A 56,101-nucleotide genomic window follows, 5' to 3' on the forward strand; every position below is an offset into this window, starting at 1 on the left:
ATTTTTTTATCCATTTGTGACCTGATTGAGACCCCCATGGACAAGCCTGAGATTTTTACCCCAGATTCTGTATCGCTAGCACCAGTCAAGGTACAGTCTAATCGCCTCGAGCTATTAGCTCCTGCTAAGAATGCCGATTACGGTATAGAAGCGATTAAACATGGTGCAGATGCGGTCTATATTGGCGGTCCAGCCTTCGGGGCTCGTGCGACAGCAGGTAACAGCGTTGAAGATATTGCGCGTTTATGTACCTTTGCTCATCAATATCACGCACAGGTATTTGTTGCGATCAATACCATTTTAATGGATGACGAGTTAACCGCAGCAGAGAAATTGGTTTGGGAGGTCTATGAGGCCGGTGCCGATGCGCTTATTGTGCAAGATATGGCGATCTTGCAACTTGATATTCCCCCTATTGCGTTACATGCAAGTACTCAGATGGACAATCGCAGTCCAGAGAAGGTGGCCTTTCTTGAGCAGGTGGGCTTCTCTCAAGTGGTATTGGCAAGGGAGCTTGGCTTAAGTCAGATCCGCGATGTGGCCAGCAATACCAACATGCAAATTGAGTTTTTCATTCATGGGGCCCTCTGTGTTGCATTTAGTGGACTTTGTAACCTCAGTCACTCTTTTAGTAACCGCAGCGCCAATCGCGGTGAATGTTCGCAACTGTGCCGTTTGCCGGGGGATTTAAAAACTCGCCAAGGTGAAGTGTTAGCACAGAATGAACACCTGTTATCGTTAAAAGATAATAATCAAACCGACAACCTAGAGCTGCTTATCGATGCGGGGGTTCGCTCATTTAAGATTGAAGGTCGACTTAAAGACTTAAGTTACGTTAAAAATGTCACTGCCCATTATCGTCAAGAGTTAGATAAAATTATCGCGAGACGCCCTGAGTTTACAGCCTCATCACATGGTCGTTGCGAGCATAATTTTACCCCAGATCCAGAGAAAACCTTTAACCGCGGCAAGACTGATTATTTTGTGCATGAGCGCAGCCAAGGGATGAATGATTTTCGCTCGCCAAAGTACATTGGTGAAGAAGTTGCCAAGGTAAAACGTATTGGTAGTGACTTTATTGAGGTGAGCTCAGAGGAAAGCTTCAATAATGGTGATGGGTTATGCTTTTTCACCAGTAATTTCACCGAAGCTAAACAGTCTGATGACAAGTTAAAAGGAATGCGGGTTAATCGCGCCGATGGGCTTAAGCTGCACCTTACTCGCGTGCCGAAAGAGTTACAGGTAGGTATGACTATCTATCGTAACCATAATCAGGCATTTGAAGCGGTATTAGCTAAAGAGTCATCTAAACGTGTTATTGGGGTTGATCTACAGTTAACCGATACCGATGACGGTGTTTGTTTGACGATGACCGATAGCTATGGTCATAGCGCTAGCCAGTCATTAGTGGTTGAAAAAACCGTGGCAACCGATGTGGAAAAAACGCAACAGGGGCTGCGTAAGCAATTGGCTAAGTTAGGCAGTACTGATTTCAAGGCGCGTAAGATCGCCATCGAGACCGCGCAAACCTGGTTTATCCCAACGTCAATGTTAAATGGATTACGTCGTGACACGGTTGCGGCATTAGAACTGGCACGAGTTGATGGTTATCAGCGTCCAAAAGCATGGAAATATAATCAAGAAGCGACTTATCCAGTTAAACACCTAAGCTATTTGGGTAATGTGGCTAATGAACAGGCCAAAGCCTTTTATTCTCGCCATGGCGTTATCGATATTCAAGATACCTATGAGAAAAATGGCGTGACAGAAGATGTGCCATTAATGGTCACTAAACATTGTTTACGCTTTAATTTCAATCTGTGTCCAAAAGAGGTGCCGGGGATCAAAGCTGACCCTATGGTATTGGAGATAGGTAAAGACGTATTAAAGCTGGTTTTTGATTGCCCTAAGTGTGAGATGCTGGTGGTTGCAGAAAATCGTCAGGTTAAATCGAGCGACTAATTGCTGGAACTGCCTAACCCTTAAAAAATCGCCAATTGGCGATTTTTTTATAGGAGTTACCAACTAACCTTAGCCATGCTGGTAAGGGAAAATACGATAGGCATTAGAGGGTATAAGTTTTAATGCACAATAACTGCCCATTTGCTATTGGACAATCGGTTTTTTATGGGTAAGTTAAACACCTATATATTTTTTGCCGCTATCGCGGCCTAGATTAAGGATAATGGCTATGGGATTACTCGACGCGCTAATGGGCAATGCTTCAGAGGTAAATTTAGATGAGTTGGCTGAAGAGTTAGGTCCAATTATGGGCGATAATGAGCAGTTAGCATTGGCTTACCGGGTAGTGCGCGATATGTTTGTGTTCACTAACAAGCGCCTTATTCTCATCGATAAGCAGGGGATGACGGGTAAGAAAGTCAGTTATCACTCAGTACCCTATAAAGCTATCACCCATTTTGAGGTGGAAACGGCCGGAACTTTTGACATGGATTCTGAGTTAAAGCTGTGGATCTCTGGTCAGAAAGATCCTTTAGTTAAAGAACTAAAAAAAGGTACCGATGTGGTGGGTATTCAGAAAACTATCGCCAACTTCTCCTTATAGCCAGTGCCTACGTAACTAGAATAACAACAAACAGTTAAGCCATGTTGTATGGCTTAACTGTTTGTTCGCATACCATTAGCGCACCGAGTCGTGATTAGAGTGTTGAGTGCACCCCTTCTCTCAGTATTTCCTCTCCAAAAAATTTTATAGCAGATATTGGCACGCGATAGCGATTAGCTCGTTAATATTTTCTAGGAAATAAAATGCGATTAAATGCGGTCTTACTGATTATCATTCTTATTTGTTAATGTTTTCTGGAGAAATTGTGCACTATAAATGGCTATCGACCTCTGTATGCTTGGTATCACTAATCACCGTAAGCGGGCCGCTTCACGCGGACGTGACAGGCCACGACTTTATTGATGTGTTTGAGAAACTTGCGGGTAAACACCCCGGAGTGCGTAAAGGTCACGCCAAAGGGGTGTGCGCCATTGGTGAGTTTATGCCTACTGAAGTAGGTCGCCGATATTCAGACAGCCCTCTATTTAGCAGTGGAAAATCGGCTGCAAGTATTCGCTTTTCCATGGCGGGCGGTAATCCTCACGCCAGTGAAACAGCCCGAAGCCCTCGCGGTATTGGCGTCAAGTTGACGATGGCAGATGGCAGCGTTCATAACCTTGCTGGCCTAACGACCCCCGTGTTCCCTGGTAAGTCTCCAGAAGTCTTTTTAGGCTTGCTGGAAACTTTGCTGCCCAATGAGCAAGGCAAGGTCGATGGCAGTCAGATCATGCAATATCGCCATGATCATCCGAGCACTTTGCCGCAGTTTAACTGGTTGCAAGCTCATAACCCCCCAAGCGCATACACATCCGTTAATTATCATGGTATTCATGCTTTTTACTTTGTTGATGGGCAAGGTAAAAAAACCAAGTTTAAGTGGCGCTTAGTGCCTAAAGAGGGAGAGGTTTTATTGACTGACGCGCAGATGGAGCAGCTCCCAGATACTTTTTTGGCCAATAAACTTGAGCAACAGTTGCTTCAAGGACCTATAAATTATGAATTAGAGGCTGTAATTGGACATGAGGAAGATGAAACCAATAACCCCTCATTGATGTGGCCTGATTCTCGCGAAGTGGTGACCCTAGGAACATTGAGCATCCGTGATAGTGGTGATGTCAGTTGTGAGCCGATCAACTTTGATCCGAATCGATTAGCGAAAGGTATTGAACCTAGCGATGATCCTGTCTTAAAAATACGCTCGACTGCGTACGCTATCTCGTTCGGGAAAAGATTGAGCGGACAGTAGCAAGTTGCAAGGTAAACTGGCAACGAAAGCTTAGGCTTTTTGTTGCCAGTTCCAACTGGGCGTCGTCAAAATATCTTGCCCCAAAATGTGTGTTTGTCCAAGCTGTTTATCTAACTCAATGAGGTGGCACTGCTCAAATTCATTTAATGCATTGATAAGGCGATTGGCGTGGGAAACGACCCACACTTGGCATAGGCTTGATGCTTTGGCAATCAGTCGCGCCAGTGCTGGCAACAGATCGGGATGCAAACTGGTTTCAGGTTCATTGAGCACCATCAGTGCTGGTGGCCTGGGTGTGAGTAGAGCAGCAATTAACAGTAAGTATCGTAACGTGCCATCAGACAGCTCGCTTGCACTCAGAGGCCGAAGTAAGCCCTCTTGTTGAAAACCGATATTCAGTAAGCCTGCATTATAGTGAACGGTGACTGTGGCACCAGGGAATGCATCACTGACCGCATCATTAAAACCATCTCTATCGCCAATTTCAAAAATGGTTTGAATCGCGCTAGCTAAGTCGCGTCCATCGTGATGTAACACTGGGGTGCGTGTTCCCAACTGAGGTTTACGTGCGGGCGCATCGCTATCGCTTCTAAAGTGGTCGTAGAACCGCCAAGCCCTAATTGTGTCGCGTAGGCGAATGACTTCAGGTGTGCGCTCAGGATCGGCCAGTTCACTAAAAATGCTGTCACCATGCTGCATGTGTTGACCGATAGTTTGCCAGCCAGCTTGCTTTTGATGCTCTGCACGGCTTTTGACCACTGGGCCACGTCGCTCAACCAGTACCGACGCGGGGCGATATTTGTTGCCCACCCAGATCGCTTCACGTTTTATTTGTGGGTCGAGCCCAAATAGGGTGGTGGAATCAGGCTTAGGCAGCCCCAATTCAATAAGGTAGCTATACTCCTCGCTAGCAAATCCCAACTTTAATCGCTTAGGCTGTTGGCGGACGGTCGGTTCAATGGCAGTTTCACCCGTGAGCATGCCTTTGGTGATGTTTTCTGGACCAGCCCAAAAACAGGACTCCAATCCTCCCTCTTGCGCTAACGCATTGACCACGCCACCTTGGGCGGTTTGTGCGAGTAAACGCAGTGCCTTGTAGAGGTTAGATTTACCGCAACCATTAGCACCAGTGACTAAGTTGAGCTGTTTGAGTGTCACTTTTACTTCTCTAAGAGAGCGATAGTTACTTATGGCTAAGGTGGTCAGCATGGTTAGATTTTTACTCAATGTCGGTGGTAGAGCAGAGTGATTATAGTGGCATCAAACAGATAGGCGTGTCACTAGTGTCGTCTTGTTAGGTGCCGTTTTTGTGTGAGTTTAATGCTTGCAATGCAAGGTGAGCTTTACGTTCAGCAGTATAGGCCCACCATTTTTTTGCTGGGGCTCCCTCCATAAATCGCACCGCAGCGATAAATACGTCGATAACGCAAGGATCATGTTGCTGCTCGGTAATTTGACAAAGTTTGTCATACATCTGGTAGGGGTCTTGACCGACCAATTCGATTGGCTCTGCGAAACCAAGCTGGCGCAAGTCCGCCTCGGTTGCCTTTCCAACGTTAGGTATGGCTTGAAATTGCGTGATCTCAATACGTGCTGTCATTTGAGTCCTTGAGCTGTTTAATACCGCTAAACCTATGGTACAGCATGCGATGGGCCTGGCGAGAGAAACTGTCTTGACGGTTTTCGTACTGCCGTATCCACTGAATAAGCATATCGAGGTTAGCATCTTGGTCGGCTGGGGAGGCGTATTTATGCGGCTCCCAAGGACGGTTTTTTGCATTATTGATGCACTGTTCGATAGGTAGGTCCATAAAGACTATTTCGGTTGCCTTATCGAGCAGTAGTTGAAGAAGATCGCTATAGCAGCCTTCTATCACCCAATTTTCATGGCTGTCGGTAAAGTGATTAATAGCGGCCTGAGATTGCTCAATGGGTTGGCGCTGTGGCGGCATAGTGGCTTGCCAGGCAAGGGTATCAAGATCTAAATGGGCAAGCGCTTCTGTTTGGCATAATCGCTTTGCTAGCGTACTCTTTCCTGAACCTGAGTTGCCAAAGACTAAAATTTTTCTCAATGTGAGCCTCAATAATCACAATCAGCGTTGCTACAGCTGAACGCCTAGTATTGTAGATGGGTTATAAAAAAGCCACCTCAATAGGTGGCTTAATGTTAGATAACGGCTGGGTATGCCATTACTTTACGGTTTTAACACCTTCGGGCGTCCCTACAAGCAGCACATCGGCGCCGCGCATTGCAAACAAACCATTAGTGACAACGCCAACGATCTGGTTGATTTTCTCTTCCATCTCTTTTGGGTTGACGATCTTCATGTTGTAAACGTCAAGGATCACATTGCCGTTATCCGTGATAACGCCTTCGCGGTAGACGGGGTCACCGCCTAACTTAACCAGCTCACGTGCGACATAAGAGCGGGCCATCGGGATCACTTCAACGGGCAGTGGGAATTCACCAAGAATGTCGACTTCTTTTGTATTATCAACAATACAGATGAATTTATCAGCGACTGCAGCGACAATTTTTTCACGAGTCAATGCCGCACCACCACCCTTGATCATATCCATGTGAGCATTGATCTCATCCGCGCCATCAACATACACTGATAGATCATCGACAGCGTTAAGATCAAACACTGGAATACCTAGGGCTTTCATCTTCTCAGTTGATGCTTCAGAGCTTGAAACTGCACCTTCAATATCGGCTTTCATTGTTGCCAAAGCATCGATAAAGTGATTGACCGTTGAGCCAGTACCCACACCAACAATACTATCTTTTTCAACGTATTGAAGTGCTGCCCAGCCAGCAGCCTTTTTCATTTCATCTTGAGTCATGAGTTGTTCCTGTAAGGATGTAGAAATAGTCTGACCCTATTATACCCCGAGTTGCTGTTAGGGATATGTGAAATGGCTCAGTTTGTTTAATTCACGTAAAGGGTTATCGGTGAAGTTTGGCTATAAATGCATCAAAAAGGCAGTATTCTTTAGTGATTTACAGGTAGGTGTGCTAGTAAAACTTGCTTTGTAAGAGTAATTTAGCGGATATAACTGCTACAAATGTGAAGTTATTGAGTGTGGGTAACCGCCTGCAGTAGAAGGATAGTTAAAAAAGGAGAAGGTATGGCAGGCGCAAGTCTTTTAACCCTATTAGATGATATTGCAGCAATTTTAGATGATGTGGCGCTGATGAGTAAGGTTGCGGCACGCAAAACGGCAGGGGTACTTGGTGATGATCTTGCCTTAAACGCTCAGCAAGTTTCCGGGGTAAACGCCGATCGTGAACTGCCTGTTGTCTGGGCGGTGGCCAAGGGCTCGTTCCGTAACAAGTGCATTTTAGTTCCTGCAGCGCTACTGATCAGTGCTTTTATTCCCTGGGCGGTGACGCCGCTCTTGATGTTTGGCGGACTTTTTCTTTGCTTTGAAGGGTTTGAGAAACTCTATCACTCTATGAGCCAAAAAGGCGATGATGGCGTGAGTCAAGCCGAGCTAGATAAAGCAGCAGAAGATCTGCAAGCTTATGAGAAGCAAAAAATCGCTGGTGCTATTCGTACCGATTTTGTGTTGTCTGCTGAGATTATCGCTATTACGTTAGGGGTTGTCGCCCACAGTAGTTTTCTGACTCAAGTGGTCACGTTGTCGGTGATCGCGGTTTTAATGACGATAGGGGTTTATGGATTAGTTGCCGGCATAGTAAAACTTGATGATGCTGGGTTGTATTTAAGCCAGCGTCAGGGGGAGCGTTTATGGACCCGCTTCGGTCGGTGGATTGGTGGGGGGCTTGTTAACGCAGCGCCCTATTTAATGCGTGGACTAACCGTGATTGGCACCATTGCCATGTTTATGGTCGGTGGGGGAATTTTAACCCATGGATTGCATGTGGTGAGTGAACCGATTGCTCATGTGGCTGCTTGGGTGGCTGAATTGGCAATGATTGGTCCTATATTAGCAGTAATAACGCCGAGTTTACTTAATACCCTATTTGGGGTGCTGGCAGGTGCATTAGCATTGGTTATTATGTCTGGTATACAAAAAATTCGTGGCTAGACTTTTTCTTGAATGTATCAGAACTAAAGTAACAACTTGTATCTGCTATTGTTTTCTCGTTGACGAACTCTTAACATTTGCGTGAATTGGTTCACAAATTATAGGGTAGAGTCGTTGATGAGAAAACTTGCAGCATTAGCCGTACTGGTAAGTAGTTTATCCGCATGTGGCGGTGCTGGCGAAGATGTCACCCCTCCGAATCCGCCGACTCCTGGGCCAGCCCCTCAGCTTTCAGCTGATCTTTGTTATTTGATGGACACAACAATGGGCGAGATTAGCTTAGCGGTCGATAATACCCATACGCCAGTGACGGGGAATAATTTTGCCAGTTATGTCGATGAACAGTTTTATGATCAAACCTTATTCCATCGAGTGATCAATAATTTTATGATCCAAGGTGGTGGATTTACCACGGGTATGGTTAATAAACTAGGCCGTGCACCGATTGTGAATGAGGCTAACGTTGGGTTTAGTAACCTTAGAGGCACCATCGCGATGGCCCGCACCAATGTTCCTAATTCCGCGACTTCGCAGTTTTTTATCAACACCTTAAATAATCCTCAGCTTGACTATAGTGCCAGCAGCGTTGGTTATGCTGTGTTTGGTCAAGTGATCACAGGTATGGAAGTGGTGGATCAGGTAAGTATTACGCCTACCGCTAAGCAGGGGGTTTATTCAGACGTGCCAGTTGTCGATGTGGTGATCAATAGTGTGACAAAAATAAGCTGCCCTGCAGGATAGTAAAGCCGTCGCGGCTATTAACGTTTTAGGTGCTGTTTAACAATCTCTATCATGGTTAATGCGGCAAAAGAGAGCGGCTTATCTTTGACCCAAAATAAGCTCATTTTCCAGCTTAATCTGGTTTCAGTGAGCGCACGAGTGACAACGCCCTCTATTTGGTAACGTTCAGCGATGAAACGGGGCAGCAACATGACACCTATGCCAGAGGCGACAAGGGCAATACCAAATTCAGGTTGGTTAACCTGAGTCGGGTTATCTATGATAACGTCCGCTTGCTCACACGCGTTGATGACCATCTCATGCAGGGAAAATTCCGCTTCAAATAGGATCTGTGAGCAGTGATTGAGCGCACTGAGGGGAATTTCTTGGCGTTGGGCTAACTCATGTTGGGCAGGTAATACCACCACCATGGGTTCAGTATGAATGGCTATCCCTTCAAACTCGTTGCCTAACTCTATGATCCCGGTTGCAAGCTCAATTTCTCCCTGTTGCAGTGCTGATGTTTGCTCAACGCCACCACGCACTAATAATTGGGTATTTATCTTGGGATGACGCTGGCGAAATTTTGCAATGATGGGGGCAAACAGTTCGGCGCTGCCCAGCGGCGCAAGGCCCAGTTTTAGCTGCCCTGTCTCTAAACCTCTTAACTGATTGAGTTCATTAAACATCGCCTGCTTAGTGTCTAATAGACGGACGGCATAATCGTAAACCAATTGACCATGCACGGTTAAGGCGACGGAGGTGCCACGTTTTCCACGAGTAAGCAGTGGCAATTCAAGTTCCGCCTCTAGTTGGTTTATCGCTTTTGATAATGCAGGCTGACTGATATGGATCTTTGCTGCAGCGCGATTAAAGCCACCACATTTTACGATTTCAACCAGATAGTGAAGCGCTTTTAAGTCCATAAATTAAACTCAATTACTTTTGGTTATGAAGTTTATAAATAATATTCATTTTTTTTATTTAAATTGCAAGCGTAAGATCAATCCAACTGTTAGACCTCTCTTATTAAGTTCGCTATGACAATTTCAATCAACCAATGCAAGCACGTTTGCCAAACCCTACTTCAAGTTGGATTACTCTGCCTTCTGGCGTTTGTCGCACAGTGGTTAGTCGATCGACTTGGGTTACCTGTGCCTAGCAGTGTGGTGGGCTTGGCCGCGCTATTTCTCTTGCTCGCACTCAATTGGTTACCTGAGCGTTTTGTTGCCGTTGGTGCGACTTGGTTGCTAGGAGAGTTATTGTTGTTTTTTATTCCGCCAGTGGTCGCCTCTATTCACTATGCACCACTATTACACCAGTATGGCGTGAGTTTGATGCTGACATTAGTGGCGGGCAGCGCGTGTGTCTTGGTGAGTACAGGTTTTGTTATCGACAGAGTGTTTCGTTTTGAGCGTCGACGTCAGCGTGCGAGGCGCCAGTTTGGTGTGTTTCAGCCTGTTAAGGTAGGTGAATAGTGACTATGCCGCAGTTATTAGCTTCGCAAGGGGTGGCACTGGCTTGTCTATTGACCACAGTTGTGACCTATTTTGTCAGTAAGCGTCTATATAAGCGGTATCGGCACTGGTGGCTGTCACCCATGATTGTGACCCCAGCATGTTTAGTCTCGGTTGTGTTGCTGTTTGCTATTCCATTACCTACCTATTTTGCCTATAGCCATTACTTATCAGCCTTATTGGCACCAGCAACGATAGCATTTGCTTTACCAATCTATCGGGAGCGTCACCTTATTTTACGTTACCCAATGACGATTAGCATCGGTGTGTTGACAGGACTCTTTGCTGGCTTGATATCTTCTTGGTTGCTGGTAAAAGTGATCTATCTGCCACCTGAATTGTCTCATAGCATGCTAGTTCGGTCAGTATCGACACCATTTGCCATTGAGGCCACTTCTGCATTTGGTGGCGTACCAGATTTAACGGCAATGTTAGTATTAGTCACAGGCATATTAGGCATGCTGCTATGTGCACCGATATTCAAACTGGCTAGAATACGCAGCCCGCTGGCAAAGGGCGCAGCATTGGGGGCTTCGGCTCATGGCGTTGGTGCAGCTAAAGCGGCCGAGTTGGGGCAAGAGGAGGGCGTTGTGGCGAGCCTAACCATGATATTGACGGGAATTGCCATGGTTATCGGCGCACCATTTTTTGCATACCTATTGGTATAATGACGACTCGCTGATTTAGTTAGCCTGAAGCAGTTTAGCGCATAGCTTTACAAAGTCTGAGGAAGTCACGATTCCCTTTACTTTAAAATGCTCATCCACTACAGGTAAGCAGCCTAGCTTATTATCAATAAAGTAATCGACCACCACCGCTAAGGGTTCATCCATGGTGAGCTTTTGAAAGTCGGTCTCCATTAGCTCCGTGATGGTGGTTTTACGTTCCTTGCGATCGAGAGCGCCTGCTCCATATTGATTGAGCATGTGGATAACAGCGGAAATCATCTTCTTATGGGTAATGATCCCAACCAGTTTACCGTCTGTTTCACTGATGACGGGTAGGTGTCTCACACCACGATCTTGCATCAATAGGTGGGCATCCTTTGCTGTGGCTTGATCGCTTATGCAAACCACCTCATGACTCATAATGTCGCTGACTTTCATCCTTGTCTCCTTTGGCTGTTCATTATTTAAATCATAACAGCTTTCTTAGCTTAGTGTTTTAGCTCTAATTTTTTTTGGGGAAATCGTTTTAGGCTAGTGAAAGATACTCCACACCCTCTTTACTTTAGGCTTTCCTAGTATTTTTCGTTGCTTGTTTCTGCAAATTTAGCAAATCTATCTACGACTTGTTGCATAATAATTTTGCAATATTGTTAACAGATAATTAGAGTGATTAGACCTCTTACCAGGAATAACAATAACAAGGCCTGTATCTTCTTAAGTGGTCGTGGACTTGTCAGCGTAATGTGGCAGGTTGACGGTAGGGATATCTGGCTCAATTAAAGGAATAACAATGAAAATAAACTATTCTCGCAGGGATTTTTTAGCCATGTCGGCTAAGGGTGTTGGTGCTGCCGTGGTCTCTTATGGCCTCATGGGGTGTTCGAGCAGCGATGATGACGATGAGCAAACTGGCGTTAGCGTAAAATTTATGCATGGTGTGGCCAGCGGTGACCCGACCCACAGCAGCATTATTTTGTGGACGCGTATCACGCCTGAAATGGACGCCGAAACCCGTGTTAGTTGGGAGATCGCCACCGATGAAGCCTTCAGCCAGCTTATTGGCAATGGTGAAATGGTAACTAGTCAAGATAGAGATTATACGGTCAAAGTTGATGCTATCGGCCTTGATGCGGGAACACGTTATTATTATCGCTTTAAATCAGGCACTACAGTTTCTCCTATCGGCCAAGCCAAGACGCTTCCTGAAGGCGCAATCGATTCGGTCAAACTGGCTGTGATGTCTTGCGCTAACTTCCCTGCAGGTCATTTTAATGTTTATCAGCTTGCCAGTAACATGGACGATCTCGATGCGGTGATTCATTTAGGTGATTATATCTATGAATATGGTCGTGGCGGCTATGCCAGTGAAAACGCTGCAGAGCTAGGGCGTGAAGTCATGCCAGCTGGAGAGCTATTTACCCTTGCCGACTACCGTACCCGTTATGGGCAGTATCGTAGTGATGCATCGCTCACTGCACTGCATGCCAAAGTGCCATTTATTACAGTATGGGATGACCATGAAGTGGCTAATGACGCTTGGGCCGATGGTGCAGAGAACCATAACGAAGCTGAAGGCGATTTTGAAGCACGCAAAACTGCTGCCCTACAAGCTTATTTTGAATGGTTGCCTATCCGTCCGTGGAAAGAGGGTAACCATGAAGAGATCTACCGCTCGTTTAGTTTTGGTAACCTCCTTGATTTGCATATGTTAGACACTCGTCTTTTAGCGCGAGACAAACAGCTTGATTATGCCGATTACATTGATGATGCGACCAACACCATTGATAGTGCTGGCTTTATGGCCGACGTCACCAGTACTGAGCGCACCATGCTAGGTACTGAACAACTGCAGTGGCTGCAAGGTCATATGCTTAATAGTACGGCTAAATGGCAAGTATTGGGTCAACAAGTTCTGATGGGTTCTATGATGTTACCTGCGGCGATAGCGACACAAAAACTTAGCGTTTATCAATATGCTGAGTTAGGGGCATTAGCGCAGCTAGCTGCCCGTGCTGCTGCAAACGACCCAACGCTAACGGCGCAGGAATACAGTTTTTTGATCGGTAATCAACATAAACTGACTCCTGAAGTGATGGCGTTATTACAGTTACCCTCAATTCCTTACAACTTAGACGCATGGGACGGCTATGCTTATGAGCGCGAAGTGATCCTTGCCACGGCAAAAGCGAAGGGGACTAACTTAGTGGTGATTGCTGGTGACACCCACAATGCTTGGGCCAATGAGCTAACAGATAGTCACGGTGATGCGGTTGGCGTTGAGTTTGCCACCAGTTCAGTGTCTTCTCCTGGCCTAGAATACTATTTGGGGATCTCAGCTGATCAACAAGCTGTTACTGAGGCGGGTATTGTTGATCTGGTCGCTGGGCTTAAGTACACCAACTTACGCGATCGTGGGTTCATGGTGCTAACTTTTGACAATGAGATGGTGCGCAGCGACTGGCATTACGTTGATACCTTAATGTCTACTGAGTTTAGCGAAGCGACAGACAAGCGTTTTTCGGCAGTTACTAAAGCGGGTGAGAAGACGATTACCCCAGTGTCCGCCAGTTAAAGCAATCGCTTTTCGGCAATCGCAATCAGTATAAAAGCTGATTGCGATGAGAAGCCGCCATCTGTGCGGCTTCTCTTTTGCCTAAAAAGCGCTGCCGTTCTCAAGTTTAGTTAATTTGTGCAGCATGTAGGCAGTTTTTAGTATAAAATCTCGCTCCAAAATCCCGTAGTGAATATCCATCGATTTGACCCTCAACTCGGTTGATTTGTGCTACGTTGAATTTTGGCGAAGACTAATCTGTATGGATTAACTTTACCTACTCGCAAATAAAATATAACAATATGGGGACGGTCGGATGTCTGAGAAACGCTTTATCACTGCACAGGAGCTGCTAGAGGATTCATTTCGTTTAGCTGCACAAGTTTTTGAAAGTGGTTTTAGACCACAGTTTATTGTTGGGATTTGGCGTGGCGGTGCTCCAATCGGGATTGCAGTACAGGAGTATTTTGACTTTAAAGAAGTTGAAACCGATCATATTGCCGTTCGAACTTCCTCTTATTATGGTATTAACCAGCAGAGTAAAAAGATCAAAGTACACGGTCTGCACTACATTATTGAAAATGCTAATGCTGACGATGGTCTGTTGATTGTCGACGATGTGTTTGATTCTGGCCGCAGCATTCATGCATTAAAAGAAAAGCTACAAGAGCTGATGCGCCTCAATATGCCGCGTGATGTGCGTATTGCTTGCCCTTACTATAAGCCGAAGAATACCGCCGTTGAGTTAACACCTGATTACTTTATTCATGAGTCTGAAGAGTGGTTGGTATTCCCTCATGAAGTTTCAGGATTGACGCCTGAAGAGCTCGCAGAGGGCAAAAGTGATTTGAAAAATATTAAAGAGCTGTTTGCCTAATTACCTACACAAACAAAAATGCCACCCTTAGGTGGCATTTTTATTAAAGTCGCTCGATCTCATCACCTAATTGATAAGATTTATCGGTAACGATTTTCTCTAGGGTTACGACGCGATCTTTTAATCTTTCTAGTTCAGTTTTAAGCTCGTCTACTGCCTTGCTATCCATGTTGTCATGACGTTTGTTATATTCTTTATACCCACTAATGGCGAATGCCCCAATGATGGCAATGGCTGCAATTTCAAATGGTCCCATAAATTCCTCTCGTCCTTTTATAATTTGGCTTTATTGGAATAAGCAAACAATAGGCCAAAAATAACCTATTGATAAATATGCCAATATTTTATCTTGATAGTCATTATCTGCTAATAGTTGTCGATTATTACAATATTCTGTGTAAATTGACTACTTGCGTAACATATTTTCTTGGATTGTCAGGCATTGCTGTTCAAAGGAGATCGCTTGTTCCAATCCGTGTTTGCTCACATCCGATAGATGAACGGCTTCATCGAGTAGGCGAGTTAAGCGCGACACGCCAGAATAAGAGCAACTCATTGGCAGCAATGCTTGGGTATAGACAGCCATAAAGTCACTGCTATTTTGTGTGTCGAGCGCCACAAGCTCGGCTAGTCGCTGTTCAGCGGTTGCACTACTAAGCGCCTTTTGCTCACTGGGGTAGAGGTGACGCATCACATTATTCAACTTATTAAGCATCAATGCGTCTGCGTCCGCATGATGGGTTTGTACCCGCTGGAACCATTGACGTTTTTGGTTGGCTATGGGACGTATCACCTCTGCGGCAAGCGCCTGAGATTGGCCTATGTCAGAGCTATCGCGTTTCTTCTCAGCCAGAAGTAACTGTGGCGCTTTGATGTAGTCATAACGGTTGAGTTGGATAACCATTGCCCAGCGCTGTGCTTGGGTCAGTGTAAGGCCTGAGAGCTGTTCGGAACCATTTAATAGCGCTGCAAGGTGTCGTTGAGCGGGCAGGCTGCGGGCAAACTGAATATAGGTATCAAACCATAAATTAAGTAGCGTTTGATTAGACTGATTCGCCATAGCTAGACGTAAACTCATCTGCTCGAGCGCTTTTAACACTCGCTGACTGTAATGTTGATGATTTGGACTCATCTGCTCTAAATAAGCCTTAACTTGGCTGAGCTTACTCAATACTTGGCTTAAGGTATTATTGTCTTGTTCAGTGGGTAAGTTAATAAATACACTTCCCATGAATCGGTTGAGTGGCAGCTCACCCCGTAACACCGAGTCCCATAGGCTGAGCCATAACATAGCGCGCAGTTGCGGGTCACCAACTTTATTCAGATGCAGCAATGCGGTGTCTTGCGAGCGAGTATCTAGCTTGACGTTAACATAACCCCAGTCTTGATAGTTGAGGTACACCAGATCGGGGCACCTCACTCCTTGTAGGCGCTTTATCTCTGTGTATTCACCTTTATAAGTCACCGCGATGGCTAAGTTGCGGTGCAGTGCGCCGCGCCCTTTGGTAAATAGGCCTAATTTAACTTTTTGCTCACGCAAGGTTGGATGTTGGTCACTAGCGCTCTGATGAATAGTGAATTGAGTGATACGGTTATTCACGCAGCGGTAGTCCGCTTCAATCCGGTTGACGCCACCTTGGTAAAACCAGTTTTGGGTCCACTCATTTAGTGGGCGTTTAGCGGAAAAGGCTAGGCTGGCCATAAAATCATTTAAATCAGCGTTGTTAAATCGATACTGTTCAAGGTAATGGCTGATCCCTTGATTGAACGCTTTTTCCCCTAACAAGAAATTTAGCTGGCTAAGCAGCGCGACTCCTTTCTGAATAGTCTCATCACTCAGTCCATGCTGAATTTGGTCGCTATGAGTCATGGGCTGCTCTATCGCGCGGCTGTTGAAACGGTTGTCCTGTTGGTAAGCGTAATATTTGTCTTGATACCAAGCTGGTTTGCTTGAATCATCGCGTAAGGCTTTTTGCGTCACAAATTGGGCGAGACTCTCACTGAGCCACAGATCGTTCCACCACCTTAAGGTGACTAAATTACTTAGCCACTGATAGGCGAGTGCTTGAGTGATAAGTTGCTGGTTGGCATTATCATTTTGGGCCACTAAGTACGCTGACTCCTGAATGCTAGCGACGGCTGAGTTTGCCATGACAGGCTTGCTAAGACTCGGCACCAGTATTTGATCATATTGTCTAAATGGATAGTTAACGCCTAGTTCTCTAATCAGCGCGTTCATACTGCTGGCTGTGGCGGCTAGCCAAGCATCGCCATCGATACTTGGCGCAACTGATTGGCGGGCAAACAAGCGTATTGGCATGGCATGGTTAGTGGATTGCCATTGATGAAAGGGTCCAGCATAGAGTGAAAAGGTATGCGGACTGAGTTTATCGGTTGGGGCAAACTGCCAATGGGTTGTTGCGTTAGTTTCTCCTTCGCCTTGGTTTGTCAAAGGGCCTGCGCTGATCACTGTCCAATTTTGCGGGGCATCCACTGATAAATTAAATACCGCTTTGAGATCGGGCTGGTCGAAGAGTGGCATCATCATCTGTGCACTGGCAGGCAAAAAATGAGAGTAAAGGTAGATTTGACCATCAATGGGGTCTTGGTACTTAATGATCCCTTCATCGCCCTCACTATACTGTTTGCTATAGCTAATTTGAATCTGATTACTACCGCTGTTTAACAGAGATTGTGGGATGTTAAGCGATTGCCCATCATAGTTGGGGTACAGCCTGCTACCATTGACTTTAAATTCGATAATACGGGCTTGATTGAGATCTAGCGTGATAGGGGCATTATTGTTATCTAGGCTAAAGCGTATGTCGGCAATGCCGCTGAAGTTATATTGTTGGCTTAGGTTAATGTGAATATTGTAGTTGAGTTCGGTGACGCGACTGGTACGTTGTTGTGCGTCGTGAAAGCTGATGCTACCCGATTGATTTTTGAGGCTAGTGGTTGTTACCTTACTGGTGCTCTGACAGGCTATTTGCGACAAGGCAATAACAGTGACGGCACAGAGCTGGAGCAGTTTCAAAATCAGGACCTTTATACCAGTTGGGTGAAATCATCGCCGATATTCTCAACGCGGAGCCATAAAAAAACCAGCATTTTTGCTGGTTTTTTTATGGTGGTGTTTTTTGTCGTGCTTTACAGACCTAAGAACGACTTAGACTTTACTTTACGGATCTCTTTTTCATCAGACCATTCGATTAGTCCTGTTTCCAAATCCATAAGGCGCATTGTCATTTTGTAGTAAACATCTTTGGTGCTGCCGTCTTGCTTGACGATGCTAGACAGATTGCCATAAAGCATGAATTGCGCACCGATTTGACGACCAAAATTAATGGCGGTTGAAGGGTCGACCATACCTGAGTTGTTTTGGTAATCGAGCTGTTTACGTACCGCGTCGACTTTTGTCATGTCGATAAAACGAAACTTACCAGAGCGCAGTAACTTGTTGCTAATTGAGTCGGTCACCGACTCAGTATCGATATGCTCAGAGGTCTTATTTTTAATCTTATCAACGAAGATGATTGGACGATCATTGGCTGTCATGGCGACAATCGGTGGGAAAGTCAGCATGCTATCGACCATCTTAGCTGTGATGGCTTGTAGGTCGGTAGAGCCGAAGTTCTCATTCACAGTTTCGACTTCTGTTGCATCACCGTACTGGACCTTAGATTGACAGCCTGCCAGGCCGATTGCCACAGCAATGATAAAAATGAGGTTAAACTTTTTCATAAAAATACCGATTCCTAAAAATAGATTAAATGATTATTGAATAAAAACGGGTGTAATTACCAGTGTCAATTATCCAAACGAGTGTTGTTTTACCGCTTTGTACGTCAATGATTTGTGTTGCTGATTGATCTAAGCCTATCTGATAACTGCCACTGTCGACATATTTACGTGCCAGTTGCGCCTGTTTGGGCAGTGTGAGCCAGCTACGTCGGTCCGCTTGTTCCGTGATCACGTTAAAGATCTGCATTGCAATAACGGCAGCGTCGGTTTCGTTACGGCGTTTTTTCGACTCACTCTGGACACTTTGGGCCATTTCTGCTTTAGCGTAAACCCGCGCAGCTTGGCGTATTAACGCCGAGGGTAACTCCTCTTTCAGCGCGGTTATGGCTAAGGCATCGATGTTAGCTAATGGCGCGGCATTTAGTACATTGCCTAATCCAGTTATTTGCCCAGGCCTTATTGATGTGCTGTCCGGGTAGTAGGTTGCCAGCGATGCGGTTTGCCAGTTGCCATCAATAGTAAATGGTACGGTAAAGCTCTGTTTGGCGGGGACAAAAGCGCGCTCTAGCAGCACCACGACTTGCCCTTGTCCTGGAGTGGCCTGTTTAGCATCTCCCCAACGACGCTTGAAGTCATCATATTGCGGCATAGAGAGCTGTTTAGCTAGGCGAACTAAGTCTTGCTGTAAATAGGGATTGTTTGGTGATATTTGTGCGGCTTTACGGTAATCAATGTATGCATCATTGCTTTGCCCTAATAGCTCGTAGAGCAACCCCGTGGTGTAATAACTATAGGCATTTAAAAAAGAGCTGCTTGTGGTGCCCGCCGCTTTACCCAGCTTATTCATTTCGGCATCGATGGTACCGTTTGCCATCGATTGCACTGATTTCATCGATTTTTGATAGCGGGCTTGCTCTGAGCTTTGCAACTCGTTGCTGCGCCTGACTTCAACCAAAGCACCTTGGCTATCGCCGCTGAACAGATAGTTTAGGGCTTGGTATTGATGCAACATGATGCGCTCGTATCCCGGACCTCGATAGGGGATCACATTGTCATTGAGGAACAGGCTGCTAGCCGTCGCGCCAATGTCTGATGCACTGACTACGGCTTTATCATCAAACTTGAGGTAGGCGGCTATCGCTTTATCGTAATAGCTTTTACTGGCATTAAAGTCACCACTTATCTGGGCGACTCGACCCGCCTCTTGAGCGTAAAGTAGTCCATCTGCACCTGTTATTTGATCATCAAATTGACGGTATAGCGGCGCGTTTGATGGCCGATTAAGCTCTGCTTTAACGGGGGCAATTTGCGATGGATAATTAATAAAAAGACTATTAAAAGCACAACCGGATAAGCTTAAACTCAATAATATGGTAACGACTAAACGCTTCATTTCCATCTCTCCTGTTGAGCATAATCCGTCATTGGCAGCTTATCCATGTCGATCCTTTCACAGCGGCTTAATAGTGTGGTGGCGGTGTTTCTTCAGATTGAGAGGCGATTTGACTCGGCTCTACAGTCTGGAGTTTGTTGATCAGTAGCTGCAAATTTTCTTGCTGCTGTGCGATGAGGTCATTGAGTTTAATCACCTGTAGGTTTAATTCTTCAATGGTACTTTCCTGAAATGCGAGTTTCATTTCAAGATCTTCAATACGTTGTTCTAAATGCACCAATGTATCCTCTATTGGACTGGGAGTGACCAGGTCTCTAACAAGCCATTACTGCTGATGCTGGAGATGTGGTTATTTGTCGGTTCTGCGACAGAGTATACAACGGCACCTTTGATTTGGGCATGCTCTGTTCGACTAACTCGCCAATTTGCGAGCATTTTTCCGTTGCTTATTTGCCAAAGGCTGACTTCTCGAGCAGGTGTGCCCGTCAAGAGGTGCTTATTATCATTGGTAAACCGAGCGGCTGAAAAGTTCATTTGTCGTCGTGAAATATTGAGTTTGCCGAGTGTTTGTCCGTCACTTGCTTGCCAGAACAATCCTTGGTTGGTGCTGTCTGCGGCAAAGACTAAGCTGCCATCTTGGCTGATAGCCACTTTAATGGCACGGGTAGGTAGTGCCCAGGTGTGAATAGGTTGACCGGTTTTTGCATGCCAAAGGATCACTTGTTTATCATTGGCACCGGTAAGCGCGAGTGTTCCGTCGTTAGATAACGCCACGCTATTGACCTTTTCACTGTGCCCAAGAAATTTGATTAAGCTATTGTTTGCTGGGTCTAAGGACATCACGCTGCCATCGGTTAAACCAATTAATAGTGAGCCTGTATCAGATATCGCTAGGCTTTGTCCGGTAGAAGGGAGGGACCACCAGCCTAAGGACTGCCCGTTTTCCATGCTCCACAGTGCCACGGAGTGATTACTTAATGAGGCTGCATACTTGAGATTATTGGCTATCTTAGTGTCTATCGCGCTGTTCTGGCTGTCATCTTGGGTCCATTGGTATTTCTGTGTTTTGGTCTGCAGATCCCACAACTGCAAGCCATTGTTAGCGGTACTGATAAGCACATAACGACCATCCACCGACAGATCGGCGCTGTAGCTAGGCTCATTAACTATCTCGGTTATCTGCGATTTAGGCTGACATGCAACCAGTAACAGTGAACAAATTATCAGCAAGTGAGTGCTCTTCATGAACTTGTCCTTAGTCTCGTTGTCTTTAGCTCAAGCGCTATTACATTGAAGTATGCAGCGATGGGCGATGACTCAAGCAAATTATCAGTAGATCGCTTATCCGCTCACGACTTAGATTAAACATCTTCAATGTAATTGGAATATGTTAATTAACTAGTATAAAGTGGTTCGTCTTATAAAAGTAAGGTTATTGTTACCACAAGAGAATGCTGAGGAAGCTTTAATGAAGTCTATTTACAAAATTTCACTGGTCGCACTAGCAGTTGTTGGTTTAACTGCTTGTAATCAAGAACAAAAAACAACAACAACCGCGGCAGAAGTTAAATTAGAAACTGAAGCGCAAAAGCAGGCGTATAGTGTTGGTGCGTCAATTGGTAAATATATGTCAGGCCATATTAAAGAGCAGGAAGAGCTAGGTTTGCCTGTTGATCGTAGCCTGATTATTACTGGATTCAGCAATGGCCTTAACGATGAACTTAAGTTGACCGAAGAGGAGATGCAGACTGTATTGCAAAGTCTTGATGAGACGCTTAACGAGAAGCGTCAAGCACAAGCACAAGCGTTAGCGGATAAAGCGCTTGCTGAAAGCAAAACATTTTTAGAAGCGAATAAAGCAAAAGAGGGTGTGGTAACCACTGAATCTGGCCTACAGTATGAAGTATTAACACCGGGCACTGGTGAAAAACCTGCCGCTGAAGACACTGTTGAAGTTCATTATGTTGGCACGCTCACTGATGGCACTGAGTTCGATAGCTCTGTTGCCCGTGGCGAGCCAGCTAAGTTTCCATTGAACCGTGTTATTCCTGGTTGGACAGAAGGCGTTCAGTTGATGCCTGTTGGCGCAAAGTATAAGTTTGTGATCCCAGCTGAGTTGGCTTATGGCAATCGTGATACCGGTTCTATCCCTGCTAACTCAACTTTGATATTTGAAGTTGAATTACTGTCAATTGAGAAAGCGGCGGCGCCAACGGCAGAAGCGGCAACAGACGGTCACGCTCACTAATCTTTTACGGCTTAGTATTACAGATTGGTTTAAAAGGGATGCTTCGGCATCCCTTTTTTGTTGCTTAAAAAATAACGGATGATTGGTATTAACTTCGTTATCCTTTTTAGATATTCAATATCATTACGATAAGATTGCGGCGCATTTTCATTGAGCTTGAGTTAAAATTTGTGGGACGAATTATTTTGGACTTGAGTTATGGAATATGAATTTCGCCGCAACACGTTGACGGGGACCCTGTTAGCTAACTTTACTATGGAACACGAAATCTTAGGTGTTTGGTTTGTCGATGAACTGGGTGAAAACACTGAGTTGCGTCAGTCTATCTGCACTACTATCCTCGCATTGCAGCAAGGTAGCCTCAATGAGAAGCGATATGTCGGTAAAGGGATCTCCATCGAGTTAGATACAGAGCAGGTTAGGGTGTTTGCTAATGTATTAGAGATGGAGGACGAGTTTGAGTTAGACGAGTCAATGTCTTTGTATAACGGTGAGTCAGAGGCGTTTTGTGGCTTAGAAGATTTTGAACATGCATTGTTGAGCTGGCAAACCTTTCTCAAAGAGAGTCGCTAGGTTTTGATAAACACTCAAGGCAACGCTATCTGCCTTGAGTGTTTTATATTCGCAATTTTTATTGGTTCAGGTAACGAACTGCCATCTCTGTGCGAGATTTAGCGTTGGCTTTACGTAATAAGTTTTTAACGTGTACCTTTACCGTTCCTTCGCTGATATGTAGCTGCTCGGAGATCACTCGGTTGCTTTTACCTTCTGCAAGCTGCTCTAAAATCTGTAGCTCTCTTGGCGTTAGATTATCAATCCATTCTTGCTCATCAGCACTATCTTTAAGTTCATAAAGAAAATCCTCTACCGACTCAGAGATCACTCTATGGCCTTGCATGGTGTTTTTAAGTTTTTCTAGGAGAAGATCAGGCTCAGTATCTTTGAGCAGATAGCCATCAGCGCCAGCCCTTACCAGACGAATAACATCTTGCTTAGCATCGGAAACCGTTAAGATCACTATGCGTGAGGTAACCCCTTCTTGACGCAGCGCATTTAGCGTATCGAGCCCTGTCATCCCTTTCATATTGAGATCGAGTAAAACGATATCAGGCTCATCCTCGGCAATAGACGATAGTGCATCTAGGCCACTACCTGCTTCACCAAATAGAGTGAAGTCAGAGTCAGAGGTGATCAACTGACAGATCCCTCGACGTAATAAAGGATGATCATCGACAACTAATACAGAGTAGGGTTTGCCCATCTTTTTCTCCAGCGTCTTTTTGCTGATGTTAAACATACTGCCAAAATGGAAAGCACTAACCTATTGGTTAGGTTCCTGTTCGGGCGGAAATTGAAGTGTTACTGTGGTACCGCCATTGTCATTGCTGCGAAAGTCTACCACACCTGATAGCCGACTTGCGCGTTCATGCATGATCCCAATACCAAAATGTTGATCACGTTCTTTTAACTTTTCGAGCCCGACACCATCATCGCTAATACTAATGAGCACGTCGCAGCCATCGGTTGTGCAGGAAATATCAATATGCTTGGCATTGGCGTGCTTAATCGCATTCAATGTGGCTTCCCGTGTTAACTGTAATACATGGATATGCTGATGGGCGCCCAGTAGTTGCATTGGTAGTTTGTAATCCAGGGTGATGACCGCGTCAGTTTTACTTTTGAGCTGATCAAGCATGACCTCTATGGCATGGTTTAAATTAGGGTCTTTGATCGTTAGCCTAAAGGTGGACAACAATTCACGTAGCTGAACGTAGGCGGTATTTACTCCTTCATTAATTTCAGACAGTTGTAGCTCAACTTGTGGGCTGCGGCAACCCACATCTAGCCCTTTAGAAAGTAAGTTCACTTGGATTTTTAAAAATGACAATAGTTGACCTAAAGAGTCGTGCAATTCACGGGCGATGACCCCGCGCTCTTCCATTAAGGCTAGTTGTTGACGTTGCTCACCAGCATTGTAGATGACGATAGAGCGAGCCAACATGATGGCGAAGTTTTCAAATAATGGGTGATTGATCTCATCGGTTGAGGTGACCTCTAAATAGCCTAACACATTGTCATCAAACTTAAGTGCAAAACGGGTTTGGGTCACGCTTGATAGCGGCCAACCGCCGTCAGCTTCAATGACGAGTTTTTCTTTATCATCTTGTGAAATAACTAAGCGAAGAAAGGTATTCGGTTCGTGAATACGCAGTTGGTTTAAGGCTTGTTTCAAGGTGCTGATATCTAACTTTCCCGAGTGCAACATCACTAAGTTGTCATATAGGAGTTTGAGCTCATTGTTGGCACGGGTGAGGGCAAAAGTTTTCTCTTGTACTTGGTTTTCTAGATTGCTATAGAGCGCAGATAGCTCTTTAGCTGTGCTGGCCAGGGCATTGCTCAATGCACTCAGCTCGATATATTCACTCTGGGGGACGTCAACATCGAAGTTACCTTTAGAGATGACATTGGCTGATTCCATCAATTGATGTAGAGGTTGCACTACTTTGCGCTTAGTAAAACGCACAGCAAAGAAGGCGATCAACAGCATTAAGCTTAAGCCTGCTATCTGGCTTGCGGCTAATAATCGGAGCTTAAATGCGGCGTGTTGCTCTGTTTCTAACACCAATAAGTCAATGGTATCGACGAAGTCTTTTAACGAGGCCGCATATAGGCGTGAATTTTCCTCCTCAATATAGAGTTTCATTAACTTCCATTTTTGTATGACTAATAAGTATTGGTCGGCCAATTCATCAGGTGTCATCCAGCCCAAAGAACGTTTGAGAGCATCAGAGTAAAGGGTTGTTTCAAACTCCTGGATTTTTTCGTCTGCTTGTTCGCTGCCAGAGTTGGCGTAAAACATCAAACGGTAGCTTTGCATGCGCAGCGAGCCTGATGCGTTGATGGCTCTGGCATCGCCCAAACTGTATGCCAAATTAGCTATTGCGAAGGTTGCAAGACCGCTAGAAAGTAATATTAATGTTAACATTACCCCAAAAATAGTGGAGGTAAGACTGCCTTTCTTCATTGACTAGAACTCATTAAATTATTAGGAAAAAATAAAGAATACGGACTATTCTGCTTAATTAGGGATTGTTTATAAAGTTAACAATCTGGTAAAAATGTGACCAACAACACGTTTACATTATGATCTAACTCAAACTTTATCTCGGATACCCCATAAGGGGTATATTTTTAGTTGGCTTAAGCAGCTAACTTTGGCCTTGGAGATGATGTGGTTATTTAGACTACTATAAAAAGTAACACGGAGATGAGATGGTGAGAACATTAACTAGAAAAACCTTTGCACTAAGTGCTTTGGTCGCCGCAAGCTTAATGGCTACTGGCGTGATGGCAAGTGATAAAACTGAGCCACGTAATGAAGTTTATAAAGATAAGTTTTCAAAGCAGTATGAAAGCTGGCACGACACAGCTGAAAGCAAAGAAATTGTAGATATGCTTGAAGAAGTACCTAGTCTAGTTGTGTTATGGGCAGGTTACGGCTTCGCAAAAGATTACAATGCACCCCGTGGTCATATGTATGCAGTGACGGATGTACGTAATACCCTTCGTACTGGCGCTCCTAAGTCTGCTGAAGATGGCCCAATGCCAATGGCATGTTGGTCTTGTAAGAGCCCGGATGTACCTCGCGTCATCGAAGAGCAAGGTGAAGATGGTTACTTTGCCGGTAAGTGGTACAAAGGTGGCGCTGAAATCGTCAACACTATCGGTTGTGGTGATTGTCACGAGAAAGGTTCTTCTAAATTACGTATGTCTCGTCCATTTGCCGATCGCGCCATGGCAACACTTGGCACTCCTTTTGACAAAGCGTCTAAGAAAGACAAGCAGTCAATGGTATGTGGTCAGTGTCACGTAGAATACTATTTTGAAAAGACCAAAGAGAAGAAAGGTTTTGTCAAGTTCCCTTGGGATATGGGCACAACCGTTGAGCAGATGGAAGTCTACTATGACAATATGGAGTTCGCAGATTGGACCCATGCAGTTTCTAAGACTCCAATGCTAAAAGCACAGCACCCAGGTTATGAAACTTGGCAGTTAGGCGTGCACGGTAAGAACAACGTAAGTTGTACTGACTGTCATATGCCTAAAGTTAAAAATGCAGAAGGCCGTAAGTTCACCGATCACAAAGTGGGTAACCCATTTGATCGTTTCGAAGAAACTTGTGCAACGTGTCATGAGCAAAGCAAAGAGTTCATGGTTAACTTAACGAAAGAACGTAAAGTTAAAGTTGCTGACCTTAAAGCACGTGTTGAAGCTCAGTTAGTTAAAGCTCACTTTGAAGCGAAAGCTGCATGGGATGCCGGTGCAACTGAAGCTGAAATGAAGCCTATCCTTATGGATATCCGTCATTCACAATGGCGTTGGGACTATGCTACTGCCTCTCATGGTGTAGCAGCTCACGCAGCTGATGAAGCGTTACGAGTACTTGGTACTGCGGTTGACAAAGCGGGTGATGCACGCGTTAAGTTAGCACAACTACTGGCAACTAAAGGTGTTAAGCAACCGATTGCTTACCCAGACACTTCAACCAAAGCTAAAGCTCAAGCAGCATTAGGTATGGATATGAAGAAGATGAACGCTGCGAAAGAAGAGTTCAAGAAAACGACTCTACCTAAGTGGGATGAAGAAGCTAAGAAGCGCGAAGCGACTTACTAATATCATTTACCTTACATGATAAAAGCCCTGGTCAGTTGACCGGGGCTTTTTATTTCAGGGGCTATATTTCTTACAGCCGTTATTTAATTAACTTTAACAGTGCTTTAAACCGTTCACCTTTTGCTTCTTGTTGTAACTCAAACAGTAACGATTCTGTATTGTTAAGCAGCGCCCCATGTTGCAGCATCATCTCAATACCTAAGCTTCTGTTTTCTGCTGTTCGAGATGAAACGGCGTCGGCAATCACATGAACTTGGTATTGGTTGCTCAATAAGTCACGGCAGGTTTGGTACACGCAGATATGGGTTTCAATCCCCGCTAGCAAAACATTGTTCCTTGCAGTTGCGGTCAGTGCTGCCCTAAATTCTGGTGCGTGCCAGGCACTAAAATGTGCCTTAGCGATTGGTTGATGTGCAGCGACTAATTGTTCACGCAATTTGTCGCTTGTTGCCCCGAGTTTGTCTGGCAGTTGCTCAAGCCACAGAATGGGAATATTAAACAGTGTAGCGGCTTCGATTAGCGTGGAAATATTATCTTCTAAAGCTTGCGCGTTACGCATCATCTTTGCCAGCTTGCCTTGGACATCGACAATGATGAGAACACTCTCCTGCGGGTTTAACATAAGTAACTCCTCTGCGATTTAACATCATCATACCTTTGATTCGCGGTTAACCAATCGTCTATAAGTCGAATATCTATCTCGCCCTATTATTGTGCGCGCACTGCATAGTCGCACTTATTTGGTGCATTATTATGCAATCTGATGTCGCTGTTTTTTCTTAAGGCTCTGTTTTTATATAGATTTTATAGTTGGCCTGATGATTGAATTGTATTTGGCATAACAAAATACCATTCACGATTCGGAGGCTGGCATGAAATTAATCAGCGCAATAATCAAACCATTTAAATTGGATGATGTGCGAGAAGCGATAGCAGGACTTGGCATTGAAGGCATGACAGTGACTGAGGTCAAAGGCTTTGGTCGTCAAAAGGGGCACACAGAGCTATACCGTGGTGCTGAGTACCAAGTCGACTTTTTACCCAAAGTGAAATTAGACATTGCGACTAAATCCGAAAACGTTGAGTTACTTATTGAATCGATTGTTGCTGCAGCACGCACTGGCAAGATTGGTGACGGTAAGATTTTTGTAACCGATTTGGATCAAGTTCTGCGTATTCGTACGGGTGAGCTCGATAACGAAGCACTATAAGAGGAGATGATGATGGAAGAGTTAACAGCATTAGGTGCAACCGTTACCGAATTGAGATTTGCATTAGATACCTTTTACTTTTTGATTTCTGGCGCGCTAGTGATGTGGATGGCCGCAGGCTTTGCCATGTTAGAAGCGGGCTTAGTACGCTCTAAAAATACCACAGAAATTTTAACGAAAAACGTTTGTCTCTACTCAATTGCTTGTGTGATGTATTTGATTGTTGGCTACAACATTATGTATGTCGACAACGCTGAAGGAGGCTGGTTGCCATCGTTTGCTAGCTTGATTGGTTCGCAGGCCAGTGACGCTGACCATGCATTGGAATCAGACTTCTTTTTCCAAGTTGTCTTTGTGGCAACCGCAATGTCTATTGTGTCGGGCGCTGTTGCTGAACGTATGAAGTTATGGGCGTTCTTAGTGTTCTCGGTTGTGATGACTGGGGTGATCTATCCCGTGGAAGGTTACTGGACCTGGGGCGGCGGATTTTTATCTGAAGCGGGCTTTGTTGATTTTGCTGGCAGCGGAATCGTACATATGGCTGGCGCGGCGGCAGCGGTAGCTGGCGTGCTACTACTCGGTGCGCGTAAAGGTAAATATGGTGCAAATGGCCAAGTTAACCCTATCCCTGGTTCTAACCTGCCGATGGCGACATTAGGTATGTTTATTTTGTGGATGGGTTGGTTCGGTTTTAATGGAGGCTCGCAACTTCTCGTCTCTGATGCTGAAAATGCCTCAGCCGTAGCCAAAATATTTGTGAACACTAATTCAGCTGCGGCATTCGGTGCGATATCTGCGCTCATTGTATGTAAGATGGTATGGGGCAAGGCCGATTTAACCATGATCTTAAATGGTGCATTGGCAGGTTTAGTCGCCATTACCGCCGACCCGTTATCTCCATCACTACCTGTCGCTGGAATGATTGGTTTAGCTGCTGGTGGTTTAGTGGTGTTCTCGATTGTGATGTTTGACCGAGTAAAGATTGATGATCCTGTCGGTGCTATCTCAGTGCACGGTGTAGCTGGTCTATTTGGCTTAGTGCTGGTGCCACTTTCAAATGCCGATGCGACCATTGGTGGTCAGCTATTCGGTGCTGCGGTTATCTTCGCTTGGGTATTCTCGGCATCATTTGTGGTCTGGTACGTCCTTAAAGTGACGATGGGCATTCGAGTCACAGAAGAGGAAGAGTATAACGGTATGGATGCTTCTGACTGTGGTATTGATGCTTACCCAGAGTTTGTCTCGCTTAAAAGTGCAAGTTAATGAGCTTATATAGCAATAGATAGTACAGAGCCCTGGCCGGTAGGTATCAGGGCTTTGTTTTTTTGTGTCATAATCACTCAAGATTGTTGGGAAAGGGGAGCGGTTATGCGTACAAGTTTAATTGTCCTATTGTTATTACTGCTCTGCCTGCCGTTATCGTGGGCGGGGCAAGTTGTTGTGAGGAAATCAAGTGAACCTTTTGATGCGTTTGCGGTGCGAGATAAGGTATTGCAAGAACACGCATGGCAAGAGTCACTAAGGTTGCAACAACAGATACAGGTATTACAAGCGTTACCCATTGGCTGCGTGCTCATTCAACGGCCCTATCGTCATTATGGTTGTGGCGCAGCGTTCTATCGGCCTTATCACTACCAAGAAACGGGCAAAAAATCTTCAGAAGTCTTTATTCAAATTGATCCGCCTGAGTAATAAGGTTGGAGAGCGCTGGGAGGTGAATGAATCTTAGGTACCTTTAGCCGTTTAACTGTTAATATTTTGTAACGCTTTGCTCCTGCAAAAGTCAAAAGCCTACTTTATGATGGATCTTATGAACTTCGATTGAGGTGGCAAAATGATGACACGAACTTTCAGCACTCTTCTTGTTGTATTGGCGCTTGTTCAAGGCTGTGCGTCGACCTCTTCAAAGCCTAGCGTCGATAACGTCGAGCAATACTTTCTTGACCAACACTTTGTTCAGACAGAAGCTATCGCCCCTACGGCACTGTTTCACCTTCCTAGTTTGGCCACTCAACAGTTGCGTGTAGAATTTAGCAAAAGCCGTATGTCGCGCAATTACATGCTCGCCAATCAATGGTTAGCGGACTATATCAATGCTGATAATGGCGGCTTTTTGTATCAAGACAATATGACGCGAGTTGCCGCCGACACCTATGGTGACCGAGCGGGTAACTGTCTTTCATTAGTGTTATTGACTGCAGCAATGGCTGATGCGCTAGATGTTGATGTTGAGTTTCAAGAGATTGAGGTGCCCCCTATATGGGATAAACAGGGAGACTTTTACCTGGTTAATGGGCATATCAATTTACGCCTGATACCAAAAGAGACTAATGATACGTTTCATGTTTCTAAGCAAGCGATTCAGGTTGATTTTTTACCTGAACGATCAGTAAGAGGCTATGCAAAAAAGCAGATTGATAAGGCAACAGTTATGGCGATGTTCTACAACAATGTAGCGGCAGAGTCACTTGTTGTGGGCGATTTTGATAAGGCCTACAGCCATATCAAACAAAGTTTACAGTTGAAGGCCGACTTTGTTCCGGCATTGAATACCTTAGCCATTCTGTATCGTTATAAAGGCTTAGATGATGCGGCGGAAACGGTTTATAAACTAGCATTGGGTCAAGATGGAGAAGATATGAACGCGCTGTTTAACTACGCTGTGCTCTTATCTAGCCAAAACCGTTTAGAGGAGTGGGCTGAAGTTCACAAGACCCTTGAACTCGCTCGGATCCGTAATCCCTATTACTATTATGATATGGCGCAACAAGCGTATTTCGACAGGCAGTATGATGAGGCGCTAACTTGGTATAAACGTGCAGTGGAAAAGGCGAACTATCGGCATGAATTCTATTTTGGTTTGTCTCGTGCTTACTGGGCTACCGGTGATGAGGATAAAGCGAAGCGTAATTTAGAGAAAGCGCTGGCTTTATCTGGCGACGAACATAATAAACAACGCTATCAAGCTAAGTTACATGCAATGAAAACACATTGATGGGGCTAAGAGTTAAGTTTACTTGGTCGCATTATCGTGTCACTTTGCTTAAGGGCTGAAATCCCTTCATCGATTTGCATACGAAGCGTGTCATTAAAACAGGCTATTTTTCGCTGTGCTGGTGCAAAAAGAGAGTGTTCGCTGATCGCTTGTTCTGTGTCAATCTTATGAGCAAGCAGTTTCCGATAGTGTTCAAATATACGTCTTTCCATAACAATCGCTTCAACCCTACCAGTAAAGAGCATCAGTACTTGGCTACGTTGGCTGTTTGATTCGTTATATTGTCTGTTATTTCTGCTCATATCACGAAACTCTTGACCTAAATATTTGGTCGCATTCTGAAATCCATTTAAAGAGATTGCCTGCAGATCGGCAATGCTGTTAATGACAAATTGATTTTTACTTAGACTGAAAACGCTGTTCTGATATTCAATCAAACTTTGGGTGTAAAACAACCCTTCAATATTTGGGTGGGCGTTGATTAAGCAATCAACATTGTGCGTTTGTACCTGACGAGCGGCGCGTTTGTTGGGAGAGAAATACAGCTGTGAAATAGCCAAGTTTTGGGTGGCAAGAGCCGCTTTGAGTAAATCGTATTGTAGGCCGCTTTTCTTGTCAGCATAGAAATAGGGCGGAATACTATTGCTGACTGCAAAAGATACCCCTTTTACTGGCACGTGGTTTGCCATTACAGGAGTCCATGCTAATAGACAGCAAAACCATAGTGAAACTCTTGTCATTTAATTGATGCGCTCCCTATGTCCACTCATCTGAGTATATTCCTATTTTTGCTTAGTCATTGCGCTGCAGAGCTAGCGGTGCACCTATATTCTGTCGATGATATCGCAGTTTGTTATCGCTTGTTATTTTCGCCGTCATGGTGCTTTAACCGTTATCTGTTTCAATCTCTGCCAATAATCGAATTAAAAAAGTGAGGTAGACAGCAAAGGGTGAGCTTCTATAGATATTGTGTTTGTTAACTAGGTGGTTTAAAGAGTTATAAACTATTTTTGGATAAATGTTAACTGTTTATAGCTAGTTGCTGTTTGATGAGTTTTTAACTTGCTAGTTTTTTGTGATATCGAATTATTAAATTTATTTAAATACAATGATTTAAATTTATTTATTGGGTTTTTCTATTGTTTGGTTGCAACTGGAGCTAATACTGGATAAATTGAATGCAGTTATGCAGAAGAGAGATCTTATTTTTAACCGTTAGCCGGAGTGTAAATTTATACCATGTATTACCAAAACGATGATGTTCGTATTAATAAAATTAAAGAGTTATTACCTCCTATCGCTATTTTGGAGCGATTTCCGGCTACAGAAAATGCTTCCGCAACAGTATTCAATGCACGTAAAAATATTCATAATATTTTAAAGCACCGAGATGACCGTTTATTGGTTGTGGTTGGTCCTTGCTCTATTCATGATCCCGTTGCGGCGCTTGAGTATGGAAAGCGTTTAGTACCGTTGCGTGAGAAATATAAAGATCAGTTAGAAATAGTCATGAGGGTTTATTTTGAAAAGCCTAGAACAACGGTTGGTTGGAAAGGGTTAATCAATGATCCTTATATGGATAATAGCTTTAAACTGAATGATGGTTTACGGACAGCAAGAAAGCTGCTGTTAGACCTCAATGATGCTGGGGTGCCAACAGCTGGTGAATTTCTGGATATGATCACGCCGCAGTACGTTGCAGATTTGATGTGTTGGGGAGCCATTGGCGCTAGAACCACAGAATCTCAAGTTCACCGCGAGTTGGCCTCGGGTTTGTCTTGTCCTGTTGGATTCAAAAATGGCACTGATGGCACCATCAAAGTGGCTATCGATGCTATCGGCGCTGCTAGTGCCCCGCATCACTTTCTTTCTGTCACTAAATTTGGTCACTCAGCTATTGTATCGACCAATGGTAACCCTGATTGCCATATTATTTTGCGTGGTGGTAAAGAGCCGAATTACAGCGCAGTCCATGTTAAAGCGATCACAGAAGACTTAAACAAAGCGGGGCTAGATACCAATATCATGGTGGATTTTAGTCATGCTAATAGTTCTAAACAGTTTAAGCGTCAGATGGTGGTTGCAGAAGATGTTGCTGGTCAACTATCCGCGGGCGAAAAGGCTATTTTCGGCGTGATGGTTGAAAGTCATTTAGTTGAGGGGCGCCAAGATTATATCGAAGGTGAACCTCTTCGTTATGGGCAAAGTATCACTGATGCATGCATTGGTTGGGATGACACAGAGCAACTGCTTGAGACCTTAAGTCAAAGTATCATATCGAGAAGAGCCTTACGTTGATACTGACGTGATGCTATTGCGCATAAAAAGGAAGCCGCTGGCTTCCTTTTTTATTTTGAGAGTTGTTTAACTAGGTATTCATTGGCTTTGGCTAGGCTGCCAAAAGACGATATTAAATTACTCTGCCCTTTTTGTTGGATCTCAGGGGTATTCGATTCGGTCATCATCCATACCCAAGTTTGTATCAGTGGTAGCGGAGGGTACTGTACTTCAGATGATTGTTGCATATCGGTTTCCTTTATCAATATTGGGATTATTCCCGACGCTTAAGAGCTGTTGGTGGTGAACCAAAAGATGTAGCAAAGAGTATCAAAATCTCTCAAAAGAGATAACAATAATAACTCTCATTTGGACAGCAATCGGTAAATTATCTTGTTAGTCTAATCCCTTTGTATAGTTTTTAAAGTAAAAAGTAGGTCAAAAGTATTACTGCCTTGTCTGGCTTATATATAAGTGGGCAGTAGTTTATCCCTAATGGGGTATAATATTGGCCGCGCTTCTAGCTGCAGTTAGCTAATTTGTTAAATGATATGCATCAGTCGCTGGCAGCTAGGCTAAAGCCATAACTGTAATCTTTTTGTTACTGTATCAACTCGTTTATGGAGCAATCATGCGCCCCTCCCTCTATTTTGACGGCCCCATCGATAAACTAAATTGGCATGTTTTAAAGTTACTCTGGCCTTATTTACTGGAGTTTAAGGGAAGAGTGGCCTTAGCACTGATGTGCTTGGTCATCGCAAAACTTGCGAGTGTTGGTTTGCCTTTTGTCTTAAAGGCGTTAGTCGATACATTAAGCGGTGCATCGACTGAACAGATGATTAGCGTACCGATAGCGCTAGTGGTTGCCTATGGCAGCATGCGCCTGCTGAACACTGTTATTTCAGAAGTTAGAGATACTTTATTTGGACGCGTGACAGAGCGAGCTATCCGGCGTTTAGGCTTGTCGGTTTTTGAGCACTTGCATCGATTAGATTTGGCATTTCATTTAGAAAGAAGAACCGGCGGTTTGTCGCGGGACATAGAGCGTGGTACTAGCGGTGTCAGCTTTTTGATGCGTTTCATGGTGTTTAATATTGTGCCGACGTTGTTAGAAATAGGCCTCGTTGTGGGGATTTTATTTTATAACTATGGCTTGGCTTTCGCAGCGATTACGCTTGCTGCCGTTGTTGGTTATATTGCATTTTCTGTCATAGCAACGGAGTGGCGAACGGGTTTTGTGCGCGAAGCCGCCCAAGCCGACTCACAGTCAAATACGCGTGCAATTGATAGTTTGCTTAACTATGAAACCGTGAAATATTTTAATAATGAAAGCTATGAGTCACGGCAATATGATCACGCGCTGGAGCGCTGGGAAACGGCCAAGAGAAAAAATCGATTGTCGTTATTTGCGTTAAATGTCGGCCAAGCATTAATCATCTCTTTTGCTATGACCGCAATGTTAGCGTTGGCTGCAAAGCATGTCGCAGAAGGGGTGATGACCATTGGTGATTTTGTGTTGATTAATGCCTTCATGATGCAGTTATTTATGCCGCTCAACTTTTTAGGTTTTGTTTATCGAGAGATTAGAGGTGCGTTGGCAAATATTGAACGTATGTTTAGTTTGCTCGACCGACAACCGCTTATTAACGACCTTCCAACAGCGACGACGCCTTCCATTACAAAAGGTGCATTAAAATTTGAGGGCGTGAGTTTTAGTTACGGTGAGCGCCAGATTCTTAAAGCGATCGATTTTGAGTTAAAGCCGGGACAGAAGGTTGCCATCGTGGGCGACAGCGGTGCGGGTAAATCTACCATAGTTAAATTGCTGTTTCGTTTTTATGATACAAACCAAGGCAGCATTTTCATTGATGGGCACGATATTTCGGCGATGACCCAAGATGCATTGCGCAGTGCGATAGCGATTGTGCCACAAGATACCGTGCTATTTAACGATTCACTGCTTGAAAATATCCGCTACGCAAACCCAAATGCTAGCGATGAGGAGGTCAATGCAGCGATAGAAATGGCGCATCTGTCTGCATTTGTGAAACAGCTTGAGTTAGGCTGGCACACGAAAGTAGGGGAGCGAGGTTTAAAACTTTCTGGTGGTGAAAAGCAACGGGTAGCGATTGCGAGAGCCATTTTGAAGGGGTCGCCCCTACTCATATTTGATGAAGCGACCTCTTCGTTAGACAGCCATTCAGAAAAAGCGATTTTGACTGCGCTGAAAGAGATGACGCAAGGGCATACGAGTTTGGTTATCGCGCACAGGTTGTCGACGATAGTCGATGCTGATCAAATTTTAGTGCTCAGTAAGGGAAGTATTGTCGAACGAGGCACTCATGATGAACTGATTATCCAGCAGGGCTTGTATCAAAAACTGTGGACAGTTCAACATCAACAAAGTTAATCGATTTTTCATGGGTTAAGCTGGCTGTAGAGGCCAGCGATCACTTTGCTAAAGAAAGGCTTATTGTTATTTGCCTACTAATTAAGCCTTCGTTCAGGTTAGCTTTGCATAATAGGGCTAAAAGATAACCCTAGCGAGATTATGCTGATGAAAAACATTCCAATACGCGCAAGCATTGAAGGCCAAACAAGTATGGTTGATACCGATTGGTTGGCGATTATGGCGACATTGAAAAAACGTGGAATAGAGCAAGAAGAGTTGCAGCTCATCTATTCTCAGCTAATGGCGTATTTGCGAATTACGACGAGGGGATTAACCTTATCAAAGATCCCTCAATCTACGTCAATAGCGGGGATTACACGTGAACCTAAGGTATCTTCAAGAGACTATATTGGAATGGTTGGAGCTTAAGCTGTTTTCTTCGTGTTAACGGTTTTCCAGCCATCACACAAAAGGCTGAGTTTATTAGTGTCGGACTCATAAGGGGTTAGTCGAATGATTTCCCCTCCTTTGAAGCAGATAGTCTCTCCTTCAATAACGGTTAATCTATCGCAATTTTGGCAGCTTACAGATAATGGTTTACTCTTACCCGCTGAATCAAAAAAAGAGTTACTCACCAGATCCTCCAGTTCAGACGTAGCTTCACGTCTTTTGTCCATAATTTGCTAATGTAGTCAATTATGGCGCATAAATCTAGCCTTATCGAACTAAAATATATATAGCGGTTATTCATTGCCCGAACTTAGACCGTATTGGGTTATAACTATACTTAATGCCCCTTCATTAGGTAAGGTTAAAATGAATAACTTGTCATATTCATCTTCTGATAAATTGGCCAATGTAGGCCCTCCGAGTGCAGCTATGATAAGCGGAACTGTATTGGAGTGACCCGCAATAATCACGTTTCCTTTAGCTCCTGACACTAATTGTGAGATCTCTTGGATATGCTCATCGATATTTTTGCTAGCAGTGACACTGACATGGTTTAGGCTACGAGCGCTGATAAGAGGCGCTAATGTCTCTTGAGTGCGGCGAAATTGGGTGGTGATTGCTAACGATAGTGGAGTGCGTTCAAGCGTTGACATTAGTGCTATTGCGCGCTGTTGTCCTATTGCGGTTAGCCCAGGATCGGGGCGTTGGCTATCTTTCTCAGCATGCCTAACCAATATTACTGTTTTTGACTCATGCAGCTCAGCGGCGACAAGTGGCGCGGATTGTAGTAATAGAACTGCGATCAATAACTTAATTATATGCATAAGAATCATCTCTATGGATGGTGAATGTGGTTGCGACACGATTAGTTAGCCTATCATCCAATCTTTATTGATAAAACAAGATAAAAACTAAAGTTGATTAAATAATGGTCGATACTTAGAGATAAGCTATCGTCTTTTAAAATTAAGTGAGGCTGTAATGGAGATTAAGAACCACGGCGGCGCAGTGTCAGAAGTTGCGCGTAACAAGACTGAAACTTCTGGTAATCATGGCCAACAAGTCTCAGAGGTGGCAAAAAACAAAACCGCTCTGGCTGCCAGTAAACAGATGATGAACACGGCCATTATCGCGGCGCAGCAAGAGGTCAATTTAAGCTCAAGCAATGAACCTATGCGGCTACTTTATAAGGCTGCGATTGAAGCGATTAATGAAGAGCTGGCACCAACAATGGGCGAGCATGCAATTGAAACTGCTGTTGAACAGGGAGTAGACACCTCACCGGAAGCAACTGCTGAACGTATAGTTAGCTTTGCGACTCAGTTTTTTGCTATCCATCAAGAGCAAAATAGTGGACTCTCGTTTGATGAGCAGTTGAACTCTTTCATGGATAAAATTGGCGGGGCTATTGATCAAGGGTTTGATGAGGCCAAAGATATATTGTCGGGATTAAAAGTGCTAGAGGGAGATATTGCTGATGGTGTCGATCAAACTTACAGTCTAGTGCAGGAGGGGTTGCAAGCATTTAGGGACAGTTTTTCCGAGCCCGAGGCCCCAACCTCATAGTAATGGTAAACAGTAAGTACTTTCTTTATAAGCCCCTACTATTTAGGGGCTTTTTGTTATCTTGACTCGAGTAAATATAAGGTTAATGATGGTTTAAAGCCAAGATAGATAATATGACGATAAGGTGGATATATGTGGCAAGAGGCTAAGGTGATAGCGCGTATTGATTGGAATCATCAACTTTTCACTTTAAAATTGTCGGCTGACATAGCGCCTTTTATCGCTGGGCAGTTTATCAAGCTTTCTCAACATATTGATGGTAAGCGTATTGCTAGAGCTTACTCCTTGGTTAATGCGCCGTCTGATGACTATTTAGAGGTCTTGGCTGTAAGCGTCGAGGAGGGGCAGTTGTCTCCCAACTTACAGGCGTTGCAAGTTGGTGACAGTATCGATATCTCAACTAAAGCCAGTGGTTTTATGACCTTAGATGAGCTTCCGCAACAAGGTCGAGATCTGTGGCTGTTTGCGACAGGCACGGCAGTCGGCCCCTTTGTCTCGATGATGAGAACGGAACAGCCATGGCAACGCTTTGAGCACCTAGTGTTAGTGTATGGGGTGCGGCTTGCAGCAGATCTTGCGTACTACCAGGAGTTATTGGCTTTAAAAGCGCAATATGGCGATCAGTTGAAACTGGTGTTATCGGTGACCCGTGAACAATTTGATGGTGCGATGAATTGTCGGATCCCCACGGGCATGGCAGCGGGTGAGATTGAGGATAAGGCGGGTTTAACGATTTCTCCTGAATCATCTCAGGTAATGATTTGTGGCCATCCCGAGATGATAAAAACCCTTAGTGCGCAGTTAAATGAACGTGGCTTGGTAAAAAATTTACGCCGAGCACCTGGGCAGATCACGGTTGAAAAATATTGGTGAAAATAGGGAGTTAACCAATGCAATTACTTGTTTCAGATGCATCACCTTACGCGAGATGGGTGAGAGTGGTTGTGAGTTACTATGCTATTGCAGATATTCGTGAAATTGAGGTCAACCCGCTTGAAAATGGTGAGCAACTCATACAGGCCAATCCGCTTGGAAAGATCCCCTGTCTAATACTCAATGACGGTGAGGCATTGTTTGATAGCGAAGTGATTTTACGTTATCTCGATAATCAGTATTGCAAGGAGAAGTTATTTAATGCTGCTGAACTTCGTTGGCGACATATGACGCAGTTCTCTTTGATTAAAGGATTGTTAGATAGTGCGGTTGCCCTCAGACAAGAACAGATGCGAGAGGAGGAAGGCGTCCGCAGTCCATTTTGGACCTCTCGGTTTGAACAGGCACTTCTCCGGGGGCTGACTCAAATTGAATTATCGTCGATGACTTGCGGCAGTGAAGTGACCATTCAAAAGATGGGTCTGTGTTGCTTATTGCAGTACTTAGATTTCCGTCATCCTGACCTTGATTGGCGGCGTGTGGCACCGGCAACTGCGCGTTGGCTACTGGAGTTTGAAACGCTCGATGCGATTGAGCAAACCAAGCCGAATCGTTAAAGGGGATTTAGTATCCTAGAGCTGCTTATTATCACCTTACCTATGGAGTGATGATTGGCGATCGGTTTCTCTGCGGCCTTTTCGCCGTAATGCTCTGCGGTTTGTTTCACCGAAGGCCCCATAAAGCTCATGAGTCACGCCAAAATCTAAACGTCGTTCTTCATGTTGATTTCGCCTGTCCTCATGGTGAATATAGCGGCACTCACAATCTTGCCCACTACACCCTGCAAGCGGGAGTGTTGGCGCCTCATGGGATAGGTATCGTTTTCCTTTAAGTGCTTGAGCATTTTTACATAGGCCTGAGTCGTCGACGATTTCAACGCTATGGAATGGGTGAATACCCGACACAACAGTGTGTGCGGGCAGCGGTATATCTTCGCTGATTGAGGTGGTTTTAGCGTTATGCTGCTCATTACTTGCAGGTTTAAAGCTGCGTCTTACCTTGGGTTTTATAAACCTGTGCCTAAACAGAAACAGCAGTAGTAGTAGGGCCAGTATTAGAGCTAAAATTTCTGCCAACATATAAATTCCGTTTTGTTGTCGTTATTTTGAGTTTAGTGGCTTGATCTTGTTCGGTCAAAAAATGATAGATGGGTGGGATTTTCGAGCGAATCTGCTTGCTGTTGTGCAAAGGATTGATTACCCTACACGCAATTGATAACCATTATCATTCAAGTTTTGTTAAATACGGAGAGTTCGAATGAAGTTGAAAAAAGGTTTAGCTGCGTTGGGTTTAGCTTGCGTTGCTTCAATGGCTAATGCGGCTGAGACATTAACGGTTTACTCATATCGCCAGGCATTTCTAATTGAACCTATACTCGCCGATTTTACAAAAGAGACTGGTATCAAAGTTAATGTCGTGTTCTCTAAAAATGGCATTGCAGAACGTATGGCTCGAGAGGGGAGGCTATCCCCGGCAGATCTGGTTTTAACCTCTGATTTTTCGAGATTGATGGAGCTTGCAGATAAAGAACTTGTTGCCCCTGTTAACAGTGAGGTGTTGGTTGCTAATATCCCCACAGCGCTAAGATCTCCTGAGAATAATTGGTACGCACTAACAAAGCGGGTACGCAATATCTATTCATCTAAAGAGCGTCTTGGCCCTCTTGATATTGACTATGAAGATTTAGCCGACCCTCAATATAAGGGCAAGATCTGTACGCGCAGTGGTAAACACCCTTACAACATCTCCCTCGTGGCATCGATGATTGCCCATCATGGTGAAGCTGATGCCAAGGTTTGGCTTGAAGGGTTTAAGGCGAACCTTGCACGTAAACCTCAGGGCAATGATCGAGGTCAAGTTAAAGCGGTTAAAGAGGGCTTGTGCGATATCGCTATCGGTAATAGCTATTATCTAGGTAAAATGTTGCAAGATCCAAAGCAAGTGCCTTGGGCTGAAGCGGTTAATATTAACTTCCCCAATCAAGATAACCGTGGTTCGCATATCAATGTTTCCGGTATGGCATTGGCGAAGTTTGCACCACATAGGGAGAGCGCGATAAAGCTGATGGAGTATCTTTCGGGTGATGCAGCGCAGAAGTCCTATGCCGAGATCAATATGGAATACCCGGTAAAGGTTGACGTCGCGCCGTCTAAGTTAGTCGCGTCGTGGGGCAACTTTAAAGCTGATGAGTTACCTGTATTTAAATTAGCGCAATACCATCAAGCTGCGGTTAAGTTGTTAGATGAAGTTCAATTCGATTTGTAATGATATCATCGCTTAAAAAAGCCCTCTTCGGAGGGCTTTTTTGACTTATGAGGCTTAGGTCGCAATTATGTGACTTATAATCGTTCTTATTTAAGTTTTGATTTAGGTTTGTGGCTGATAATTACGTCATAAAGCTAAATGGGATTATTGATGATTTTAGGTTTTTCTAAACGTTGGTCAATTATGGGGTATGTCATAGCCGCTGCGCTGACACTCCCTCTTGTTGCTATCCTACTTCAAGCTGCCACGCCCGACGAATCTGTTTTCGACCATCTGCTCGATACCGTTTTACCTACCTACATTAGTAACACTCTCATTTTAATGGTGTCAGTCTGTATTGGCGCGGCACTTATTGCGGTGCCTGCTGCGTGGCTAATCGCTCGTTGCGAATTTCCTGGACGGCACATTTTCCAGTGGGCGCTCTTGTTACCCCTGGCAATGCCAGCCTATGTTGTTGCGTATGTTTATACGGATCTCTTGGATTACGCGGGGCCTATTCAGCGAGGGTTACGATACCTATTTGGTTGGCAATCTCCTCAAGACTATTTTTTTCCTGATGTGCGAACCTTAGCGGGTGCATCGGTGATGTTGGCGCTGGTTCTATTTCCCTATATTTATCTGCTTGCACGTACGGCATTTATGGAGCAATCCTCAAGCCTTCAGCATGCAGCGAGGGTTATGGGCTGTGGACCTTGGCAGAGTTTTTGGCGTTTAAGTTTGCCAATGGCTAGGCCTGCTATTGCTGTTGGCGCGTCGTTAGTTGCTATGGAAACCGCAGCTGATTTTGCGACGGTTAGTTATTTTGCCGTGCCAACCTTAACGACGGCGGTTTACGATACTTGGCTGGGGTATGGTAGTTTAGCTGCCGCCGCTAAGTTGTCAGCGATTATGCTATTGGTAGTGTTTTGTATGATCGGCATCGAGCGCTTTGCCCGGCGTAAACAAAAACTGTTTCAAAAGCAGACTGAGCTCAACTATGGGGATCGGTATCAGCTAGGTAATATTAAAGCGTTGGGGGCAGGTTTGTATTGCATGGCCTTATTATTTTTGGCTTTCCTGCTACCCTTTATCATATTGCTACACTATGCGTGGGACTACTTCGATGTCAGTTGGAACAACGACTTTCTAAAATACAGTTTTAACAGTTTCTATATTGCCGCCATCGTGAGCCTGCTGACCGTGGCGATCGCAGTGATTTTAATGTTTGTACGACGTTGTAGCCCACGCCCAGTTGATCTACTGCCATCACGTCTGGCATCAACAGGTTATGCCTTACCGGGTACCGTTCTAGCGATAGGCATATTAGTTCCACTCACTTACCTCGACTTTGCCATTAATGACCTATATGCCTTGTTTGATACGCGAGGCCCTGGCCTACTTTTCAGCGGCACAGTATTTGTGTTGGTGTTTGCTTTTTCGGTGCGATTTGTCGCCATTGCGATTGGTAGTGTAGAAAATAGCTATAAGCGGATCAGTCCTTCGCTAGATATGGCGTCCGTCACCATGGGGTTAACACCTGGGGCGTTATTGCAACGAGTTCATTTACCTCTTCTTCGCAAGGGAATATTCGCTGGGCTGCTGTTGGTCTTCATCGAGTGCATGAAAGAGTTACCAGCTGCGTTGTTGTTAAGGCCTGTCGGATTTGAGAACCTTGCGACGTATGTTTATCAATTTGTCTCTGATGAACAGTTAGAGCATGGTGCGTTAGCGGCAATCGTTATTGTCCTTGTGGGGTTAGTGCCCCTTATCTATTTAAATCGTTCTTTGGAGCAGCGTACTTAAGATGTCGACGTTAACAATAGAAAACGTTCATAGTGATTATCGCGGACAAGTTATTTTGAATGGGCTGAGTTTGAATGTGGCGCAAGGAGAAATCGCTGCGCTCCTTGGTCCCAGTGGCTGCGGGAAGACCACATTGTTACGCGCTATCGCGGGGCTACAAGGCATATCCCAAGGCAAAATTGGCATCAATGGCCGATTACTTTCTGCTGACAAGCTGTTTGTTCCCAGTGAAGCCCGGGAAGTGGGGATGATATTTCAAGATTACGCTTTGTTTCCGCACTTAACGGTGGCTGAAAACGTGTTATTTGGCGTTAAGGCGTTAACGACGGCGGAACGTGCGCATCGTTTAGATGAGATGTTGACACTGGTCAAGCTGGATGGCTTAGGATCGCGTTATCCCCACGAGCTTTCGGGTGGCCAGCAGCAGCGGGTGTCAATTGCCCGAGCCTTGGCCTATGAGCCTGAACTATTATTGCTGGACGAACCCTTTTCAAATATCGATGCGAAAGTGCGTAATGAGATGATGCTTGAGATTCGTGCCATTCTAAAGCAGCGTAATGTTAGCGCTATTTTTGTGACTCACAGTAAAGATGAGGCCTTTGTGTTTGCGGATAAGCTGGCATTATTCCAAGATGGAAAAATCGCGCAATACGGTGATGCAGAGCAGTTATATTCAATGCCAAGTAATCGATATGTGGCTGACTTTTTGGGTGGCGGAAATTATCTTTCAGGCGAAGTGACTGGGGCTCATCATTTTTCTACTGTGCTGGGGGAGGTTCAAAGTACCACGCCGTTGGGTAACGGTGTTGGCAGCAGTGCAGAGTTATTACTGAGGCCTGAACAGATAACACTTGCTGCTGTTGCAGAAGGTAGCGCTGAAATCATAGAGAGACGCTTTCTCGGGAACATCTGTCATTATCGAGTGCAAGTAGGGCAAACTCTTTACGATATAAAGTCGGCGCTAACGACACTTGGAATAGGACAGCGGGTCAAGTTATCCGTAGCGCCTCATGGCTTGGTTCTGTTCTAAACCATTAATTTGATGGTGATGTAGCATTTTTGTAAACCATTATGGCTGCCTAGATGAAAAAACGTTACTCTACAAAGTTATTGGGGTTTCGTTTTACCGATTTGTGGGCTTGTTAGTACTATTAATCGCTAAAGTTTCGGATAATAGTGCCGAAATTGAAACTGGTAAAGGTAGGGTTTAAATGGATAGTCAGGTTATGCCACGTGAACAGCTGGGTGTGTGTGCTGAGGGGAATTTACACAGTGTCTATTTGATGTTTAATGCCGAGGATGGTATTGAATCACAACTGCGTCCTTGTGTTGCAAATGTAGCGCAATATATCTGTGAATTATCAGATCAATATACTGATAGCGCTTTTAATGGTTTTGTCGCCATTGGTGCCAACTACTGGGATAGCCTATATCCAGCTAAACGTCCTGCGCAATTAAGGCCTTTTCCTGCGATGAATGCTGATAATCGTGATGCGCCCGCTCACGAATATGACCTATTTGTTCACTTACGTTGTGACCGCTTTGACATACTTCACCTTGTTGCCAATGAAGTGTGCCAGATGTTTGAAGGTTTGGTTGAGCTGGTTGACGAAGAGCGTGGTTTCCAGTTCATGGATAATCGTGATTTAACTGGGTTTGTTGACGGCACAGAAAATCCTAAAGGTAGGCATCGCCAAGATGTAGCATTAGTCGGTGATGAAGACATTAGTTTTAAAGCGGGCAGTTATGTACATGTGCAGAAGTTTGCTCATAACCTGAGTAAATGGAATCGACTACCGCAGAAGAAACAGGAAGACATTATCGGTCGTACTAAGATTGATAATATTGAATATGCATCGGACGATAAGCCATTAACCAGCCATATTAAGCGGGTTAATCTAAAAGATGAAAATGGCAATTCAATGGAAATTTTGCGCCAGAGTATGCCTTATGGCTCAGTAAAAGAGCAGGGACTCATGTTTATTTCTAACTGTCGAAATTCGGTGAATTTTGAAAAAATGCTACACAGTATGATCCATGGCGATGCAGACGGTCATCATGACCACCTAATGCACTTCACTCAAGCGTTAACGGGGTCTTCATTCTTTGCGCCATCATTAGATTTTATGAATGACGCAGCCAACTGATTAGCGGCTTGAAAAAAACACACCCTAAGGTGTGTTTTTTTTACTCATCAGGGTCCCAATAGTTTGTCGGTCGTTTGGCGTAAATTTCATCGATTGATCTGACCTGCACTTTATTGTTTTCGGGGTACACCACCACATCATGCATATCCCGGTTACCAACGACCATAAAAACAAAGTCCTCATCTGAGTCGTTTCTTAGAGTGTGGGAAATCGCGCTATTGGCGTTGAAGCAGATATAGTCGCCTTGCTTAAAAGGGTGGGGAACACCGTTAATCAGTAGGGTCGCTTCTCCTTGCATAGCGTAGATATGCTCCTCCTCTTTAGTATGGTAATGCGCCACTGAAGAGAGTTTGCCTGGAGAGAGTTTCTCCATCGTCACCCCAATTTTTTCACATCCAGCCGCGTCGCCGATATGTTTTTGCTGACTGCTATAGTTATCGGAGTGTTGCCATGATTCCCAGCAAATATCATCGATATTAATTATTGTATTTTTCATCTAAGATCCTTAGCCAGCTTTCTACTACGTTCGGCCTATTAATCTCTCATGAAAGTGAAACTTATTCAATATATGGTATCCAATGTTGCTAAGCATAAAAAAAGACGCACTAGGCGTCTTCTTTATCATCAAGCCGTTTAATCGGCATAATTAAATAGTGATTTCACTGTGTCGAGTGTTTTGTCGATATCTTTAATGTTCGATGGACAAATGAAAATGGTGTCATCTCCGGCAATAGTACCTAAAATGCCTTCTGGTTTACCGATAGAGTCTAGAAGTCTCGCTATCAGCTGCGCTGCACCTGGGCTGGTTCTTACGACTATCATCGATTGATTATGGTCGACGTCGAGCACTAAGTTTTTAAGTGGACTTCCAGCTGTCGGTACACCCAACTCTGCAGGTAAGCAATACACCATCTCTTGCTTGGCATTGCGCGTGCGCACCGCGCCAAACTTACTGAGCATGCGCGACACTTTTGATTGATTGATGTTGCTGTACCCTTCGGCTTGAAGGGCATTGACGATTTCGCTTTGAGAGCCGAAGCGCTCCTCTTTTAAAATCGCTTTAAAGGTCTTAACAAGTTCGTCTTGATTTTTAGTTGCTTGCATAATTTATTTATTCTTTATTCACAAAACTGCTTTATTCTGAATAGCTTTGAATTATTTGTCAACGAATATTCGGATATGATGAATAATAATTCAGTTTGGTGTCTGTGTGGTGAGATGAGAGACATGTTGCGCAGATAAGGTAGGCACTATACGTTATTTGAGTCAAAATTAATAATTTAGAGCAAAAAGACAAAATATACGCTCACACTACTAAGGGATAATTGAATTATTGGTGTGATTACAGTAATGTTGCGCCATCGGTGAATTTAGATCTATATCACAAATATCCAAGAAATGACGGAGATAACTATGAAAGTTGCTGTACTTGGTGCCGCTGGTGGTATTGGCCAGGCTCTTGCCCTACTGCTTAAAACACAATTGCCTGCCGGCTCAAAACTGTCCCTTTATGATATCGCTCCTGTAACACCTGGTGTTGCAGTTGACCTTAGCCACATCCCTACTGCGGTTGAGGTGAAAGGTTTTGCAGGTGAAGATCCTACGCCTGCATTAGAAGGTGCAGATGTTGTGCTTATCTCTGCTGGTGTTGCGCGTAAGCCTGGTATGGATCGTTCAGATCTGTTCAATATTAACGCTGGCATTGTCAGAAACCTTGTTGAAAAGTGTGCGGCAACTTGCCCTAAAGCACTGATTGGTGTCATTACTAACCCTGTAAATACCACTGTGGCAATTGCTGCTGAAGTATTAAAAGCTGCAGGCGTGTACGACAAAAATCGTTTATTCGGTGTGACGACACTTGATGTTATCCGTTCTGAAACATTTGTCGCCGAAGCAAAAGGCTTAGATGTTGCGGATGTCAAAGTGAACGTGATCGGTGGCCATAGCGGTGTAACGATTCTTCCACTGCTATCGCAAGTTGAAGGTGTGAGCTTCAGTGATGAAGAGGTTGCAGCCCTTACTACTCGTATTCAGAATGCGGGTACTGAAGTCGTTGAAGCTAAAGCCGGTGGCGGTAGTGCAACACTTTCTATGGGTCAAGCGGCATGCCGCTTTGGTTTATCACTGGTTCGTGGCCTGCAAGGTGATGCCAATGTGGTTGAGTGTGCTTATGTCGATGGTGGCAGTGAGCATGCAGAATTTTTCGCACAACCGATTCTTCTTGGTAAGAATGGTGTTGAGCAAGTATTAGCTTATGGCGACGTAAGCGAGTTTGAAGCCAACGCGCGTGATGCGATGTTAGATACGCTAAAGGCTGATATTAAGCTTGGTGTTGAATTCGTTAAGTAAGCTAGACGAATCAATAAAAAAGGAGCCGATTGGCTCCTTTTTTGTTATTTAAATCTTTGCGTCATTAACCAATCATTAGTGATTGCGCGCGACAGCTATTCTAGCTAATGATATTAATGCTTGCTTGTAGTCGGACTCAGGAAGGATATCAAGCGCGTTAATGGCCTTCTCAGCCTCTTCTAGGGCTCTTGTTTCAGTATATTGAAGCGCACCACATTCATTGAGCGCATTTAAAATGGTTTCTATGTGGCCTGAGCCGTCACCTTGTTCAATGGCTTCGCGGATCAACTTTTTAGCTTCATCAGTGCCGTTAGCGATTGCATAGATTAACGGTAGTGTCGGTTTGCCTTCTGCCAGGTCATCACCAATGTTCTTACCTAGCTCTTCAGTTTCTGCAGTGTAGTCGAGTAGATCATCGGTTAACTGGAACGCAGTGCCTAAGTACTTGCCGTAATCGGCCAGCGCGGTTTGAACCTCTATGCTGCTGTCAGCAAGCACACCAGCAAGGCGGGTCGCCGCTTCGAATAGTTTGGCCGTTTTACAGTAGATGACTCGCATATAGCTGTCTTCTGTGGTGTCTGGGTCGTTACAGTTCATTAACTGCAGTACTTCACCTTCAGCAAGTACGTTAGTAGCATCGGCTAAGACTTCTAGCACTTGCATACTTTTAAGTTCTGTCATCATTTGAAAAGAGCGAGTGTAGAGAAAGTCCCCAACTAATACGCTAGCGCTGTTGCCAAACAATGCGTTGGCAGTTTCTCTGCCGCGTCGTAGCATGGATTCATCGACAACATCATCGTGTAACAGTGAAGCGGTATGGATAAACTCGACAATGGCTGCCAACTTAAGGTGTGCTTCGCCTTCATATGCAATGGCGCGAGCGGCTAGAATTGACAGCAGTGGGCGTAATCGTTTGCCCCCTCCATTAATAATATAGAAACCTAACTGATTAATTAGGGCTACATCTGATTCTAATTGCTTATAAATAAGCTGATCGACGGCTTTCATATCTACGTCAGCTAACTGACGGATGGCATTCAAATCCATATATAGGCTCTACTTTTAGGGTTGCAGCGTAATTCAGGCAGCCCAAATTAAGGCGAAAATGTTATAATGATTCGATTCTACCTAAAAATGTGTCGCAAGACAGTATTAGAAGACTAATGTGCGAGTAATTCCGATCTTTTTTTGATCAAAGTGAATTAGGGCTTGTCAGCTTGGTCTTCTTAGCGTAAACTCCGCGACCATTGTCATTAAAGCTTTTATAGCACCCAGCCAAACTAAAAAGGTCTGCGTGCTAGAAATATCGGAGTAAAATAGCTATGTACGCTGTTTTTCAAAGTGGTGGTAAGCAGCACCGTGTTGCTGAAGGCCATACTGTTCGTCTAGAAAAATTAGAAGTCGCTACAGGCGAAACTGTCGAATTTGACCAAGTTCTTTTGGTTGCTGACGGTGAGACTGTACACGTTGGTGCACCTTTAGTTGAAGGTGGTAAGGTTGTAGCTGAAGTTGTCAGCCATGGCCGTGGCGAAAAGGTAACTATCGTTAAGTTCCGTCGTCGTAAGCACCACGATAAGAAGATGGGCCACCGTCAGTGGTTCACCGAAGTTAAAATTACAGCTATCAACGCTTAATTAGGAGTCTAACTCATGGCACATAAAAAAGCTGGCGGTTCTACTCGTAACGGCCGCGATTCAGAAAGTAAACGTCTTGGTGTTAAGCGTTTCGGTGGTGAATCAGTTCTAGCTGGTAACATCATCGTTCGTCAACGTGGTACTAAATTCCACGCAGGTGTTAACGTAGGTATTGGTCGTGACCATACTCTATTTGCACTAACTGACGGTAAAGTTAAGTTTGAAGTTAAAGGTCCTAAGAACCGCAAGTTCATTAGTATCGAAGCTTAATCTTTAGCTAACCTAAGCTAGTTTATAAAGCCCTGCCTCTGGTAGGGCTTTATTGTTTATGAAGATTATTATCTGGTGAAAGAGCCGAACGCTACGCTCCAGCACCAGTTGAGAATCGATTTATTGATGCATAATGGGCGTCGATAGATCGGTAGAGCAATTGTTTTTTGGCGGTAATATTAGATAGGCAGTATAATCCGTCTATCGTGTGGTGCCTGGAGTTGGTATGAAGTTTGTCGATGAAGCTGTGATCAGAGTTGAAGCTGGTGATGGCGGTAGTGGTTGCGTGAGTTTTAGACGCGAGAAATATGTTCCGGATGGTGGTCCTGATGGCGGTGATGGTGGTGATGGCGGTAGTGTTTACTTACAGGCCGACGAAAACCTGAATACCCTGATTGAATTCCGTTTTGAACGCTTTCATTTTGCTGAACGTGGTAAGAATGGTCGCGGTCGAGACTGTACTGGCCATGGCGGTGAAGATCTTATTCTTAAGGTGCCGGTGGGAACACGCGCTGTGGATGAGGAAACTCAAGAAGCACTCGGTGATCTTAAGGTTCATGGTCAAAAACTACTTGTCGCGAAAGGCGGATTTCATGGTTTAGGTAACACTCGCTTTAAGAGCAGTACCAACCGTGCACCGAGACAAAAAACTTTGGGTACGCCAGGAGAGGTAAGAAGTCTTCGCTTAGAGCTTATGTTGCTCGCTGACGTCGGTCTTTTAGGTATGCCTAATGCGGGCAAGTCGACCTTCATCCGCGCCGTTTCAAGAGCTAAGCCTAAAGTTGCGGATTACCCTTTTACCACATTAGTGCCTAACTTAGGTGTTGTAACGCCACGACATGGCCAAAGCTTTGTTGTCGCTGATATTCCAGGCTTGATTGAAGGTGCGGCAGAGGGCGCGGGTTTAGGTATTCGTTTCCTCAAGCATTTAGAGCGCTGTCGTGTACTGCTGCATATATTAGATATTGAGCCGATTGATGGTAGCGACCCTGTCGATAGTGCTCGCGCTATTGTGGGTGAACTAGAGAAGCATTCACCATTGCTTGCAAGCAAGCCGCGTTGGTTAGTCTTTAACAAAACAGATCTATTACTTGAAGAGGAACTTCAAGAACGTATCGATCGCATCGTTAAGGAACTGGATTGGCAAGGCGATGTCTACACGATATCGGCTTATAATCGTGAAGGCACCCAAGAGCTTAGTCTTAAGTTAATGGATTTCATTGAATCCTTACCTGCTGACGTTGAAAAAGATCCTGATGCTGAAGTCGAGTTTAAGTGGGATAACTATCATCAACAGAGCCAGGAGGTCGTCAATGAAGACTTCGATGACGATTTTGATGATGATTTCGACGACGATGATTACGATGTTGAGATTATTTACCAGAGGTAGAGAACACTTACCTCTCGCCTCATTCTGAGATAATTGTGTACGCTGATACTCAAAATGATATTACTCGGCAGGTTGTTCGAGTAGCACAACTACTTCTGGCCTATGGCGCTGAATCTGAGCTCGTTGAAGAGATCAGTCAGCGCTTGGGGCAGGCCTTAGGTCTTGCGAGTGTCGAGATCTCCATCTCTTCCAACTCCTTGGTGTTGACAAGTCTTGTTCATGGGCGTTGTATAACAACCACTAGGCGGATCAGAGAGCATGGCATTAATATGACCATTATCTGTGAGTTACAGCGGATCTGCTTACTCACAGAGAAAGGGATATATGGCCTAAATGAAGTGCGCAAACGCGTTTCTCGCATCCAGCCCAGAGCCTATCCTAAACGCTATCTCATTCCTATGATTGGCCTTTCTTGTGGTAGCTTCTGCCATCTGTTTGGCGGTGATATCATGGCTGTGCTGATCACGATATTCGCATCATCAATCGGAATGTTTGTCAGACTTTCTATCGCTAAGCGTCACTTTAACTTATTAGTTAATTTTGCTGTAACAGCTTTCATCACGACGTTAATCGCGCAGCTTGGATATCATTTCGAATTGACTGAAACGCCGAGGCTGCCAATGGCGGCGAGTGTGCTGATGTTGGTGCCAGGCTTTCCGATGATCAATGCAATATCAGACATGGTAAAAGGCCATCTAAATGTTGGGATTTCTCGTTGGGGGCATGCGACTTTGCTGACCGTGTCATCAGTGATTGGCATCACTATTGCGATGCAGATAGGAGGCTTATTCTTATAATGGATTTACTGATAAAGCTACTTAATGACGCGTTGTTCTCATCTATTCCTGCCGTTGGTTTTGCTATGGTCTTTAATGTACCTAAGCGATTTTTACCTTATTGTGCGATGGCTGGGGCGTTAGGTCACAGTGTTAGGACCTTACTTTTGCATTTTCATATGCCTATTGAGTGGGCGACATTTATTGCCGCTGCAATCGTTGGTGTGATGACTATTGGCTTCGCTAAAAAACACCTAGCACCACCTCTTATGTATGCGGTCGCGGCAATTATTCCCATGATTCCAGGGACGTATGCATACAACACAGTTATTGCGTTAGTGCAGCTCACTGCTCAATCCGAGGTTAGTCCTGAATTGACGGCCGAGGTTATTAGTAATGGCCTTAAAACAGTATTCATATTAGGCGCTTTGTCTGTAGGGCTAGCAATGCCGAGTTTACTCTACTTTCGTACCCGACCTGTAATTTAACCTCTTATCTAAAGCGGCGATAGACCGTGGGAGATACCAATGAAAATAGCAATGATTGCTGCGATGGCAAATAACCGCGTGATAGGCAAAGATAACCAGATGCCTTGGCACCTACCGGAAGATCTGCGCCATTTTAAAGCTATGACGCTGGGGAAACCCGTTGTTATGGGGCGTAAGACATTTGAGTCTATTGGTCGTCCACTACCGGGGCGACATAATATTGTGGTGAGCCGTCAGCAAGAGCTCGTTATCGAAGGTGTCACCTGCGTGACCTCATTCGATGCTGCGAAACAGGCCGCTGGAGATTGCGAAGAGTTGGTGGTCATGGGTGGCGGTCAGCTTTATGCAGAGCTGCTACCCCAAGCCGATATTTTATATTTAACAGAAATAAATTTAGATACTGCAGGGGATACTTATTTTCCTCTGTGGGATGATGGATCTTGGCATATACTCAATGATGAATGCCATGTGAGCGATAAAGGCTTGGAATATCGCTTTATCAATTTGGTAAAAAAATGTTAAATTACGGTGTTGTCCTGAGTCATTTGTAGATTTAAGTTTTTGAAAATCTGCTAAATAAAAATAATAAATATTATAGGAGTACCCGATGCGTCTGTTACCTGCGACGATTGCTGTGGTTATTGCAGCATCTGTTTATACTGTTCCGGTACAAGCCAACGACCAGCTCGTTGCAAACATCTGTAACTATGTTCAAGCGGATGATAAAAACCGTTTACGCAAAAAGCTTAAAGAGGCACGTGTTAAATTACGCAATGTGTATCAAGGGATCACTTGTGATGGTGACAGCTTACTGCGTTTTGCGATGAAAAGCGGCGCGAATGATATTGGCGAATTTATGGCTAAGCGTTTATCTACCGATGATTTAAGCGTAACTGAAGCTGATGGCAGCACCGTGGTTCAATGGGCGGAAGCTAATGGACATGCTGGTAGCCCAGTTACTGCAGCGATTAAAGGTAGATTATCGGGTAATTAACTTGTATCTAAAATCTAAAATCTAAAAGCCGGACGAATGTCCGGCTTTTTTACTTTTATATAGCAATAAAAAAGGCCGAATTAAATTCGGCCTTTTTTCTCAGGTATAACATTTAAGCTAGACCTTAAATTCACCTACAGAGGCTTGAAGCTCTTCAGCTAACTGAGCGACTTGATGGCTAGATTGAGCTGTTTGGTCAGCACCTGTTGCCGTCTCCTCTGATATAGCAGCAATGTGCTCAAGTTTCTCTGATACCTGCTGGCTTACCAAGTTTTGTTCTTGGGCTGCATGGGCAATATGAGTGCCTGAGTCGTGGGCACTGTGAACCGCGTTACTGATGCTTTCAAGGGCGATATTGGCTTGCTCTGTTTTCTCTACACAGCTGGTAGCCTGACTACGTCCAAGCTCCATAACCGATACCGCTTCTTGGGTGCCTTGTTGCAGCACCTGAATCATCTGCTGGATCTCTTGAGTCGAATCTTGGGTCCGAGACGCTAGACTACGCACTTCATCAGCAACCACTGCAAAGCCACGGCCTTGCTCACCGGCTCTAGCGGCTTCAATGGCGGCGTTGAGTGCGAGTAGGTTGGTTTGTTCTGCGATTCCGCGAATAACGTCGAGGATAGAGCCAATAGATGCACTATCGGAATGCACTTTATTGATAACGTGTCCTGCTTTGGCCACTTCATCGGCAAGGGCTAAAATCGTGCGCTTATTCTCATCGGCGATCGCTCGCATATGCTGCGCTTCTTCGTCGGCTTGCTTAATTTGGCTAAGTGCTTCATCGGCACTACTGGTCACTTGCATGGCGCTTGAGCTGAGCTGAGTCGTTGCGGCCGCGACTTGGTCGACCTGGTTCTTCTGCTCTTGGATGCCAGCAGTGGTTTGCGCGGTAATCGCTGAGGTCTCCTCTGCGGCAGCCGCTAGCTGATTGGAGCGATCGAGTATGCCTTGGATTAAATTCCGCAAACTATCGACTAATCGGTTACAGTTACGCGATAGCTCTGCAAACTCATCGTGGCCAGAATCATCTAACTTATGGGTTAGGTTGCCAGATGCTAGGACATTAAGCGCATTGTTAACGTTGTCGAGCGAACGTTTGAGCGGGCGAATGACAGCAATACTTACCCCAATAGACACGAAAATAGCGATAACAACCAGTGCCAAGGTTTTAAAGCTCGCGCTATCAATATCGCTAATTGCCTTGGTGCTAATCGCTTGAGATACCGTTTCTATCTCTTTCGTTAGGTTGTCCATATCTTGGTTGACATCAGTGATATTATCTTCAACCTGATTGAGTAAGTTGGTTGCAGTGACATTGAGTGTGATCTGCTTTGCTTTACGTGCCTGAATAGCGTTAGGGCCATATAACATATTGAACACTTTTGCCGCTTCTTCGTTCACGCTATCTAGCATGTCCTGATCAATGACACCTTCCCAATGACGACTCACATATTCGAGCTTATTTTTTGCTTCACTAAGAATATAATCAAGTTCTTTCGTTATGGTCTCAGCTTTAGATTTATCTTTGGCGTTGACTAAGTCATAGCTGCTAGTGATGATGGTGCTGAAGCTGTTATCAATATTGCTAGCTGTTGCTGCAATTTCACGTTCGGTTGGGTCTTCACTGGTTTCCAAGTCGATAAGATCAAGTAACAAAGACGCAGTGTCATCGGCCGCCATCTCTAACTCATCTAACTGGTCAATGAGGGCTTCTTGTGTGATAAGTGACTGCTCTCTTGCCTTCATCATTTTAAGACTATTGTCATTAAACGCTTGATAGTGTGTTCGCAGTGATGAAATTTGCTTACCTAAGCCTTGTTGATGTCCCTGAATAATGCCACTCAATTTATCGAGCTGAGTCAAAAAACCATTGGCGTGATCACCAAACTGGTTCTGTATTTTTGGCAGTTCGGAGGAGAGTTTACTATGGTAAGCCACTAACAGTTGTTTCTCTTGCAAGGCAATGTTTTGAGTGAGGTGATTGCTAACTTCTAAAGCCGGAAGACTCAAATCTTGCAGCACGAGCGTACTGCTCTTGATGTTGTCATTGGTAATGAGTGAAGCAACCCCCAGTATTATTAACAATAGGGTTACAACACCAAATCCACCAATTACTCTAGTGGCTACATTCAATTTCATAGGGGCACTCCGATTTTTTTTGTTATATCCCTAATTATTAAAAATATTCTCAGGGCTAGGGCGGGGCATATTCTGCAAGCTTTATATCGGCCAGCAGCGAATCTAGTTTAACTCTTTTTTAACTTATTTTGGGTAATTTTTTGATCGGACTCCAGATGCCACAGGGTTAAATACTCCCCCCAGCAGCAACCAGTGTCTAAGGCTCGCATCGCAGGATTGTCCACTTTCCCCATTAACGCGGCCCAATGACCAAACACCAACTGATGGGTTTGATTGGCGAGATTGTTGTGGGTAAACCATGGTGTTAGGCCATCATGGATATCCTTGTTTGGCGGGAGTTTACAATCGAAATCTAGACTGCCATCGTTATGCAGATAACGCATCCGTGTCAGTGCATTAATGCAATAGATTAACTGCTTAGTGGCAGAAAGGTCTATTGACCACTGTGTGACGTCATTGCCATACATTTTTGAGATAAGCTGTTCAAGGTAATCTGGTGATTGGAGAGCTTGGCTAACAAGACTTGCTTGAGCAAGTGCGGTCTCTACATCCCATTGTGGGGGAATACCCGCATGGGACATCAGTAGCTTCGGCTGTTTCAATTCGCGGATTAATGGTTGTACTCTGATCCAATCTATAAGCTGTTCGATGTCGTCGGCCGCCAGTAAAGCAGACAAATTGTCGCTTGGTTTTGGCCGTTTCAATTGAGCGTGCACCGCGAGCAGATGCAGATCATGATTGCCCAAGACAACTTTTGCCGAATGTTCGAGAGATTTAAGGTATCGAAGGGTTTCGAGTGATTTCTCCCCTCTAGCAACCATATCACCCACAACCCACAATTCATCCCTAGATGGGCGGAAGTCGACCTTATCGAGAAGCAGCCTAAGTTCGTCGAAACAGCCTTGAATATCACCGACAAAATATGTTGCCATTTCTCTCTCTTTTAATGAACGTTATGGGATGAGGTCGCGTTTTGTTAGTGTAGCAATCCTGGAGCAGCTAGACGAAATGGCGCAATTTTGGCTTTAAATTCGGTGCCATCTTCACTGATCATAATGTAGTGGCCCTGCATCACAGCAAACGGTGTTTCGCATACCGTTCCGCTGGTATATTGATAGGCGGTATTGGGGGCGATCGTGGGCGTTTCGCCAACAACACCAGCACCTTGAACTTCGCTATGATGGCCATTGGCATCGGTAATGCACCACATACGGCTTTTTAAGGTCGCAGGTTTTTCACCGAGATTAACGATGGTGATGGTATAGCTAAAGAGATAACGCTCCTCTTCTGGAGAGGATTGCGCTTCAATATATTCGGTTTTTACCTCTATTCGGATTGAGGATTCAAGTTCAGTCATCGAGGGGTCCTAAAACGAAAGTTTGAGGGAGAGAGGCTCTCCCTTTTGATTAGCTGCTTTTCTTATCAAAAACTAAGTTAGCCATCGCGACGTACTGTTCAACACTTATCTGTTCGGGGCGTTTTGTCGAATCAATATTTAACAGCTTAAAGTCGTCATCGGTGAGCATCTGCTTTAAGTTATTGCGTAGCGTCTTACGGCGCATATTGAACGCAGTGGTACAAAGGTGTCTCAGTAGGTCAACGTCTTTACAAGGCCATGGCTTTTGCTTATAGGGCACCAGCCTGATGACGGCAGAGTCAACTTTTGGTGGCGGCGTAAAGCAGCCCGGTGGTACTTCGAGTACTGGCATCACTTGGCAAAAATATTGTGCCATTACTGTTAAACGGCCGTACGCTTTGGTTCCTGGCGACGCAGATAGAC

The 56,101-nt window shown here is 44.6% G+C and carries 61 protein-coding genes (1 of these 61 running past the window's edge); 34 read left to right on the forward strand and 27 right to left on the reverse strand.

The features are described 5' to 3' along the window. Window positions 1-36: 36 nt before the first annotated feature. The 3 genes from BEL05_RS15705 to BEL05_RS15715 all read left to right on the forward strand — a co-directional run bounded on the left by BEL05_RS15705 (window position 37) and on the right by BEL05_RS15715 (window position 3,812). Window positions 37-1,962, forward strand: a complete 1,926-nt coding sequence (locus BEL05_RS15705) for a peptidase U32 family protein (protein WP_069671758.1) — start codon at window positions 37-39, stop codon at window positions 1,960-1,962. 229 nt (window positions 1,963-2,191) lie between these two features. Further along, window positions 2,192-2,566, forward strand: coding sequence for a PH domain-containing protein (locus BEL05_RS15710; protein WP_028762437.1), 375 nt, complete (start codon window positions 2,192-2,194; stop codon window positions 2,564-2,566). Between the two features lie 265 nt (window positions 2,567-2,831). Beyond that, complete coding sequence (locus BEL05_RS15715) at window positions 2,832-3,812, forward strand: catalase family peroxidase (RefSeq protein WP_069671974.1); 981 nt, start codon at window positions 2,832-2,834, stop codon at window positions 3,810-3,812. Window positions 3,813-3,842: 30 nt separating this feature from the next. Here the strand turns inward: BEL05_RS15715 and BEL05_RS15720 are convergent, their stop codons facing one another. The 4 genes from BEL05_RS15720 to rpiA all read right to left on the reverse strand — a co-directional run bounded on the left by BEL05_RS15720 (window position 3,843) and on the right by rpiA (window position 6,659). After that, window positions 3,843-5,021 carry an AAA family ATPase gene (locus BEL05_RS15720; RefSeq protein WP_028762435.1) on the reverse strand — a complete coding sequence of 393 codons (1,179 nt, stop codon included), beginning with the start codon at window positions 5,019-5,021 and terminating at the stop codon, window positions 3,843-3,845. An 85-nt stretch (window positions 5,022-5,106) separates the two neighbouring features. Further along, the gene (locus BEL05_RS15725) at window positions 5,107-5,412 is read right to left on the reverse strand and encodes a helix-hairpin-helix domain-containing protein (RefSeq protein ID WP_069671759.1); all 306 of its coding nucleotides are present in this window, start codon (window positions 5,410-5,412) and stop codon (window positions 5,107-5,109) included. Then, a complete protein-coding gene (locus BEL05_RS15730) occupies window positions 5,396-5,884 on the reverse strand; it encodes an AAA family ATPase (RefSeq protein WP_069671760.1) in 489 nt (162 codons plus the stop codon). Before BEL05_RS15730 ends, BEL05_RS15725 begins: the two co-directional genes overlap by 17 nt. Window positions 5,885-6,002: 118 nt before the next feature. Next, window positions 6,003-6,659, reverse strand: coding sequence for a ribose-5-phosphate isomerase RpiA (rpiA, locus tag BEL05_RS15735; RefSeq protein WP_028762432.1), 657 nt, complete (start codon window positions 6,657-6,659; stop codon window positions 6,003-6,005). Between the two features lie 285 nt (window positions 6,660-6,944). Between rpiA and BEL05_RS15740 the strand changes: the two genes are divergently transcribed. Next, window positions 6,945-7,868, forward strand: coding sequence for a DUF808 domain-containing protein (locus BEL05_RS15740; RefSeq protein WP_028762431.1), 924 nt, complete (start codon window positions 6,945-6,947; stop codon window positions 7,866-7,868). 117 nt (window positions 7,869-7,985) lie between these two features. Beyond that, the gene (locus BEL05_RS15745) at window positions 7,986-8,609 is read left to right on the forward strand and encodes a peptidylprolyl isomerase (protein ID WP_069671761.1); all 624 of its coding nucleotides are present in this window, start codon (window positions 7,986-7,988) and stop codon (window positions 8,607-8,609) included. Between the two features lie 17 nt (window positions 8,610-8,626). On the opposite strand, the gene BEL05_RS15750 is transcribed toward BEL05_RS15745, so the two are convergent. Beyond that, a complete protein-coding gene (locus BEL05_RS15750; RefSeq protein WP_028762429.1) occupies window positions 8,627-9,514 on the reverse strand; it encodes a LysR substrate-binding domain-containing protein in 888 nt (295 codons plus the stop codon). Between the two features lie 114 nt (window positions 9,515-9,628). On the opposite strand from BEL05_RS15750, the gene BEL05_RS15755 reads away from it, so the two are divergent. Together BEL05_RS15755 and BEL05_RS15760 are read left to right on the forward strand one after the other, a co-directional pair. Next, on the forward strand, window positions 9,629-10,066 hold the full coding sequence (locus BEL05_RS15755) for a CidA/LrgA family protein (protein WP_069671762.1): 438 nt from the start codon (window positions 9,629-9,631) through the stop codon (window positions 10,064-10,066). Between the two features lie 5 nt (window positions 10,067-10,071). Next, window positions 10,072-10,773 carry an LrgB family protein gene (locus BEL05_RS15760; protein WP_069671763.1) on the forward strand — a complete coding sequence of 234 codons (702 nt, stop codon included), beginning with the start codon at window positions 10,072-10,074 and terminating at the stop codon, window positions 10,771-10,773. 15 nt (window positions 10,774-10,788) lie between these two features. On the opposite strand, the gene BEL05_RS15765 is transcribed toward BEL05_RS15760, so the two are convergent. After that, a complete protein-coding gene (locus BEL05_RS15765; protein WP_028762426.1) occupies window positions 10,789-11,211 on the reverse strand; it encodes a CBS domain-containing protein in 423 nt (140 codons plus the stop codon). 352 nt (window positions 11,212-11,563) lie between these two features. Here BEL05_RS15765 and BEL05_RS15770 point away from each other — a divergent pair, with 352 nt between their 5' ends. Next, window positions 11,564-13,345 carry an alkaline phosphatase D family protein gene (locus tag BEL05_RS15770; protein WP_069671764.1) on the forward strand — a complete coding sequence of 594 codons (1,782 nt, stop codon included), beginning with the start codon at window positions 11,564-11,566 and terminating at the stop codon, window positions 13,343-13,345. A gap of 295 nt (window positions 13,346-13,640) precedes the next feature. After that, entirely contained in the window at window positions 13,641-14,201 is a 561-nt protein-coding gene (locus BEL05_RS15775; protein WP_028762424.1) for a phosphoribosyltransferase, read from the forward strand. A 43-nt stretch (window positions 14,202-14,244) separates the two neighbouring features. On the opposite strand, the gene BEL05_RS15780 is transcribed toward BEL05_RS15775, so the two are convergent. The 6 genes from BEL05_RS15780 to BEL05_RS15805 form a co-directional block, all read right to left on the reverse strand. Further along, entirely contained in the window at window positions 14,245-14,457 is a 213-nt protein-coding gene (locus BEL05_RS15780) for a hypothetical protein (RefSeq protein WP_028762423.1), read from the reverse strand. A 150-nt stretch (window positions 14,458-14,607) separates the two neighbouring features. Beyond that, on the reverse strand, window positions 14,608-17,238 hold the full coding sequence (gene pepN, locus BEL05_RS15785; RefSeq protein ID WP_069671765.1) for an aminopeptidase N: 2,631 nt from the start codon (window positions 17,236-17,238) through the stop codon (window positions 14,608-14,610). A 113-nt stretch (window positions 17,239-17,351) separates the two neighbouring features. Beyond that, window positions 17,352-17,945: a penicillin-binding protein activator LpoB gene (gene lpoB / locus BEL05_RS15790; RefSeq protein WP_037427853.1), complete on the reverse strand. Its 594-nt coding sequence runs from the start codon at window positions 17,943-17,945 to the stop codon at window positions 17,352-17,354. Between the two features lie 25 nt (window positions 17,946-17,970). After that, a complete protein-coding gene (locus BEL05_RS15795; RefSeq protein ID WP_139151903.1) occupies window positions 17,971-19,338 on the reverse strand; it encodes a COG3014 family protein in 1,368 nt (455 codons plus the stop codon). A 67-nt stretch (window positions 19,339-19,405) separates the two neighbouring features. Beyond that, on the reverse strand, window positions 19,406-19,618 hold the full coding sequence (locus BEL05_RS15800) for a SlyX family protein (RefSeq protein ID WP_028762419.1): 213 nt from the start codon (window positions 19,616-19,618) through the stop codon (window positions 19,406-19,408). An 8-nt stretch (window positions 19,619-19,626) separates the two neighbouring features. Then, window positions 19,627-20,583, reverse strand: coding sequence for a WD40 repeat domain-containing protein (locus BEL05_RS15805; RefSeq protein ID WP_069671767.1), 957 nt, complete (start codon window positions 20,581-20,583; stop codon window positions 19,627-19,629). Between the two features lie 223 nt (window positions 20,584-20,806). Here BEL05_RS15805 and fkpA point away from each other — a divergent pair, with 223 nt between their 5' ends. Then, entirely contained in the window at window positions 20,807-21,586 is a 780-nt protein-coding gene (gene fkpA / locus BEL05_RS15810) for an FKBP-type peptidyl-prolyl cis-trans isomerase (RefSeq protein ID WP_069671768.1), read from the forward strand. A gap of 198 nt (window positions 21,587-21,784) precedes the next feature. Further along, window positions 21,785-22,159: a YacL family protein gene (locus BEL05_RS15815; protein WP_028762416.1), complete on the forward strand. Its 375-nt coding sequence runs from the start codon at window positions 21,785-21,787 to the stop codon at window positions 22,157-22,159. 58 nt (window positions 22,160-22,217) lie between these two features. Here BEL05_RS15815 and BEL05_RS15820 read toward each other — a convergent pair whose 3' ends face one another. Together BEL05_RS15820 and narQ are read right to left on the reverse strand one after the other, a co-directional pair. After that, entirely contained in the window at window positions 22,218-22,847 is a 630-nt protein-coding gene (locus BEL05_RS15820; RefSeq protein ID WP_028762415.1) for a response regulator, read from the reverse strand. 60 nt (window positions 22,848-22,907) lie between these two features. Beyond that, window positions 22,908-24,611 carry a nitrate/nitrite two-component system sensor histidine kinase NarQ gene (gene narQ / locus BEL05_RS15825; RefSeq protein WP_028762414.1) on the reverse strand — a complete coding sequence of 568 codons (1,704 nt, stop codon included), beginning with the start codon at window positions 24,609-24,611 and terminating at the stop codon, window positions 22,908-22,910. A 248-nt stretch (window positions 24,612-24,859) separates the two neighbouring features. On the opposite strand from narQ, the gene nrfA reads away from it, so the two are divergent. Then, window positions 24,860-26,260 carry an ammonia-forming nitrite reductase cytochrome c552 subunit gene (nrfA, locus tag BEL05_RS15830; protein ID WP_069671769.1) on the forward strand — a complete coding sequence of 467 codons (1,401 nt, stop codon included), beginning with the start codon at window positions 24,860-24,862 and terminating at the stop codon, window positions 26,258-26,260. Between the two features lie 79 nt (window positions 26,261-26,339). Here nrfA and BEL05_RS15835 read toward each other — a convergent pair whose 3' ends face one another. Continuing rightward, the gene (locus BEL05_RS15835; RefSeq protein ID WP_028762412.1) at window positions 26,340-26,882 is read right to left on the reverse strand and encodes a hydrolase; all 543 of its coding nucleotides are present in this window, start codon (window positions 26,880-26,882) and stop codon (window positions 26,340-26,342) included. 250 nt (window positions 26,883-27,132) lie between these two features. On the opposite strand from BEL05_RS15835, the gene BEL05_RS15840 reads away from it, so the two are divergent. The 4 genes from BEL05_RS15840 to BEL05_RS15855 all read left to right on the forward strand — a co-directional run bounded on the left by BEL05_RS15840 (window position 27,133) and on the right by BEL05_RS15855 (window position 30,466). Then, window positions 27,133-27,471 (forward strand): P-II family nitrogen regulator, encoded by a 339-nt coding sequence (locus BEL05_RS15840; RefSeq protein WP_028762411.1) that lies wholly within the window; start codon window positions 27,133-27,135, stop codon window positions 27,469-27,471. 12 nt (window positions 27,472-27,483) lie between these two features. Continuing rightward, entirely contained in the window at window positions 27,484-28,734 is a 1,251-nt protein-coding gene (locus BEL05_RS15845) for an ammonium transporter (protein ID WP_028762410.1), read from the forward strand. Window positions 28,735-28,839: 105 nt separating this feature from the next. Further along, on the forward strand, window positions 28,840-29,163 hold the full coding sequence (locus tag BEL05_RS15850; RefSeq protein WP_069671770.1) for a hypothetical protein: 324 nt from the start codon (window positions 28,840-28,842) through the stop codon (window positions 29,161-29,163). A 142-nt stretch (window positions 29,164-29,305) separates the two neighbouring features. Then, window positions 29,306-30,466, forward strand: coding sequence for a tetratricopeptide repeat protein (locus tag BEL05_RS15855; RefSeq protein ID WP_069671771.1), 1,161 nt, complete (start codon window positions 29,306-29,308; stop codon window positions 30,464-30,466). A 5-nt stretch (window positions 30,467-30,471) separates the two neighbouring features. Here the strand turns inward: BEL05_RS15855 and BEL05_RS15860 are convergent, their stop codons facing one another. Next, window positions 30,472-31,155, reverse strand: coding sequence for a transporter substrate-binding domain-containing protein (locus tag BEL05_RS15860; protein ID WP_069671772.1), 684 nt, complete (start codon window positions 31,153-31,155; stop codon window positions 30,472-30,474). Between the two features lie 550 nt (window positions 31,156-31,705). Between BEL05_RS15860 and aroG the strand changes: the two genes are divergently transcribed. Then, window positions 31,706-32,764 carry a 3-deoxy-7-phosphoheptulonate synthase AroG gene (gene aroG / locus BEL05_RS15865; protein WP_069671773.1) on the forward strand — a complete coding sequence of 353 codons (1,059 nt, stop codon included), beginning with the start codon at window positions 31,706-31,708 and terminating at the stop codon, window positions 32,762-32,764. 50 nt (window positions 32,765-32,814) lie between these two features. Here aroG and BEL05_RS21080 read toward each other — a convergent pair whose 3' ends face one another. Continuing rightward, a complete protein-coding gene (locus BEL05_RS21080; protein ID WP_169731088.1) occupies window positions 32,815-32,991 on the reverse strand; it encodes a hypothetical protein in 177 nt (58 codons plus the stop codon). A 383-nt stretch (window positions 32,992-33,374) separates the two neighbouring features. On the opposite strand from BEL05_RS21080, the gene BEL05_RS15870 reads away from it, so the two are divergent. Together BEL05_RS15870 and BEL05_RS15875 are read left to right on the forward strand one after the other, a co-directional pair. Then, on the forward strand, window positions 33,375-35,153 hold the full coding sequence (locus tag BEL05_RS15870; protein WP_028762406.1) for an ABCB family ABC transporter ATP-binding protein/permease: 1,779 nt from the start codon (window positions 33,375-33,377) through the stop codon (window positions 35,151-35,153). 147 nt (window positions 35,154-35,300) lie between these two features. Continuing rightward, window positions 35,301-35,564 (forward strand): hypothetical protein, encoded by a 264-nt coding sequence (locus BEL05_RS15875; protein WP_028762405.1) that lies wholly within the window; start codon window positions 35,301-35,303, stop codon window positions 35,562-35,564. Here BEL05_RS15875 and BEL05_RS15880 read toward each other — a convergent pair. Then, window positions 35,561-35,770, reverse strand: coding sequence for a hypothetical protein (locus BEL05_RS15880; protein WP_028762404.1), 210 nt, complete (start codon window positions 35,768-35,770; stop codon window positions 35,561-35,563). The genes BEL05_RS15875 and BEL05_RS15880 overlap by 4 nt on opposite strands. Before the next feature lie 108 nt (window positions 35,771-35,878). Beyond that, entirely contained in the window at window positions 35,879-36,409 is a 531-nt protein-coding gene (locus tag BEL05_RS15885) for a phosphoglycerate mutase family protein (RefSeq protein WP_139151904.1), read from the reverse strand. A 157-nt stretch (window positions 36,410-36,566) separates the two neighbouring features. Between BEL05_RS15885 and BEL05_RS15890 the strand changes: the two genes are divergently transcribed. The 3 genes from BEL05_RS15890 to BEL05_RS15900 all read left to right on the forward strand — a co-directional run bounded on the left by BEL05_RS15890 (window position 36,567) and on the right by BEL05_RS15900 (window position 38,641). Then, window positions 36,567-37,151, forward strand: coding sequence for a DUF5610 domain-containing protein (locus BEL05_RS15890; protein ID WP_069671774.1), 585 nt, complete (start codon window positions 36,567-36,569; stop codon window positions 37,149-37,151). Window positions 37,152-37,283: 132 nt separating this feature from the next. Continuing rightward, window positions 37,284-38,024 carry a ferredoxin--NADP reductase gene (locus BEL05_RS15895; RefSeq protein WP_069671775.1) on the forward strand — a complete coding sequence of 247 codons (741 nt, stop codon included), beginning with the start codon at window positions 37,284-37,286 and terminating at the stop codon, window positions 38,022-38,024. Window positions 38,025-38,041: 17 nt separating this feature from the next. Next, window positions 38,042-38,641, forward strand: a complete 600-nt coding sequence (locus tag BEL05_RS15900; RefSeq protein ID WP_069671776.1) for a glutathione S-transferase N-terminal domain-containing protein — start codon at window positions 38,042-38,044, stop codon at window positions 38,639-38,641. A gap of 36 nt (window positions 38,642-38,677) precedes the next feature. Here the strand turns inward: BEL05_RS15900 and BEL05_RS15905 are convergent, their stop codons facing one another. Further along, complete coding sequence (locus tag BEL05_RS15905) at window positions 38,678-39,163, reverse strand: hypothetical protein (protein ID WP_069671777.1); 486 nt, start codon at window positions 39,161-39,163, stop codon at window positions 38,678-38,680. A gap of 178 nt (window positions 39,164-39,341) precedes the next feature. Between BEL05_RS15905 and BEL05_RS15910 the strand changes: the two genes are divergently transcribed. The 4 genes from BEL05_RS15910 to BEL05_RS15925 all read left to right on the forward strand — a co-directional run bounded on the left by BEL05_RS15910 (window position 39,342) and on the right by BEL05_RS15925 (window position 44,278). Continuing rightward, a complete protein-coding gene (locus BEL05_RS15910; protein WP_028762399.1) occupies window positions 39,342-40,349 on the forward strand; it encodes a Fe(3+) ABC transporter substrate-binding protein in 1,008 nt (335 codons plus the stop codon). Window positions 40,350-40,499: 150 nt separating this feature from the next. Then, on the forward strand, window positions 40,500-42,131 hold the full coding sequence (locus tag BEL05_RS15915) for an ABC transporter permease (protein ID WP_028762398.1): 1,632 nt from the start codon (window positions 40,500-40,502) through the stop codon (window positions 42,129-42,131). Between the two features lies 1 nt (window position 42,132). Continuing rightward, window positions 42,133-43,161: an ABC transporter ATP-binding protein gene (locus BEL05_RS15920; RefSeq protein ID WP_069671778.1), complete on the forward strand. Its 1,029-nt coding sequence runs from the start codon at window positions 42,133-42,135 to the stop codon at window positions 43,159-43,161. Between the two features lie 181 nt (window positions 43,162-43,342). Beyond that, window positions 43,343-44,278, forward strand: coding sequence for a Dyp-type peroxidase (locus BEL05_RS15925; protein ID WP_069671779.1), 936 nt, complete (start codon window positions 43,343-43,345; stop codon window positions 44,276-44,278). Between the two features lie 40 nt (window positions 44,279-44,318). On the opposite strand, the gene BEL05_RS15930 is transcribed toward BEL05_RS15925, so the two are convergent. Next, a complete protein-coding gene (locus BEL05_RS15930; protein WP_028762395.1) occupies window positions 44,319-44,774 on the reverse strand; it encodes a cupin domain-containing protein in 456 nt (151 codons plus the stop codon). Between the two features lie 137 nt (window positions 44,775-44,911). Beyond that, the gene (argR, locus tag BEL05_RS15935) at window positions 44,912-45,382 is read right to left on the reverse strand and encodes a transcriptional regulator ArgR (RefSeq protein WP_028762394.1); all 471 of its coding nucleotides are present in this window, start codon (window positions 45,380-45,382) and stop codon (window positions 44,912-44,914) included. Between the two features lie 309 nt (window positions 45,383-45,691). Between argR and mdh the strand changes: the two genes are divergently transcribed. Next, complete coding sequence (gene mdh / locus BEL05_RS15940) at window positions 45,692-46,627, forward strand: malate dehydrogenase (protein WP_069671780.1); 936 nt, start codon at window positions 45,692-45,694, stop codon at window positions 46,625-46,627. Between the two features lie 75 nt (window positions 46,628-46,702). Here the strand turns inward: mdh and ispB are convergent, their stop codons facing one another. After that, on the reverse strand, window positions 46,703-47,674 hold the full coding sequence (gene ispB / locus BEL05_RS15945; RefSeq protein ID WP_028762392.1) for an octaprenyl diphosphate synthase: 972 nt from the start codon (window positions 47,672-47,674) through the stop codon (window positions 46,703-46,705). A 275-nt stretch (window positions 47,675-47,949) separates the two neighbouring features. On the opposite strand from ispB, the gene rplU reads away from it, so the two are divergent. The 7 genes from rplU (at window position 47,950) to BEL05_RS15980 (ending at window position 52,179) form a co-directional block, all read left to right on the forward strand. Then, window positions 47,950-48,261 (forward strand): 50S ribosomal protein L21, encoded by a 312-nt coding sequence (rplU, locus tag BEL05_RS15950; protein ID WP_028762391.1) that lies wholly within the window; start codon window positions 47,950-47,952, stop codon window positions 48,259-48,261. A 15-nt stretch (window positions 48,262-48,276) separates the two neighbouring features. Next, on the forward strand, window positions 48,277-48,531 hold the full coding sequence (gene rpmA, locus BEL05_RS15955) for a 50S ribosomal protein L27 (protein ID WP_011864676.1): 255 nt from the start codon (window positions 48,277-48,279) through the stop codon (window positions 48,529-48,531). Window positions 48,532-48,757: 226 nt separating this feature from the next. Continuing rightward, entirely contained in the window at window positions 48,758-49,921 is a 1,164-nt protein-coding gene (cgtA, locus tag BEL05_RS15960; RefSeq protein ID WP_028762390.1) for an Obg family GTPase CgtA, read from the forward strand. Between the two features lie 35 nt (window positions 49,922-49,956). After that, window positions 49,957-50,718, forward strand: coding sequence for a threonine/serine exporter family protein (locus tag BEL05_RS15965; protein ID WP_081730615.1), 762 nt, complete (start codon window positions 49,957-49,959; stop codon window positions 50,716-50,718). After that, on the forward strand, window positions 50,715-51,185 hold the full coding sequence (locus BEL05_RS15970; RefSeq protein WP_028762388.1) for a threonine/serine exporter family protein: 471 nt from the start codon (window positions 50,715-50,717) through the stop codon (window positions 51,183-51,185). The genes BEL05_RS15965 and BEL05_RS15970 overlap by 4 nt, the downstream gene beginning before the upstream one ends. A gap of 39 nt (window positions 51,186-51,224) precedes the next feature. After that, the gene (gene folA / locus BEL05_RS15975) at window positions 51,225-51,707 is read left to right on the forward strand and encodes a type 3 dihydrofolate reductase (RefSeq protein ID WP_028762387.1); all 483 of its coding nucleotides are present in this window, start codon (window positions 51,225-51,227) and stop codon (window positions 51,705-51,707) included. An 85-nt stretch (window positions 51,708-51,792) separates the two neighbouring features. Beyond that, window positions 51,793-52,179, forward strand: a complete 387-nt coding sequence (locus BEL05_RS15980) for a DUF3718 domain-containing protein (protein ID WP_069671781.1) — start codon at window positions 51,793-51,795, stop codon at window positions 52,177-52,179. 117 nt (window positions 52,180-52,296) lie between these two features. Here the strand turns inward: BEL05_RS15980 and BEL05_RS15985 are convergent, their stop codons facing one another. The 4 genes from BEL05_RS15985 to rsmA all read right to left on the reverse strand — a co-directional run. Then, window positions 52,297-54,321 carry a methyl-accepting chemotaxis protein gene (locus BEL05_RS15985; protein WP_069671782.1) on the reverse strand — a complete coding sequence of 675 codons (2,025 nt, stop codon included), beginning with the start codon at window positions 54,319-54,321 and terminating at the stop codon, window positions 52,297-52,299. Between the two features lie 107 nt (window positions 54,322-54,428). Further along, entirely contained in the window at window positions 54,429-55,253 is an 825-nt protein-coding gene (locus tag BEL05_RS15990; RefSeq protein ID WP_069671783.1) for a symmetrical bis(5'-nucleosyl)-tetraphosphatase, read from the reverse strand. A gap of 44 nt (window positions 55,254-55,297) precedes the next feature. Next, window positions 55,298-55,678: a Co2+/Mg2+ efflux facilitator ApaG/CorD gene (gene apaG / locus BEL05_RS15995; RefSeq protein ID WP_069671784.1), complete on the reverse strand. Its 381-nt coding sequence runs from the start codon at window positions 55,676-55,678 to the stop codon at window positions 55,298-55,300. Window positions 55,679-55,727: 49 nt separating this feature from the next. Beyond that, on the reverse strand, window positions 55,728-56,101 hold the final stretch of the coding sequence (gene rsmA, locus BEL05_RS16000; RefSeq protein ID WP_069671785.1) for a 16S rRNA (adenine(1518)-N(6)/adenine(1519)-N(6))-dimethyltransferase RsmA. The gene runs 436 nt beyond the window's last position; the window shows 374 of its 810 coding nt (coding positions 437-810); its start codon lies off the right edge, out of view; its stop codon occupies window positions 55,728-55,730.

Origin of the sequence: Shewanella colwelliana (assembly GCF_001735525.1) — a bacterium.
Taxonomy (GTDB): domain Bacteria; phylum Pseudomonadota; class Gammaproteobacteria; order Enterobacterales; family Shewanellaceae; genus Shewanella; species Shewanella colwelliana.

Bases quoted from the DNA above. Each gene is read 5' to 3' on its own strand.
- BEL05_RS15705 (WP_069671758.1), top strand. From the start codon at position 37: ATGGACAAGCCTGAGATTTTTACCCCAGATTCTGTATCGCTAGCACCA.
- BEL05_RS15710 (WP_028762437.1), top strand. From the start codon at position 2,192: ATGGGATTACTCGACGCGCTAATGGGCAATGCTTCAGAGGTAAATTTA.
- BEL05_RS15720 (WP_028762435.1), bottom strand. From the start codon at position 5,021: ATGCTGACCACCTTAGCCATAAGTAACTATCGCTCTCTTAGAGAAGTA.
- BEL05_RS15725 (WP_069671759.1), bottom strand. From the start codon at position 5,412: ATGACAGCACGTATTGAGATCACGCAATTTCAAGCCATACCTAACGTT.
- rpiA (WP_028762432.1), bottom strand. From the start codon at position 6,659: ATGACTCAAGATGAAATGAAAAAGGCTGCTGGCTGGGCAGCACTTCAA.
- BEL05_RS15740 (WP_028762431.1), top strand. From the start codon at position 6,945: ATGGCAGGCGCAAGTCTTTTAACCCTATTAGATGATATTGCAGCAATT.
- BEL05_RS15745 (WP_069671761.1), top strand. From the start codon at position 7,986: ATGAGAAAACTTGCAGCATTAGCCGTACTGGTAAGTAGTTTATCCGCA.
- BEL05_RS15750 (WP_028762429.1), bottom strand. From the start codon at position 9,514: ATGGACTTAAAAGCGCTTCACTATCTGGTTGAAATCGTAAAATGTGGT.
- BEL05_RS15755 (WP_069671762.1), top strand. From the start codon at position 9,629: ATGACAATTTCAATCAACCAATGCAAGCACGTTTGCCAAACCCTACTT.
- BEL05_RS15760 (WP_069671763.1), top strand. From the start codon at position 10,072: ATGCCGCAGTTATTAGCTTCGCAAGGGGTGGCACTGGCTTGTCTATTG.
- BEL05_RS15765 (WP_028762426.1), bottom strand. From the start codon at position 11,211: ATGAAAGTCAGCGACATTATGAGTCATGAGGTGGTTTGCATAAGCGAT.
- BEL05_RS15770 (WP_069671764.1), top strand. From the start codon at position 11,564: ATGAAAATAAACTATTCTCGCAGGGATTTTTTAGCCATGTCGGCTAAG.
- BEL05_RS15775 (WP_028762424.1), top strand. From the start codon at position 13,641: ATGTCTGAGAAACGCTTTATCACTGCACAGGAGCTGCTAGAGGATTCA.
- BEL05_RS15780 (WP_028762423.1), bottom strand. From the start codon at position 14,457: ATGGGACCATTTGAAATTGCAGCCATTGCCATCATTGGGGCATTCGCC.
- lpoB (WP_037427853.1), bottom strand. From the start codon at position 17,945: ATGAAAAAGTTTAACCTCATTTTTATCATTGCTGTGGCAATCGGCCTG.
- BEL05_RS15795 (WP_139151903.1), bottom strand. From the start codon at position 19,338: ATGAAGCGTTTAGTCGTTACCATATTATTGAGTTTAAGCTTATCCGGT.
- BEL05_RS15805 (WP_069671767.1), bottom strand. From the start codon at position 20,583: ATGAAGAGCACTCACTTGCTGATAATTTGTTCACTGTTACTGGTTGCA.
- fkpA (WP_069671768.1), top strand. From the start codon at position 20,807: ATGAAGTCTATTTACAAAATTTCACTGGTCGCACTAGCAGTTGTTGGT.
- BEL05_RS15815 (WP_028762416.1), top strand. From the start codon at position 21,785: ATGGAATATGAATTTCGCCGCAACACGTTGACGGGGACCCTGTTAGCT.
- BEL05_RS15820 (WP_028762415.1), bottom strand. From the start codon at position 22,847: ATGGGCAAACCCTACTCTGTATTAGTTGTCGATGATCATCCTTTATTA.
- narQ (WP_028762414.1), bottom strand. From the start codon at position 24,611: ATGAAGAAAGGCAGTCTTACCTCCACTATTTTTGGGGTAATGTTAACA.
- nrfA (WP_069671769.1), top strand. From the start codon at position 24,860: ATGGTGAGAACATTAACTAGAAAAACCTTTGCACTAAGTGCTTTGGTC.
- BEL05_RS15835 (WP_028762412.1), bottom strand. From the start codon at position 26,882: ATGTTAAACCCGCAGGAGAGTGTTCTCATCATTGTCGATGTCCAAGGC.
- BEL05_RS15840 (WP_028762411.1), top strand. From the start codon at position 27,133: ATGAAATTAATCAGCGCAATAATCAAACCATTTAAATTGGATGATGTG.
- BEL05_RS15845 (WP_028762410.1), top strand. From the start codon at position 27,484: ATGGAAGAGTTAACAGCATTAGGTGCAACCGTTACCGAATTGAGATTT.
- BEL05_RS15850 (WP_069671770.1), top strand. From the start codon at position 28,840: ATGCGTACAAGTTTAATTGTCCTATTGTTATTACTGCTCTGCCTGCCG.
- BEL05_RS15855 (WP_069671771.1), top strand. From the start codon at position 29,306: ATGATGACACGAACTTTCAGCACTCTTCTTGTTGTATTGGCGCTTGTT.
- BEL05_RS15860 (WP_069671772.1), bottom strand. From the start codon at position 31,155: ATGGCAAACCACGTGCCAGTAAAAGGGGTATCTTTTGCAGTCAGCAAT.
- aroG (WP_069671773.1), top strand. From the start codon at position 31,706: ATGTATTACCAAAACGATGATGTTCGTATTAATAAAATTAAAGAGTTA.
- BEL05_RS21080 (WP_169731088.1), bottom strand. From the start codon at position 32,991: ATGCAACAATCATCTGAAGTACAGTACCCTCCGCTACCACTGATACAA.
- BEL05_RS15870 (WP_028762406.1), top strand. From the start codon at position 33,375: ATGCGCCCCTCCCTCTATTTTGACGGCCCCATCGATAAACTAAATTGG.
- BEL05_RS15875 (WP_028762405.1), top strand. From the start codon at position 35,301: ATGAAAAACATTCCAATACGCGCAAGCATTGAAGGCCAAACAAGTATG.
- BEL05_RS15885 (WP_139151904.1), bottom strand. From the start codon at position 36,409: ATGCATATAATTAAGTTATTGATCGCAGTTCTATTACTACAATCCGCG.
- BEL05_RS15890 (WP_069671774.1), top strand. From the start codon at position 36,567: ATGGAGATTAAGAACCACGGCGGCGCAGTGTCAGAAGTTGCGCGTAAC.
- BEL05_RS15895 (WP_069671775.1), top strand. From the start codon at position 37,284: ATGTGGCAAGAGGCTAAGGTGATAGCGCGTATTGATTGGAATCATCAA.
- BEL05_RS15900 (WP_069671776.1), top strand. From the start codon at position 38,042: ATGCAATTACTTGTTTCAGATGCATCACCTTACGCGAGATGGGTGAGA.
- BEL05_RS15905 (WP_069671777.1), bottom strand. From the start codon at position 39,163: ATGTTGGCAGAAATTTTAGCTCTAATACTGGCCCTACTACTACTGCTG.
- BEL05_RS15910 (WP_028762399.1), top strand. From the start codon at position 39,342: ATGAAGTTGAAAAAAGGTTTAGCTGCGTTGGGTTTAGCTTGCGTTGCT.
- BEL05_RS15915 (WP_028762398.1), top strand. From the start codon at position 40,500: ATGATTTTAGGTTTTTCTAAACGTTGGTCAATTATGGGGTATGTCATA.
- BEL05_RS15920 (WP_069671778.1), top strand. From the start codon at position 42,133: ATGTCGACGTTAACAATAGAAAACGTTCATAGTGATTATCGCGGACAA.
- BEL05_RS15925 (WP_069671779.1), top strand. From the start codon at position 43,343: ATGGATAGTCAGGTTATGCCACGTGAACAGCTGGGTGTGTGTGCTGAG.
- BEL05_RS15930 (WP_028762395.1), bottom strand. From the start codon at position 44,774: ATGAAAAATACAATAATTAATATCGATGATATTTGCTGGGAATCATGG.
- argR (WP_028762394.1), bottom strand. From the start codon at position 45,382: ATGCAAGCAACTAAAAATCAAGACGAACTTGTTAAGACCTTTAAAGCG.
- mdh (WP_069671780.1), top strand. From the start codon at position 45,692: ATGAAAGTTGCTGTACTTGGTGCCGCTGGTGGTATTGGCCAGGCTCTT.
- ispB (WP_028762392.1), bottom strand. From the start codon at position 47,674: ATGGATTTGAATGCCATCCGTCAGTTAGCTGACGTAGATATGAAAGCC.
- rplU (WP_028762391.1), top strand. From the start codon at position 47,950: ATGTACGCTGTTTTTCAAAGTGGTGGTAAGCAGCACCGTGTTGCTGAA.
- rpmA (WP_011864676.1), top strand. From the start codon at position 48,277: ATGGCACATAAAAAAGCTGGCGGTTCTACTCGTAACGGCCGCGATTCA.
- cgtA (WP_028762390.1), top strand. From the start codon at position 48,758: ATGAAGTTTGTCGATGAAGCTGTGATCAGAGTTGAAGCTGGTGATGGC.
- folA (WP_028762387.1), top strand. From the start codon at position 51,225: ATGAAAATAGCAATGATTGCTGCGATGGCAAATAACCGCGTGATAGGC.
- BEL05_RS15980 (WP_069671781.1), top strand. From the start codon at position 51,793: ATGCGTCTGTTACCTGCGACGATTGCTGTGGTTATTGCAGCATCTGTT.
- BEL05_RS15985 (WP_069671782.1), bottom strand. From the start codon at position 54,321: ATGAAATTGAATGTAGCCACTAGAGTAATTGGTGGATTTGGTGTTGTA.
- BEL05_RS15990 (WP_069671783.1), bottom strand. From the start codon at position 55,253: ATGGCAACATATTTTGTCGGTGATATTCAAGGCTGTTTCGACGAACTT.
- apaG (WP_069671784.1), bottom strand. From the start codon at position 55,678: ATGACTGAACTTGAATCCTCAATCCGAATAGAGGTAAAAACCGAATAT.